The sequence below is a fragment of the Aeromonas sp. L_1B5_3 genome (genome assembly GCF_963866575.1).
In the GTDB taxonomy this organism is placed as follows: domain Bacteria; phylum Pseudomonadota; class Gammaproteobacteria; order Enterobacterales; family Aeromonadaceae; genus Aeromonas; species Aeromonas jandaei.
Genome location: NZ_CAWMDN010000110.1, coordinates 1 through 56,648 on the forward strand (window position 1 = coordinate 1; position 56,648 = coordinate 56,648).

Annotated in this window: 51 protein-coding genes and 1 riboswitch (1 of these 52 running past the window's edge); of the genes, 36 read left to right on the forward strand and 15 right to left on the reverse strand. The window is 59.0% G+C overall.

Features of this window, described 5'->3' with window-relative positions; translation table 11 throughout:
- Positions 1-112: 112 nt before the first annotated feature.
- The gene (locus tag AACR93_RS08865; RefSeq protein WP_043850572.1) at positions 113-622 is read left to right on the forward strand and encodes a VC2046/SO_2500 family protein; all 510 of its coding nucleotides are present in this window, start codon (positions 113-115) and stop codon (positions 620-622) included.
- A gap of 89 nt (positions 623-711) precedes the next feature.
- On the opposite strand, the gene hpf is transcribed toward AACR93_RS08865, so the two are convergent.
- On the reverse strand, positions 712-1,050 hold the full coding sequence (gene hpf, locus AACR93_RS08870; protein WP_033113440.1) for a ribosome hibernation-promoting factor, HPF/YfiA family: 339 nt from the start codon (positions 1,048-1,050) through the stop codon (positions 712-714).
- Positions 1,051-1,420: 370 nt separating this feature from the next.
- Here hpf and AACR93_RS08875 point away from each other — a divergent pair, with 370 nt between their 5' ends.
- The 3 genes from AACR93_RS08875 to AACR93_RS08885 all read left to right on the forward strand — a co-directional run bounded on the left by AACR93_RS08875 (position 1,421) and on the right by AACR93_RS08885 (position 7,088).
- Positions 1,421-3,910: a putative bifunctional diguanylate cyclase/phosphodiesterase gene (locus AACR93_RS08875; protein WP_043850530.1), complete on the forward strand. Its 2,490-nt coding sequence runs from the start codon at positions 1,421-1,423 to the stop codon at positions 3,908-3,910.
- A gap of 101 nt (positions 3,911-4,011) precedes the next feature.
- Entirely contained in the window at positions 4,012-5,913 is a 1,902-nt protein-coding gene (locus AACR93_RS08880; protein WP_043850531.1) for a transglycosylase SLT domain-containing protein, read from the forward strand.
- 176 nt (positions 5,914-6,089) lie between these two features.
- Positions 6,090-7,088, forward strand: a complete 999-nt coding sequence (locus tag AACR93_RS08885) for a LacI family DNA-binding transcriptional regulator (RefSeq protein WP_042033294.1) — start codon at positions 6,090-6,092, stop codon at positions 7,086-7,088.
- Between the two features lie 72 nt (positions 7,089-7,160).
- Here the strand turns inward: AACR93_RS08885 and AACR93_RS08890 are convergent, their stop codons facing one another.
- Together AACR93_RS08890 and AACR93_RS08895 are read right to left on the reverse strand one after the other, a co-directional pair.
- Positions 7,161-8,225, reverse strand: a complete 1,065-nt coding sequence (locus AACR93_RS08890; RefSeq protein WP_043850532.1) for a 3-deoxy-7-phosphoheptulonate synthase — start codon at positions 8,223-8,225, stop codon at positions 7,161-7,163.
- 118 nt (positions 8,226-8,343) lie between these two features.
- Positions 8,344-10,296: a TonB-dependent receptor domain-containing protein gene (locus AACR93_RS08895; protein ID WP_043850533.1), complete on the reverse strand. Its 1,953-nt coding sequence runs from the start codon at positions 10,294-10,296 to the stop codon at positions 8,344-8,346.
- Between the two features lie 266 nt (positions 10,297-10,562).
- On the opposite strand from AACR93_RS08895, the gene AACR93_RS08900 reads away from it, so the two are divergent.
- The 11 genes from AACR93_RS08900 (at position 10,563) to AACR93_RS08950 (ending at position 24,287) form a co-directional block, all read left to right on the forward strand.
- Positions 10,563-11,711 (forward strand): isochorismate synthase, encoded by a 1,149-nt coding sequence (locus AACR93_RS08900; RefSeq protein ID WP_043850534.1) that lies wholly within the window; start codon positions 10,563-10,565, stop codon positions 11,709-11,711.
- Positions 11,708-13,354 (forward strand): (2,3-dihydroxybenzoyl)adenylate synthase, encoded by a 1,647-nt coding sequence (locus AACR93_RS08905; RefSeq protein WP_043850535.1) that lies wholly within the window; start codon positions 11,708-11,710, stop codon positions 13,352-13,354. The genes AACR93_RS08900 and AACR93_RS08905 overlap by 4 nt, the downstream gene beginning before the upstream one ends.
- Positions 13,351-14,313 carry an isochorismatase family protein gene (locus tag AACR93_RS08910; RefSeq protein ID WP_043850536.1) on the forward strand — a complete coding sequence of 321 codons (963 nt, stop codon included), beginning with the start codon at positions 13,351-13,353 and terminating at the stop codon, positions 14,311-14,313. The genes AACR93_RS08905 and AACR93_RS08910 overlap by 4 nt, the downstream gene beginning before the upstream one ends.
- On the forward strand, positions 14,310-15,077 hold the full coding sequence (dhbA, locus tag AACR93_RS08915; protein WP_043850537.1) for a 2,3-dihydro-2,3-dihydroxybenzoate dehydrogenase: 768 nt from the start codon (positions 14,310-14,312) through the stop codon (positions 15,075-15,077). The genes AACR93_RS08910 and dhbA overlap by 4 nt, the downstream gene beginning before the upstream one ends.
- 125 nt (positions 15,078-15,202) lie before the next feature.
- Positions 15,203-19,192 carry a non-ribosomal peptide synthetase gene (locus AACR93_RS08920; RefSeq protein ID WP_043850538.1) on the forward strand — a complete coding sequence of 1,330 codons (3,990 nt, stop codon included), beginning with the start codon at positions 15,203-15,205 and terminating at the stop codon, positions 19,190-19,192.
- Entirely contained in the window at positions 19,189-20,055 is an 867-nt protein-coding gene (locus AACR93_RS08925; RefSeq protein WP_043850539.1) for a hypothetical protein, read from the forward strand. The genes AACR93_RS08920 and AACR93_RS08925 overlap by 4 nt, the downstream gene beginning before the upstream one ends.
- 253 nt (positions 20,056-20,308) lie before the next feature.
- Positions 20,309-21,397 carry a pyruvate dehydrogenase (acetyl-transferring) E1 component subunit alpha gene (pdhA, locus tag AACR93_RS08930; protein WP_043850540.1) on the forward strand — a complete coding sequence of 363 codons (1,089 nt, stop codon included), beginning with the start codon at positions 20,309-20,311 and terminating at the stop codon, positions 21,395-21,397.
- A complete protein-coding gene (locus AACR93_RS08935; RefSeq protein ID WP_043850541.1) occupies positions 21,390-22,376 on the forward strand; it encodes an alpha-ketoacid dehydrogenase subunit beta in 987 nt (328 codons plus the stop codon). The genes pdhA and AACR93_RS08935 overlap by 8 nt, the downstream gene beginning before the upstream one ends.
- Positions 22,373-23,473 carry a dihydrolipoamide acetyltransferase family protein gene (locus AACR93_RS08940; protein ID WP_043850542.1) on the forward strand — a complete coding sequence of 367 codons (1,101 nt, stop codon included), beginning with the start codon at positions 22,373-22,375 and terminating at the stop codon, positions 23,471-23,473. The genes AACR93_RS08935 and AACR93_RS08940 overlap by 4 nt, the downstream gene beginning before the upstream one ends.
- Positions 23,474-23,679: 206 nt before the next feature.
- Positions 23,680-23,889, forward strand: coding sequence for a cold-shock protein (locus tag AACR93_RS08945; protein WP_005302803.1), 210 nt, complete (start codon positions 23,680-23,682; stop codon positions 23,887-23,889).
- 92 nt (positions 23,890-23,981) lie between these two features.
- Positions 23,982-24,287, forward strand: a complete 306-nt coding sequence (locus AACR93_RS08950) for a hypothetical protein (protein WP_043850543.1) — start codon at positions 23,982-23,984, stop codon at positions 24,285-24,287.
- Here the strand turns inward: AACR93_RS08950 and AACR93_RS08955 are convergent.
- Positions 24,274-24,522, reverse strand: coding sequence for a TIGR02647 family protein (locus AACR93_RS08955; protein ID WP_033113423.1), 249 nt, complete (start codon positions 24,520-24,522; stop codon positions 24,274-24,276). The genes AACR93_RS08950 and AACR93_RS08955 overlap by 14 nt on opposite strands.
- A 245-nt stretch (positions 24,523-24,767) precedes the next feature.
- On the opposite strand from AACR93_RS08955, the gene AACR93_RS08960 reads away from it, so the two are divergent.
- Entirely contained in the window at positions 24,768-25,322 is a 555-nt protein-coding gene (locus tag AACR93_RS08960; protein WP_043850573.1) for a hypothetical protein, read from the forward strand.
- 159 nt (positions 25,323-25,481) lie between these two features.
- Complete coding sequence (locus AACR93_RS08965) at positions 25,482-25,874, forward strand: DUF2750 domain-containing protein (protein WP_043850544.1); 393 nt, start codon at positions 25,482-25,484, stop codon at positions 25,872-25,874.
- Positions 25,875-25,970: 96 nt separating this feature from the next.
- On the opposite strand, the gene AACR93_RS08970 is transcribed toward AACR93_RS08965, so the two are convergent.
- The 5 genes from AACR93_RS08970 to AACR93_RS08990 form a co-directional block, all read right to left on the reverse strand.
- Positions 25,971-27,821, reverse strand: coding sequence for an extracellular solute-binding protein (locus AACR93_RS08970; protein WP_043850545.1), 1,851 nt, complete (start codon positions 27,819-27,821; stop codon positions 25,971-25,973).
- A 122-nt stretch (positions 27,822-27,943) separates the two neighbouring features.
- Positions 27,944-28,837: an EamA family transporter gene (locus AACR93_RS08975; protein ID WP_043850546.1), complete on the reverse strand. Its 894-nt coding sequence runs from the start codon at positions 28,835-28,837 to the stop codon at positions 27,944-27,946.
- A 121-nt stretch (positions 28,838-28,958) separates the two neighbouring features.
- Positions 28,959-29,705, reverse strand: a complete 747-nt coding sequence (locus tag AACR93_RS08980; RefSeq protein WP_043850547.1) for a DeoR/GlpR family DNA-binding transcription regulator — start codon at positions 29,703-29,705, stop codon at positions 28,959-28,961.
- Between the two features lie 93 nt (positions 29,706-29,798).
- Positions 29,799-32,231 carry a formate C-acetyltransferase/glycerol dehydratase family glycyl radical enzyme gene (locus tag AACR93_RS08985; RefSeq protein ID WP_043850548.1) on the reverse strand — a complete coding sequence of 811 codons (2,433 nt, stop codon included), beginning with the start codon at positions 32,229-32,231 and terminating at the stop codon, positions 29,799-29,801.
- Positions 32,232-32,283: 52 nt separating this feature from the next.
- Complete coding sequence (locus AACR93_RS08990) at positions 32,284-33,180, reverse strand: glycyl-radical enzyme activating protein (RefSeq protein WP_043850549.1); 897 nt, start codon at positions 33,178-33,180, stop codon at positions 32,284-32,286.
- Positions 33,181-33,308: 128 nt separating this feature from the next.
- Between AACR93_RS08990 and fsa the strand changes: the two genes are divergently transcribed.
- Positions 33,309-33,959, forward strand: a complete 651-nt coding sequence (fsa, locus tag AACR93_RS08995; RefSeq protein ID WP_043850550.1) for a fructose-6-phosphate aldolase — start codon at positions 33,309-33,311, stop codon at positions 33,957-33,959.
- 98 nt (positions 33,960-34,057) lie between these two features.
- A complete protein-coding gene (locus AACR93_RS09000) occupies positions 34,058-34,246 on the forward strand; it encodes a hypothetical protein (RefSeq protein WP_043850551.1) in 189 nt (62 codons plus the stop codon).
- An 11-nt stretch (positions 34,247-34,257) separates the two neighbouring features.
- Here AACR93_RS09000 and AACR93_RS09005 read toward each other — a convergent pair whose 3' ends face one another.
- Positions 34,258-35,457 carry an HD-GYP domain-containing protein gene (locus tag AACR93_RS09005; protein WP_041209843.1) on the reverse strand — a complete coding sequence of 400 codons (1,200 nt, stop codon included), beginning with the start codon at positions 35,455-35,457 and terminating at the stop codon, positions 34,258-34,260.
- A 166-nt stretch (positions 35,458-35,623) separates the two neighbouring features.
- Between AACR93_RS09005 and rsuA the strand changes: the two genes are divergently transcribed.
- On the forward strand, positions 35,624-36,316 hold the full coding sequence (gene rsuA, locus AACR93_RS09010; protein WP_043850552.1) for a 16S rRNA pseudouridine(516) synthase RsuA: 693 nt from the start codon (positions 35,624-35,626) through the stop codon (positions 36,314-36,316).
- Positions 36,317-36,329: 13 nt separating this feature from the next.
- On the opposite strand, the gene AACR93_RS09015 is transcribed toward rsuA, so the two are convergent.
- Positions 36,330-37,229, reverse strand: a complete 900-nt coding sequence (locus AACR93_RS09015) for a DMT family transporter (RefSeq protein WP_043850553.1) — start codon at positions 37,227-37,229, stop codon at positions 36,330-36,332.
- A gap of 156 nt (positions 37,230-37,385) precedes the next feature.
- On the opposite strand from AACR93_RS09015, the gene AACR93_RS09020 reads away from it, so the two are divergent.
- Together AACR93_RS09020 and yfcE are read left to right on the forward strand one after the other, a co-directional pair.
- On the forward strand, positions 37,386-39,023 hold the full coding sequence (locus AACR93_RS09020) for a peptide ABC transporter substrate-binding protein (protein ID WP_043850554.1): 1,638 nt from the start codon (positions 37,386-37,388) through the stop codon (positions 39,021-39,023).
- A gap of 10 nt (positions 39,024-39,033) precedes the next feature.
- Complete coding sequence (gene yfcE / locus AACR93_RS09025; RefSeq protein WP_043850555.1) at positions 39,034-39,576, forward strand: phosphodiesterase; 543 nt, start codon at positions 39,034-39,036, stop codon at positions 39,574-39,576.
- 44 nt (positions 39,577-39,620) lie between these two features.
- Here the strand turns inward: yfcE and AACR93_RS09030 are convergent, their stop codons facing one another.
- The 3 genes from AACR93_RS09030 to flgA form a co-directional block, all read right to left on the reverse strand.
- The gene (locus tag AACR93_RS09030; protein WP_041209848.1) at positions 39,621-40,037 is read right to left on the reverse strand and encodes a flagella synthesis protein FlgN; all 417 of its coding nucleotides are present in this window, start codon (positions 40,035-40,037) and stop codon (positions 39,621-39,623) included.
- Complete coding sequence (gene flgM, locus AACR93_RS09035) at positions 40,034-40,363, reverse strand: flagellar biosynthesis anti-sigma factor FlgM (RefSeq protein WP_033113408.1); 330 nt, start codon at positions 40,361-40,363, stop codon at positions 40,034-40,036. The genes AACR93_RS09030 and flgM overlap by 4 nt, the downstream gene beginning before the upstream one ends.
- A gap of 93 nt (positions 40,364-40,456) precedes the next feature.
- On the reverse strand, positions 40,457-41,140 hold the full coding sequence (flgA, locus tag AACR93_RS09040; RefSeq protein WP_082044087.1) for a flagellar basal body P-ring formation chaperone FlgA: 684 nt from the start codon (positions 41,138-41,140) through the stop codon (positions 40,457-40,459).
- 144 nt (positions 41,141-41,284) lie between these two features.
- Between flgA and AACR93_RS09045 the strand changes: the two genes are divergently transcribed.
- From AACR93_RS09045 to mgtE, 14 genes are all read left to right on the forward strand, one after another.
- Entirely contained in the window at positions 41,285-42,196 is a 912-nt protein-coding gene (locus AACR93_RS09045; RefSeq protein ID WP_033114353.1) for a chemotaxis protein CheV, read from the forward strand.
- Positions 42,197-42,213: 17 nt separating this feature from the next.
- On the forward strand, positions 42,214-43,038 hold the full coding sequence (locus AACR93_RS09050; protein WP_033114354.1) for a CheR family methyltransferase: 825 nt from the start codon (positions 42,214-42,216) through the stop codon (positions 43,036-43,038).
- Positions 43,039-43,281: 243 nt separating this feature from the next.
- The gene (gene flgB, locus AACR93_RS09055) at positions 43,282-43,683 is read left to right on the forward strand and encodes a flagellar basal body rod protein FlgB (RefSeq protein WP_033114355.1); all 402 of its coding nucleotides are present in this window, start codon (positions 43,282-43,284) and stop codon (positions 43,681-43,683) included.
- Complete coding sequence (flgC, locus tag AACR93_RS09060) at positions 43,683-44,102, forward strand: flagellar basal body rod protein FlgC (protein ID WP_033114356.1); 420 nt, start codon at positions 43,683-43,685, stop codon at positions 44,100-44,102. The genes flgB and flgC overlap by 1 nt, the downstream gene beginning before the upstream one ends.
- Positions 44,103-44,117: 15 nt before the next feature.
- A complete protein-coding gene (locus tag AACR93_RS09065; RefSeq protein ID WP_043850556.1) occupies positions 44,118-44,870 on the forward strand; it encodes a flagellar hook assembly protein FlgD in 753 nt (250 codons plus the stop codon).
- Between the two features lie 10 nt (positions 44,871-44,880).
- Positions 44,881-46,248, forward strand: a complete 1,368-nt coding sequence (gene flgE, locus AACR93_RS09070) for a flagellar hook protein FlgE (RefSeq protein ID WP_043850557.1) — start codon at positions 44,881-44,883, stop codon at positions 46,246-46,248.
- A gap of 145 nt (positions 46,249-46,393) precedes the next feature.
- Positions 46,394-47,140, forward strand: coding sequence for a flagellar basal-body rod protein FlgF (flgF, locus tag AACR93_RS09075; protein ID WP_042033329.1), 747 nt, complete (start codon positions 46,394-46,396; stop codon positions 47,138-47,140).
- Positions 47,141-47,154: 14 nt separating this feature from the next.
- A complete protein-coding gene (gene flgG / locus AACR93_RS09080) occupies positions 47,155-47,943 on the forward strand; it encodes a flagellar basal-body rod protein FlgG (RefSeq protein ID WP_043850558.1) in 789 nt (262 codons plus the stop codon).
- A 17-nt stretch (positions 47,944-47,960) separates the two neighbouring features.
- A complete protein-coding gene (gene flgH / locus AACR93_RS09085) occupies positions 47,961-48,632 on the forward strand; it encodes a flagellar basal body L-ring protein FlgH (protein WP_041209855.1) in 672 nt (223 codons plus the stop codon).
- A gap of 8 nt (positions 48,633-48,640) precedes the next feature.
- Positions 48,641-49,738, forward strand: coding sequence for a flagellar basal body P-ring protein FlgI (locus AACR93_RS09090; RefSeq protein ID WP_041209856.1), 1,098 nt, complete (start codon positions 48,641-48,643; stop codon positions 49,736-49,738).
- Positions 49,739-49,781: 43 nt separating this feature from the next.
- Entirely contained in the window at positions 49,782-50,837 is a 1,056-nt protein-coding gene (gene flgJ, locus AACR93_RS09095; protein ID WP_043850575.1) for a flagellar assembly peptidoglycan hydrolase FlgJ, read from the forward strand.
- Between the two features lie 3 nt (positions 50,838-50,840).
- Positions 50,841-52,844: a FlgK family flagellar hook-associated protein gene (locus AACR93_RS09100; RefSeq protein ID WP_043850559.1), complete on the forward strand. Its 2,004-nt coding sequence runs from the start codon at positions 50,841-50,843 to the stop codon at positions 52,842-52,844.
- Positions 52,845-52,848: 4 nt separating this feature from the next.
- Positions 52,849-54,057 carry a flagellar hook-associated protein FlgL gene (flgL, locus tag AACR93_RS09105; protein WP_043850560.1) on the forward strand — a complete coding sequence of 403 codons (1,209 nt, stop codon included), beginning with the start codon at positions 52,849-52,851 and terminating at the stop codon, positions 54,055-54,057.
- 183 nt (positions 54,058-54,240) lie between these two features.
- Positions 54,241-54,410: riboswitch (M-box (ykoK) riboswitch) on the forward strand.
- Positions 54,411-54,531: 121 nt separating this feature from the next.
- On the forward strand, positions 54,532-55,875 hold the full coding sequence (gene mgtE / locus AACR93_RS09110) for a magnesium transporter (protein ID WP_042033338.1): 1,344 nt from the start codon (positions 54,532-54,534) through the stop codon (positions 55,873-55,875).
- Between the two features lie 63 nt (positions 55,876-55,938).
- Here mgtE and ppx read toward each other — a convergent pair whose 3' ends face one another.
- On the reverse strand, positions 55,939-56,648 hold the 3' end of the coding sequence (gene ppx, locus AACR93_RS09115; RefSeq protein ID WP_041209861.1) for an exopolyphosphatase. The gene runs 781 nt beyond the window's last position; 710 of the gene's 1,491 nt are visible here — the last part of the coding sequence; the start codon falls outside the window, past its right edge; it ends in the stop codon at positions 55,939-55,941.

The window sequence follows — 56,648 nt, forward strand, 5'->3', positions numbered from 1 at the left end:
CGCATACTAACAGATCTTCCGCTTTTGTGAACCCCTGAAGCAGATTTTTCCATTAAAAGAATTGGATATGTGGCCGATAAGAGATGAAATCACCATTTCCAAGAGTTATCCCATGCTACCCAGTTCAATCCGTAATCAGCTGCTCGTCGATGAAGGCCAGTTGGGGCAACGTCTCAACCTGGATCTTCAGCATGGCGATCGGGCTGATTTCCGATTGCAGCTGGCGCTGCTGACCGATGCGGTTGAAGAGCAGCCCTGGTTCGATGCCAAGCCGGCGGCAAGCCTGGACACGCGGGACTGGCGAGCGCACTTTGAGCTGCGAGAGGCTCAGGTGCTGATGGCCGAGGGGGCGGGGAGTGACTGCAGTGCCATCAATGAGCGGTTGCAGCAGGGGGGGAGCATGGTGGATGTGCGGCTCTGGCTGGCACTGCAAACGCCGCCACTGGTAGCCAGACAGCCGCTGATCGATGATGCGGTGTTTGACAATCTGACGCTGCTGGGGCGCGAGAAGCTGCAACACAAGGTAGCCAGTGTGCCGCGGGAGGAGGATCCGCTGGTGCTGTTGCCGGTGCTCGACCGGCTGCAGCAGGGGGTCGATACCCGTCTTCACTGGCTCAGCTAGGGGCTGGTGTTTTTGTTCAGCCAGCTGAACATCAGGCAAACAAAAAGGCGGGATAACCCGCCTTTATGCTCTTTGTGATCCGTGATGCCTTATGCGTCAGCTTCGTCCGTTTCAACCTGCTCCTTCAACGCGGCATTGGCGCGACGGGCAATGGGTTTTTCGGTATGGCGATTGAGTTGACGCTCCAGTTTTTGTCCCAATTCGTTGATGGCGGCGTAGAGATCCTCATGCTCTGCCTGGGCAAACAGTTTGCCGTTGGGGATGCCAGCACTGGCTTCGACAATGAACATCAGACGCTCTTTGGAGACAATCACATGGGGTGTGATGAGAGGCACCTGAAGACGTTCGAGCTTTTCAAAACGGGATTCGATACGCTCGCGAATAGCCGGGGTGATGTCGATGATTTTGCTGGTAATTTCGATTTTCATATAGGCCCCCTTCGGGTCGTCTTGCTTGTGTCTTCACCTTCAGATTACTGATTGGCGGTGCTTAAAATGTGACATATGTCACAAAATTCAGCCATCATTATTCAGCAACTTATAAATTGTGATCTTTTCCGGTTTCGTGCCAAAAATCGCTTGAGCTCCTTGAAACTGGCAGGCAGTATGACGGGAATAGGATCGTTTCTGTCCCCTCTTGGCAGCACCCTGTGTCGACCTCATATCCGGTTCCCACTGCTTGATATCGCATGTTTGCACTTTGCCCCTCCTGTCTTCGACCTCATGAACGGATCCGGAGCGGTTGCTGCTGCCTGTTGCTGGACATCAAACGTGGTCGGTTGTTGTGTTGGAGTCATAAATGAAGCATCAAGCCACTCAGGTCATGTGGTTTTTTGATCGGCAGCATGATCAGTGGAGTCTCTCTGATCAGGGCACCTGCCAGCAGTGGCAAGGAAAGGGAGTCCATCCATGGGCCGACCAGCTGCTGCCGGAAGATGAAGCGGGCTTTGCCGACTTCCTCATCCGCCTTCATGAATCACACCTGCCGGAACAGTTTATCGGCCACCTCAGAGATAAAGAGGGAGCCCTCAACCATGTGCTCTGGAGCGGCCAGTTTGTGCCCAACCAGGAGGTCTGCTGTGGTTGGCTGATCCCGCTTGCCGCAACCTCTCTCAAGCTCTCTTTGCCTTTGCTGCAGACCAGTCTGCTCACCCAGCTGGCGCAGGCCCTCTCTGCCCGCACCGGGCTCGACTTCTTCAACACCCTGGTCAAACAGCTCTCCCACATTCTGCAGGTCGATGCGGTCTGGGTCGGTGAGCTGAGCTCGGCGGATCGAGTGCGGGTGCTGGCCGCCGACGGGCTGGTGCTCAAGGATTACCCGCTGGCGGGAACCCCCTGCCAGCAGCTCTATCGGCAGGGCGCGGTCTGCCTGGAGGTGATCTCCGAGCAGGAAGAGTACCAGCCGTGGCTGGCCGCCGGTCAGACCTATTACGGTCAGCCGCTGTTTGATGGCCGGGGGCAACTGCTGGGCCATCTGGCGCTGCTTAGCTCGGCGCCGGCAGACATGGCGAACCTCAACTCGGTGCTCAACACCTTCACTGTGCGGATGGTTGCCGAGCTGGAACGGCTGCAATCAGATGCCCAGATGCGCCTCTCTGCGGTAGCTTTCGAAACCCATGAGGGGATCATCATCACCGACCCGGGATTCAAGATCCTGCGGGTCAACAACGCCTTTAGCCAGATCACCGGATTTGATAGCCAGGCCGTGCTCGGCCTGCAGCTGGAACAGGATCTCTGGCCCAATCTGGGGGGGCTTGGTTATGAGCTCAATCCCCTGAGCCGCTGGCAGGGTGAGACCCAGCGTCTGCACGCCGATGGTCATACCTATCCCCAGTGGGAAATCGTAACGCCGGTGCAGGATGAGAAGGGAGGCATAAGCCACTTCGTCATCTGCTTCGAGGATATCTCCGAGCGCAAGGCGGCCGAACGGCGGATCCAGGATCTCGCCTATTACGACGAGTTGACCGGTCTGCCCAATCGCCGCCAGCTGCACGAAACGCTGGTTCAGACCTTCAACGAGGCGACTCACAGCTGCCTGATCGGCGCGCTGCTCTTTATCGATCTCGATCACTTCAAGACCATCAACGACTCCCTTGGCCACGCCACCGGAGACTGGCTATTGAAAGAGGTAGCGACCCGGCTCAAGCGGCTGGTGCGTCAGGGCGATTGTCTGGCTCGCCTCGGTGGGGATGAGTTCGTCCTGCTGCTGCCATCGCTGTCGGCCAGTCCGCCCCAGGCAGAGATGCAGGCCGACATCATTGCCGAGCGGCTCATCACCGAGATTGCCGCGCCCTACACCTATGCGGGGCAGGTGCTGCACATCGGTGCCAGCGTTGGCATCACCCTGTTTCCGGATCGGGAGCAGGGAGTGGATGATCTGCTCAAGCAGGCGGATACCGCCATGTATCAGGCCAAGTCGGCCGGTCGCAAGACCCGTCGCTTCTTTGACGCCTCCATGCAGCAGCAGGCGGATCGCCGCCTGCACATTCACAACGAGCTGCGCAACGCCCTCAATCAGCAGGAGCTGATGCTCTACTATCAGCCCCAGCATCTGGTGGATGGCGGCGACATCATCGGCGTCGAGGCGCTGATCCGCTGGCAGCCGGCGGGACGCGCACTGGTCTCCCCGGCCGAGTTTATCCCCATCGCCGAGGAGAGCGATCTCATCGTCGATATCGGCAACTGGGTGCTCCACGAAGCCTGTGCCCAGTATGTGCTGTGGGAGGAGAACGGAATCCATATCCCGCAGATCTCGGTCAACGTCAGTGCCAAGCAGTTCCATGCCACCGACTTTGTCGAGTGGATCCACGATGTGCTGGCACAAACCGGCATGGATCCGGCCTGCCTCAATCTGGAGATCACCGAATCTGTGGTGCTGGGCCATGCCGAGGACACCATCAGCAAGATGACGGATCTCAAATCCCTTGGCATCAGCTTTGCCATCGACGATTTCGGCGCCGGTTACTCCTCCCTGAGCTATCTCAAGCGGCTGCCCGCCGACGAGCTCAAGATCGACCGCTCCTTCATTCAGGACATCCCCAAGGATGGCGACAACATGGCCATCGTCGAGGCGGTGATCGCCATGGCGCGCCACATGGGGTTCAACGTTACCGCCGAAGGGGTGGAGTCACGCCAGCAGCTGGAGTTTCTCAAGGCGCAGGGGTGCAGCTTCTATCAGGGCTACCTCGCCTCCAAGCCGTTGCCGGTGCCCTATCTGGAGAAATATGTGCAGCGCCTCGCAAGACAAGAGTACCCGCGTGAAATTCAGCTGAGCGGCGTAGAAAAATAGTCTCCTCTCCCCGCTGTCGCCTTGGCTGGCAACGGGTAGAATGGGAAGCAGTAGACCCACCGCCCGCGGGCGGTGTTCTTGCCTCGCAATGGAGATGTTCAGTGAAAGCTGTATGGGGAATTGTTTTGTCGGCGCTGTTTGCGCCGGGTCTGATGGCACAAACAGCGGAGCAGTCGCTGTACCGTCAGGCCTACGATGCGGTAAAGGCCGATGATCAGGCCCGTTTCCAGCAAATTCGAGCCCGTTTGACTCATTATCCCCTGTTGCCCTACCTCGATTACTACCAGCTCGCCTTTCGGCCCGGGGCGGCCGACTACAACGATGTGACCCGCTTTATCCGCGAGCATGGCGACACCCCCCAGTCAAACCGGCTGGAGCGCAGTTACCTCACCTATCTGGCCCAGAGCGAGCAGTGGTCGCAATTCCTGCGCTTCTACCCGGCCAAGCCGAGCTCCACCGATCTGCTCTGCATGCACTATCAGGCGCTCTACAACACCGGCAAACAGGGTGAGGCGCTGCAGGGGGCTGGCAAACTCTGGATGAGCGGTCAATCCCGCCCCGATGCCTGCTCGCCACTCTTCAAGCTGTGGCAGGCATCCGGTCAGCGTACCCAGGATAAAATCTGGCAGCGGATGACCCTCGCTTTCGAAGCGGAGAACCCCAACCTGATCCGTCATCTGGGGGCCAACCTGTCAGGTAGCCTGCAAAGCTATGGCGATCAGATGGTGACCCTGTTCGAGCAGCCAGCCAAGGCGATGAATCCCGCCTATTTCAGCAGCAATCCCTACTCAAGGAAGCTGCTCTCGCTCGGTTTGGCCCGTTATGCCAATCAGGAGCCGGAAGCGGTACTGCGTCAGCTGACGCTCTTTCGCAGCCGCTTTGGTCTGACTCAGGCCGAGGCCAAGCCGGTTGAGCGTGCCATTGCCCGTCGTCTGTTGCTGGATCGCTCACTGGCCCAGCGCAGCTGGCTCGACAATACCGTGGTGCGGTTGGCCGATCCCGATATTACCGAGCTGCGGGCCCGTCTCGCGATTTGGGAACAGGATTGGCGCGGCCTTTCCGGCTGGGTGAAAAAGATGCCGATGGCGCGTCAGAAAGAGGATCGCTGGCGCTACTGGATGGCGCGCTCCCTCGAGGTGCAGGGGCAGAAGAAACCGGCTCAGGATCTCTATCTGGAGACCGCCAACCTGCGTGGTTTCTACGGTTTTATGGCGGCCCAGCGTACCGGCGTGCCCTACCGCATGGTCAATCAGGGGGTGAAGCATGTACCGGACTGGCGCACTGCCAGCCAGCGCTGGCCCTTCCTGCTGCGGGTGCGCGAGCTGCTGTCGATGAACGAAATCACGGCGGCACGGGCCGAGTGGATCCACAACATGGATCGCAACCCGGTGGCCCAACGCATCGAGTTTGGTCATATCGCCCTCAATCAGGGGTGGCATGAACTGGCCATTCTCTCCAGCATCCGCGCCGAAGCGTGGGATGCACTGGAGCTGCGCTTCCCCAAACCCTACACCCAGACCTTCAGTCAGGTGGCGCGGGAGCGGGCGGTCAACATGAGCCTGCTCTACGCCATCTCCCGTCAGGAGAGTGCTCTTTATCCGATGGCCCAGTCACCGGTGGGGGCGCGCGGTCTGATGCAGCTGATGCCCTCGACCGCCAAAGAGACTGCCGGCAAGCTCGGTGTGCCCTATCGCAGCGAACAGCAGCTGTTTGATCCGGCGATGAACGTCCGGCTGGGGAGCGCCTACCTCAAGCGCTTGCTTGATCTCTACGATGGCAACCGGATCCTTGCGGCAGCGGCCTACAACGCCGGGCCCGGTCGGGTGAAGCGCTGGCGCGATCAGAGTGAAAACAAGCCGATGGATGTCTGGGTCGAGAGCATTCCCTACAAGGAGACGCGCAACTACGTGCAGAACGTGTTGTCGTTTGACCTCATCTATCAGCACAAGCTGCAGCAGCCGCTGCGCTTCATGTCGGACCGGGAGCTCAACCACGCCTATTGAGCACGGGGCCGCCAGTCGGCCCCGTTTTCAAATCCCGCAGGCAGCGGGTATCATCAGCAACGCTCTGTTACAAAAGGAAACATGAGTGGTGATCGGGCTCCGGGAAATGTTCCAGGGAGCGGGATATACTCGGCCGTCGGCACCAGCAGGTTCCCCTCACAATAAAGGAATGGATAGTGGCAACGATAAAAGACGTTTCTCAGCTGGCAAATGTGTCTATTTCCACCGTATCGCGCGTGATCAACAACACGGCGCAGGTCGCCCCGGAAAAGCGCGAGGCCGTATTGGCGGCCATGAAGGAACTCAATTTTCGGCCCAACAGTTTTGCCCAGGCTCTGGTCAGCAAGCGTTCCAACTGCATCGGCGTGCTGGTCGGCGACCTCTGCGGTGGCCCCTTCTTCGCCCAGATGATGCGGGGCATTGAAACCATGGTCGATCGGGCAAACAAGTTCACCATTGTGATGTCGGGCAACCATGACATTACCCGCGAGCGCCATGCCATTCAGGCCCTGCTGCAACGTCAGTGCGATGCCCTGATCCTGCACAGCAAGGCGCTGCCCGACGAGGAGCTGAGCGAGCTGGCGGCGGGCACCACTCCCATCGTCTTTATCAACCGTCAGGTGCCGGGCGCCGAAGATCGCTGCGTCTGGCTCGACAACAAGGCCGGGATCACCACGGCTTGCCAGCATCTGCTTGATGCCGGTCATCGCAAGATTGCCTTTATTACCTCCGATGACGAGGAGTTCGTCGATGGTCAGCAACGGATGGCGGGCTATACCCAGACGCTGGGGCGGGCTGGTATCGCCCTTGATCCGGCCCTGATCAGCCGCGGCTTTGCCGACGAGAACGGTGGTTATGTGGCGATGAGCGAACTGCTGGCGCGCGGTGTCGAGTTCACTGCCGTGCTCGGTTTCAACGATGGCATGGTGGCCGGAGCCATCTCCTGTCTGCTGGAGCGTGGTTACAAGATCCCGCAACAGGTGTCGGTGGTGGGGTTCGACGATATTCCCTATGCCCGCTACATCTATCCCAAGCTCACCACGGTGCGCTACCCCATCGAGGAGATGGGCAGCCGCGCCGCCGAGCTGGCGCTGCGTCTGCTCGATCACAAGCCGGTAGAGGGGTTGCCGCTCAAATTCGAAGCCCAGCTGGTGGAGCGTGAATCGGTCGCCTGATCTACGGCGAGAAGTCCTTAGCAATATGGCCCCATCGGGGCCATATCTTTATCCGCCATATGCGTTCCGGTTTTACCCCGCCAGGGCAATGCGCTGCTGGCGGCGCGCTTCCACCCCTTCGGCAAGGGTATCGAGCACTACCCGCGTCTGCTCCCAGCTGATACAGCCATCGGTGACCGACTGGCCGTAGCACAGCGGCTTGCTGGCTATATCCTGGCGTCCCTCCTTGAGAAAACTCTCCACCATGACGGCTGCGATACTGTGGCAGCCGTTGCCCAGCTGGGCAGCCAGATCCCGGGCCACGGGTAGCTGGCGGGCGTGCTGTTTCTGGCTGTTGCCGTGGCTGCAATCGACCATCAGGCGAGGGGAGAGGTGATGCTGACGCAGCAGCTCGCCAGCCTCTGCCACATGATTGCTCTGATAGTTGGGCTGACGGCCACCGCGCAGGATCAGGTGACCATCGGGGTTGCCATGACTGCGCACCAGTACCAGCCGCCCGTCACCGGAAGGCTGCGGATAGAGGTGCGCGGCCCGGCTGGCAAGGATGGCTTCGACTGCGATCCGGATGTTGCCATCGGTGCCGTTTTTAAAACCGATGGGGCAGGGGAGGGCCGAGGCCAGCTGGCGGTGCAGTTGGGATTCGGTGGTGCGGGCACCGATGGCGCCCCAGCTGATGAGATCCCCCAGATAGATCATGCTGGTGAGATCGAGAAATTCAGTGGCACAGGCGAGCCCCTCTTGCCCGAGTGCCAGCAGCAGTTCGCGCGCTTGGCGCAGCCCCTCCGCTAGCCGATCGCTGCCGTCCAGACCCGGGTCGAAGATAAATCCCTTCCAGCCGAGCGTCGTGCGCGGCTTTTCGAAATAGGTGCGCATCACGACTTGTAGCTGATCCCCGTATTGGCCCTGCAGCTCGGCCAGCCGGCCACCATAGTCGCGGGCGGCGACGGGATCGTGGATGGAGCAGGGACCGATCACCAGCAGCAGGCGGTCGTCCTCTCCATGCAGAATATGGCGGGCTTGCTGGCGGCTACGTGCTATCTGACGGGCGAGTCGGGGAGGAACGGGGTGATCTTGCAGCAACTCATCCGGGGTGGGCAGGGTGGCAAGGGGTGATGCGTTCAGTAGTGAGGTGAACATGAGCGATCCTTATGGAAATGGAAACCTGCATGCTCATTGCTGTCCAGTGGGGATCTTCCCCTTATTGTGTCGGGCAACGCAGCGCGGGCATGGGCCCGCGCTGTTGGCTTGATGAGCTTTAGAAGCGGGCCGAGCCACTGATGTAGTAGCTGCGACCCGGCTCCACGTTCTGGAAGGTGGGGTCTTTCTCCTGCAGGCGAACATCGGTCAGGTTGGTGATACCGACCCGCAGATCAAAGTTCTCGGTGACCTTGAAGCCGGTGCCGAGATCGAAGGTCTGATAGCTGGGCAGCTTGTGCAGCACCACGGCCTTGTTGACGGTCTGCTCCGCATATTGGGTGCCGGTGTAGGTGGTGCCAACGAAGGCGTTGACCCGCTCGGTGGCCTGCCAGGTCAGTTTGGCGTTGGCCTTGTGCTCCGGCCGTTCGGGCAGGGCCTGACCCTGAACGCCTTCCGCTTTCAGGTAGGTGTAGTTGGCACCCAGATTGATGTCGTCGGTCAGATCGAGCCTGCCGGTCAGCTCCAGCCCTTTGGTGGTGGCCTTCTCCAGGTTGTACCAGGTGCGGTCAGTGGAGTTTGGCAGCTGTTTGAAGGTGAGCATGTCGTCGATATCGGAGTAGAAGAGGGTGGCGCTGGTTTCCCAGATCCCTTGCCCTGCGATGACGCCCAGCTCGTAGTTGGTGCTGGTTTCCGGCTTGACCTTGTCGCTGCCATAGATGCGGCAACTGCCGCCGCAGCTCTCGATGCTGTAGCCATTGGAGTACTGGTGTGGTGCCGGCGCCTTGAAGGCCTGGCTGACCCCGCCTTTGACGGTCACCACATCGTTCAGTTCGTAGACCAGATAGCCGCGCGGGGTGAAGTGACTGCCGTAGATCTCGTGGTGATCGTAACGACCGCCCAGAGTCAGGGTCAGGCTGTCGGTCAGGCCGATCTCGTCCTGAGCAAACAGTGCCTCCTGGGAGTGACTCTCCTTGCCGCCGATATCCTTGTAGCTCACCGCATCCACCAGCTCCCGATCCAGATATTCACCACCCAGCGTCAGGTAGTGGTTGGCCAGCGCCAGGTTGGTATAGCCCTTGAGGGTCAAGGTGTTCTCTTCCAGCTCCCGTTGCTGCGGGGCAGAGTAGCTGGTATTGAAATCATCGATCTGGGAGCTTTCATAGTTGGCCATGACGGTAGTGTCACCCCAGCTCCAGTTCCCCTTGTGAGTCAGGCCAAACAGGTTGCGATCGTTCTGCTGCTGGCGGCTGTGCACCTTGTTGCCGGTCTTGCGGAAGATATCGAGGGGGCGCTCATCCTGGTTGTAGAGATAGTCAAACTCGAAGCGCTGCTGCTCATCCACCAGCCAGCTCAGGGTGGAGGCAAAGTTGCGGGTCTGCTTGGCTTCGATAAGCGGGATGCCATCGGCCGCTTCCGGCGGAGTCCAAGCCTGACGGTCGTACACTTCGCCATTCATCCGGATCAGCAGGTTATCGGTCAGCGGGCCGGTAAAGCCCAGGTTGGTTCTGTGCTGATCGCCGCCATCCTTGCCCTCGATGGCCTTGAAGTCGGCATCGGCTGCCCCTTGCCAGGTTTTGCCCGGCTGCTTGGTGATGATGTTGATGACACCGCCGATGGCATCGGAGCCGTAAAGTGCCGACATGGGGCCGCGGATCACCTCGACCCGCTCGATCATGCCAAGGGGGACCGGGGTGTTGTCGAAGTTGCCACCGCGCCACAGGGCATTGGAGGAGGAGAGGCGTTTGCCATCCACCAGCACCAGGGTGTATTTGCCCGACATGCCGCGAATGCCGATATCGCTGCGGCCATTGGTATCGGTCTCGGCCTGGATGCCCACCTCGTGGCGCAGCAGGTCGGCAAGGTCATTGACCGGTGCGGCCTTGATCTGTTCGGCACTGATAACCGAGATGGATGCGGGGGCCGAGCGGGTATTGTGCGCCGTGGTGGTGACAGTGATCACCTCATCAGCTTGAGGGGCGTTGCTGGCGGCGATTGCTTGCTGGGTCAGCAGGGTGACTATGGTGGTGGCCAGCAGGCTGGGGGCAATAAAACGGGAGGTTGAGGATTTCATTATTTACATCTTCCATAACATTCAAATGATAAGCGTTATCATTATCAAGTTGAATTTGCTCCGATCGCAACTCTTTTTTATCGGCGATGTTCGGTTTCGTTCGCCCCTCTCTTTTGACTAAAAAGAAGTTAATGAAATTGATTATCATTTGTATTGATCGTTTTTTCACTCCTTGTTAGGATGCCGCTCACCCTGCGACATGGTGGGTCAAATGACTCACATTCTGTCGTTTCAGGTAGTGATTCATTCCAAGGAGTAGCACCGTCATGTGTGACCATGCACTGGAAGGAGAGTGGCCCGCCACTGCGGCCGGGCTGGATAAAGTGTGCTGTTTTGCCAGCGGTGACAGGGTACTGGTCGCTTCCGGTATCCACGACAGTTTTACCGGCATTCCACCGGAAAAACTGCTCGCCCATCTGCGTCAGTTGCGCCAGCAGGGGATGGACAATCCCATCGCCATCGGCGCCATTCCGTTTGATACCCAATCTCCCTGGCATCTGGTGATCCCGGCGCAATCGCAATGGGTCGCAAGGGATGCCCTGTTGCCCACCCGCTGTTGCCAGCTCCATGGCGAGGTGAGCGAAGTAACGGGCGCTGCCCACTATCAGGGGGCGGTGCGGGCGGCGCTGCAGCAATTCAGCGAGGGTCAGCTTGAGAAGGTGGTGCTGTCGCGCGCCATCGACGTGCAGAGCGCAGAGCAGACCTCACCCGCACACGCCTATGGCTCTCTGTTGGCCCAGAATCCGGGCGCCTATGTGTTCCAGATCCCGCTGCCGGAGGGGGAGACCCTGCTTGGCGCCAGCCCCGAGCTGCTGGTATCACGCAGCGAGATGGCGGTGGTGAGCAATCCACTGGCGGGCTCCCGTCCGCGCCACGCGTTTTCCGATCAACAGGTGGCCAGTGCCGAACTGCTGGGGGCCCAGAAAGATCGCTATGAACATGCGCTGGTGGCCGATGCGGTCGCTGCGGCCCTCGCTCCCTTCTGCCGCGAGCTGGACGTCCCTCTGGAGCCGCAGGTGATCGCCACTCCTACCATGTGGCACCTCTCGACCCGCATTGCCGGACGGCTCCATGAGCCCTCTCCCGTGCTGGCACTGGCGCTGGCGCTGCACCCGACACCGGCGGTATGCGGCACGCCGCTCTCGGCTGCGCGTCAGGCCATCTCCCGGCTTGAGGGGTACGATCGCCGCTTCTACTGCGGCGCCGTCGGCTGGATGGATGCCGATGGCAATGGCGAGTGGGTAGTCACCATTCGCTGTGGCGTGCTGGCCGGCAGGCAACTGCGGCTCTATGCCGGTGCCGGGGTGGTGGTGGGCTCTTCGCCGGAAGCAGAGTGGCAGGAGACCGCCGCCAAACTCGGCACCATGCTGCGGGCGTTTGGCCTCGAGAGCCGGGAGCCGGAGGTAACTGCATGAAGCCGCTGGTGCCCTTTACCCCCTGGCCTGTAGAGCTGGCAGCCCACTACCGTGCGCAAGGGTGGTGGCGCGGGCAACCGCTCACCGCCCTGCTCGATGACTCCGCCGAACGTTATCCCGAGCGCACGGCCCTGATCTGCGGCGAGCGCACCCTCAGTTATGGCCAGTTAAAACGTGAGGTCGATGCGCTGGCGGCGCGGCTGACCGTGCGCGGGCTCGGCCATGGCGATACCGCGCTGGTGCAGTTGCCCAACTGCGCCGAGTTCTATATCTGCTGGTTTGCCCTGATCCGCTGCGGAGTGGTGGCGGTGCATGCCCTTTATAGCCATCAGCGGCGCGAGCTGGTGGCCTTTGCCCGCCAGATTGAGCCCGCCTTGCTGGTACTCAGCCCCTCTCACCCCGGCTTTGCCGGTGAAGGGGGAAGCCTCGCGGCCCTTGATGAGCGGGTATCGCCTTCCTGTCAGACACTGCTGTTCGAGCCAGCAGAAGGGGGCGATCTTCAGTCAGGATTTGCATGGCGTCAGTCTGAAACCGTGGCTCGTGCTGATGGTTTTGTGCAGGTGGCCACAGCGCCTACACCAACCCCGGCCGATCAGGTCGCCTTTTTCCAGCTCTCCGGCGGCAGTACCGGCACTCCCAAACTGATCCCCCGTACCCACGATGACTATGGCTACAGCGTGCGCCAGAGCGTAGCGGTGTGTGGTTGGGATGAGCGGGTGATCTATCTCTGCGCCCTGCCGGCGCCCCACAACTTTCCCCTGAGTTCCCCCGGCGCACTCGGAGTGTTTTATGCCGGTGGCCGCGTGGTGCTGGCAAAGGATCCTTCCGCAGTAACCTGTCTGCCGCTGGTGCAGCGTCATCAGATCAATTGGGCGGCCCTGGTGCCACCGGCTCTGGCGCTCTGGCTGGAGGCGGCCAGCCACTATCCGCAGACCTCTCTGGAGTGTGTGCAGGTGGGAGGTGCGCGCCTCAGTCCGGCTCATGCCGATGCGGTAGCGAGCCGCCTTGGTTGCCGCTTGCAGCAGGTGTTCGGCATGGCCGAGGGGCTGGTCAACTACACCCGCACCGAGGATGACCAGTGGCACATCGTCAATACCCAGGGTTGCCCGATGAGCCCGGGTGACGAGGTGGAGGTGCGGGATAGCGATGGGCACCCCTTGCCCGATGGTGAGTGCGGCGAGCTCTGGACGCGTGGCCCCTACACCTTTCGCGGCTACTTCAAGGCTGATGCCCACAATCAGCGGGCTTTTGATCGGGACGGTTTCTACTGCACCGGCGATCTGGTCTGCCGCTTGCCCAGTGGCCATCTGATGGTGGTGGGGCGCAACAAGGATCAGATCAACCGGGGCGGGGAGAAGATCGACGCCCTCGAGATTGAAGAATTGCTGATTACCCATCCAGATGTGCGGCAGGCGGCGCTGGTCGCCATGCCCGATCCCATGCTCGGGGAGCGCAGCTGCGCCTTTCTGATGTGCCGCGAGCCCCTCAATCTGCCCTGCTTGCGCCGTTTCCTGCGCGAGCAGGGGGTGGCCGATTACAAACTGCCCGATCGCCTGGTGCTGGTGGAGCAACTGCCCCACACCCCGGTCGGCAAGATAGACAAACAGACGCTGCGCGAGCAGCTCGCCAAGGAGTGTGCATGACCATTCAATCCCTCGCCGCCTATCCGCTGCCCACCCCCGAGGAGCTGCCCAGCGGGCGGGTGAACTGGCCCTTCGAACCGGGCCGCGCCGCCTTGCTGGTCCACGATATGCAGCACTATTTCGTCGACTTCTACGGGGCGGACAATCAGCTGATCAATCAGGTCATCGACCATATTGCCACCCTGATCCGTCAGGCGCGTGCTCTTGGCATGCCGGTGGTCTATACCGCCCAGCCCGCCGAACAGAGTCAGGCCGATCGGGCGCTGCTCAACGACATGTGGGGGCCCGGGTTGACCCGAGCGCCGGAGCGTCAGCCGATTGTTTCGGCGCTGGCCCCCGAGCCGCAGGATACGGTGCTGACCAAGTGGCGCTACAGCGCTTTTTGCCGCTCACCGCTGGCGGAGCTGATGGCCGGATGGGGGCGGGATCAACTGGTGATCTGCGGCATCTACGGCCATATCGGGGTGATGCAGACGGCGGTCGATGCCTTTATGCGCGATATCCGCCCCTTCCTGGTGGCTGATGCCATCGCCGACTTCTCCCGCGAGGATCACCTGCAGGCGCTCTCCTATGTCAGCCGCAATGCCGGTCGGGTGATTACCGTGGCCGAGGTGATGGTGGCCAGCAAACGCCCCCTGACTCGAGAGTCACTGCGTGATCTGGTGCTGGCGCGGCTGCCCGCCGAGATGCAGCAGGAGCAGCCCACCGAGGATGACAACCTGCTCGACTACGGTCTCGATTCGCTGGCGGTAATGGGGCTGGTGGAGGAGTGGCGCCAGCAGGGGCTGGTGGTGGAGCTGGCAGAGCTGGCCCGCACGCCGACTCTGGCTCACTGGTGGGGGCTCCTCTCCCGTCAGATTCACGTCAGTCCGCCCAATGTCAGCCAGTTCAATGTCAGTCAGGACAAGGCTTATCAGGTCAACGAAGAGCACGTCACCGAACCGGAGTGCACCCCATGAGTGAGTGGCAAGGCAGAACCGTCTGGGTAACCGGCGCGGCGCAGGGAATTGGCCATGCGGTGGCGCGCACCTTTGCCGAGGCGGGGGCCAGCGTGGTGGCGTTCGATCTGCAATTGGCCGAGGCCTTGCCCGGCAACGTGAAGGGCGTGGTGCTCGACGTGAGTGACAGCGAGGCCGTGACCCGCTGCTGCGAACAGCTGCTGGACGAGGGGCTGGGGCCCGATGTGCTGGTCAATGTCGCCGGCGTACTGGCGACCGGCAGGATCGATGAGGTGGATGACGCCCTCTTGCAACGCACCTTCGCCATCAACACCTTCGCCCCCTTCTACCTGATGCGGGCCCTGACCCCCTGGTTTCAGGGGCGGCGCAGGGGCGCCATCGTCAATGTCTCCTCCAATGCTGGTCGGGTGCCGCGAGTGGGGATGGGCATTTATGGCGCCTCCAAGGCGGCGCTGACCAGCCTCACTCAAACGGCTGGGTTGGAGCTTGCTCCCTATGGGGTGCGCAGCAATCTGGTGTCGCCGGGCTCGACCCGCACCCCGATGCTGTACGGCATGTGGCAGGAGGGGGAGGCGGCGCAGCAGGAAGGAGAGCTGCGAACCATCGCGGGCCTGCCCGGGCAGTTCAAGCTGGGTATCCCCCTTGGCAAACTTGGGACCCCCGACGAGGTGGCTGCCTGCGTGCTGTTTCTCGCCTCAGATGCCGCCAGCCATATCACCCTGCAGGATCTGGTGGTCGATGGCGGTGCCACTCTGGGGGTCTAGCCCGCGCGCTGCCGATCCGGCAGGCGCGACACCTTCTTAATGGAGGAGGCCTTGCCTCCTCGCTTTTCAGCCATGCGGGCAGGGGCAAGTCGCTGCCCGCTCGATGTTTGCGCAAGGATATTCCCATGGAACAGACAATGGCGATGCGCGCCACCCACCTGCGTGGTGAGCACCCGCGCTGGCCGCTAACCACCGCTCAGGCGGGTATCTGGTTTGCCCAGCAAAAATACCCGCAGAGCCCCGCTTGCAATACCGGCGAGTACTGGCTGCTGGAGGGGGCGCTTGCTCCCCATCACTTCATCCGCGCGGTGCGTCAGACCATCAACGAGATCCCCGGTCTGCACTGCGCCTTTGTGGCCACTGCCGATGGCCCGCAGATGGTGGCCAACCCCGCCTGCTGGCAGCTGAGCGAACGGGATCTGCGCAGCGAAGCTGACCCGCTTGCGGTCGCGCAGGTCGAGATGCGTGCGCAGCTGGCCGTCCCCTTCAATCTGGCCGGGGGGCCGCTGTTTGCCACGACGCTCTATCGCCTTGGCGAGGGGCGGTGGGCCTGGTTTATCGCCGTGCACCATATCGCCATCGATGGCTTTGGCCTGAGCCTGCTCTGCCAGCGGGTGGCAAATTGGTATGAGGCGCTTTGTGCGGGCGAGCAGCCTGCCCCCTGCCGTTATGCGACTCAGCAGGAGTTGTTGGCCGAAGAGGCAGCCTATCAGGATTCGCCGCGCTCCGCGCGGGATCGCGATTTCTTCGTGCAGCAGCTGGCCGGGGTGGAGAACCCGGCGTCGCTCTCCCGCCGTCCGGCGCAAGGGCCTGGCCCCACATATCGTCTTGAACAGCGCCTTTCTGGCCGCCAGTGGCAGGCATTGGTGGCGCGGGCGAGTCGTTCGGCCTGTCACCCCTACAGCCTGCTGCTGGCAGCAGTGGCCAGCTATGTGCAGCGGATGAGCGGTGCTGGCGAGGTAGTGCTGGGTATTCCGCTGATGGGGCGACTGGGCTCAGCGGCGGCCGATACCCCCTGCATGAAGGTCAATGTGGTGCCCCTGCGCATTGAACTGAGCGGCACCAGCCGGGTAGGGGAGTTGCTGGCACAGGTCGAGCGGCAATTTGCCGCCCTGCGCCGTCATCAGGGCTACCGTCAGGAGTGGTTGCAGCAGCGTCAGCCGGGCCAGCCGCTGTTTGGCCCTCAGGTCAATCTGATGCCCTTTGCCCGTACCCTCAGCTTTGGTGAAGGACACAACGAAGTTCGTGGCGAGGTGCTGGTGCTGGCGGCGGGGCCGGTGGAGGAGTGCGCCTTCTATTTTACCGAGGAGGCAGGCGCTATGACCCTGACCCTCGAAGCACATCAGAGGCGCTTCAGCCAACAGGAGAGCGGACGTCATCTGGCCCGGCTGGTCGCCTATCTGGCGGCCTGGAGTGAGGCGGATGACGAGGCCGAAGCGGTGCGATTGCCGCTGCTGTTGCTCTGTGAGCAGGCTGAGCTGGCGCGCTGGAACCAGACCGACCATCCGTTGCCGACCACCACCCTGAGCGCACTGCTGGCCGAAGGGCTGGCGGCGGCGGATCAGAGCGCCATCGCGCTGGAGTGTGGAGCCGAGCGCTGGAGTGTGGCCGAGCTGCGCCAGCGAACCCGCCAGTTGGCCAGCTATCTGGCGGGAAGGGGCGTGGGCCCCGGTTGTCGGGTGGCGGTAGTGATCCCGCGCGCTCCCGAGCTTATTCTCGCCCAGCAGGCCATCATGGCGGTGGGGGCCGTCTATGTACCCGTTGATCCGGACTATCCGGCGGAGCGGATCGGCTACATTCTCGCCAGCAGCGATCCTGCGCTGGTGTTGACCAGTCGCACCTTGCGGATGCCGCTCGATGTGGCCGCGCCACTTGTCTGCCTCGATGCCCCCGGTGTCGCAGAGCAGCTGGCTGCGGTAGAGTTGGCAACGACAGCACCTTGTGAACTGCCAGCCCCCAAGCCGGAAGATGCGGCCTACATCATCTACACCTCCGGCTCGACCGGTCGGCCCAAAGGGGTGGTAGTGAGCCATGGTGCCATCGTCAACCGGCTGCTCTGGATGCAGCACATGTATCCCATCGGCCCGGCGGATCGGGTGCTGCAAAAGACCCCGGCCGGTTTCGATGTCTCCATCTGGGAATTCTTCTGGCCCTTTATGACCGGAGCGCGGCTGGTGCTCGCCAAACCGGGCGGCCACAAGGATCCCGCCTACCTTGCCGAGCTGATTGAGCAGGCCGGGATCACCACCTTGCACTTTGTCCCCTCCATGCTGCAGATCTTTGTCACTCAGGCCGAGCCTGCGCGTTGCTGTTCCCTGCGCCAAGTCTTCTGCTCCGGCGAGGCGCTGTCCGCGGATCTGGTGCAGCGCTGGTATGGAACATTTTCAGCCCCCCTGCACAACCTCTATGGCCCGACCGAGGCGGCGGTGGATGTCACCTGGTATCCCTGCCGGGCAGACGAGGCGGTGACCAGCGTGCCCATCGGCTATCCGGTCTGGAATACCAGCATCCACATTCTCGACCCCTGGTTGCAGCCGGTGCCCCCCAGTGTGGCGGGAGAGCTCTGGATCGGCGGCGTGCAGGTGGCGGATGGCTACTTTGGCCAGCCCGAGCTCACCGCCGAGCGCTTTATTGCCAACCCCTTCGGCGCGGGGCGGCTCTATCGCAGCGGCGATCTGGCCGCCTGGCGCGAGGATGGTGCCATCGAGTATCTGGGGCGCCTCGATTTTCAGGTGAAGATCCGTGGTCAACGCATCGAACTGGAGGAGATCGAGCAGGTGCTGCTGCGCCATCCCCGGGTGGCGCAAGCGGTGGTGCTGGCCCCCGAATTTGCCCCCGGCGATCGCCGTCTGGTGGCCTATGTGGTGGCCGCAGATAGCAGAGAGCTGACGCTGGCCGAGCTGGTACCCGCCCTTGGCGCTGCCTTGCCCGATTACATGGTGCCGGGGCTCTTGGTAAACCTGGCTGAGCTGCCGCTCACCCCCAATGGAAAGCTGGATCGCAAGGGGCTGCCGCTGCCCGATATGGCGTCGGCGGTGGGTCTGTCACTGCCGAAAACCCTGCTGGAGGAGCGGCTTTGTCGCCTCTTCGCCGAGATACTGGGGCTGGCGCGGGTCGGCGCCGACGATAACTTCTTTGCCCTCGGTGGCCACTCCCTGCTGGCGGCGCAGCTGGTGGTGCGTATTGAGGAATCAATAGGACAGACTCTTACCTTGGCCAGCCTGTTCGAAGCGCCGAGCCCTGCCCAGCTGGCGCTCCGTCTTGGCGGCGAGCGGGAGGCAATGCCCATGCTGTTGCCCCTGCGAGCGTCCGGTGCGCAGGCGGGTACATCGGGCCCCACCCTCTTTTGCGTCCACCCCGCCGGCGGGCTCGGCTGGTGTTATGCGCCGCTGGTGCCCCATCTGCCGACTGATATGGCGGTCTATGCCCTGCAGGCAAGGGCGCTTTGCCAGCCGGATGCGCCGCTGCCCGCCAGCTTCGACGAGCTGGCCCTCGATTATGTGACCGAGCTGCGTCGTCAGCAGAGCGAGGGGCCCTACTGGCTGCTCGGCTGGTCGCTCGGGGGCATGCTGGTGCACCGGATGGCCGCCATGCTGCAAGAGCAGGGACAGGAGGTGGCCATGGTGCTGCTGCTCGATGCCTACCCCTGTCAGCAGTGGCAGACCCAGCCGTTGCCCGACGAGCAGCGGATGCTCGATGCGCTGCTGCGGATGGGGGGGATTGCGGTTGCGGACGAGGCGCTCGATTCCCTTACTCGGGGCGACGTGGTGGCCCGACTGGGGGAAGAGGGGAGTGCGCTGGCCATGCTCGACGAGCAGGTGGTGAGCGCCATGATTGAGCTGGTTGGCCACAACAACCGGCTGATCCGTGAGCCGGTCGACTACTGCTACCACGGGGAGGTGATCTTTATCGAGGCGTCAGCCTCCCGCCAGCCCTGGCTGGATGGACGTGGCTGGGAATCGCTGACAACAGGGGACATCCGCTATGAGCGCTTCCCCTGCCTGCATCAGGAGATGGTGCATCCCGACTGGCTGGCAAAGATCGGCGCTTTTATTTGTGAGCGGGTCGATGGGGTCGGGCAACAACCGCACATCCGGCAGGAGGGGGACGCATGACCCCGGTTGCCGCTATCAGGGAAGCTTTGTTGGCGGGCAAGCTGGTGGGGTTGGGGGAGCCGCATTGGCACCCGGATTTTATCCGGCGCCAGCATGCCTGGCTGTGTGATCCGGCGCTCTGGGGAGTCATGACCGATCTGGTGCTGGAGTGCGGCAACCAACGCCATCAGGGCTTGCTCGATGCCTGGCTGACGGGGCAGGAGAGCTGGCAGGGTGAGCCGCTGACGCTGGCACGGCTCTATCCAGTCTGGCTCGACTCCTGCGCCTTTCCCGCCTGGATGGCCCCCGAGTTTCCGGCTCTCTTTTCCGCTCTGCGCCAGAGCAATCTGGCGCGCCCTGAACATATGCGGCTGCGGGTGCATCTCTGCGAGCCCTCATTCGAGTGGCAGGAGATGAGTCCGGAGCGATGGCAGCAGCACAACCGGGGGCGGGATCTGGCGCTGGCCGGCCATCTTCTTGCACTTCCCCCGCGCGGTGTGGTGGTGCTGGCGGGGGCGCGCCATCTGCTCAAAGCCGCAGGGGATCCCCATTTTGTGCAGCCGACGCTGGGCCAGTTGCTGGAGGTGGCACTGCCGGGCTGGCTGCATGTCCTTCACCCCTGGCCAATGGCTGATGAGAAGGGAGATGAGGAGGAGCGGGTGTGCGAGTTGGCCGATATCACAACTGTCGAGCTGTATCCCCACTGGCCGGCGCATCCGCCGCTGGAGACTCTTATCGATCGGTTGGTGCGCGTGGCTGACCGGGGACGGGAGATGCGAATTTGCCCCACCTTGCTGGCCGAGCCCTGGCGTAGCCGCTTGTTGAGTCGCGCTCACTTGCTGCCAGTTGGCATGGCCCGCCAGCTGCAGCAGTGGCTGGCGTAACTGCTGACTTGAGTAACTCAATGGGGGAGCAAGGCTCCCCTTTTTCACATTTTGCATCCTGCATTCAGCGCTGCAAAGTTGCACCATTTACGGCATACCTTGCAACTCATCGCCGAAAATTCAGCTCCTTCGCTACTTTAAAGAAGTTTCTACTGGTCTTACCTGAGTAAATCCCTTTGCTTTTTATTTAACAAGGTATTTACATCTAAGTGTCACCAGCATCGGTGACGCCTACAACGGCAAGGAGCCAGTTATGACCCATGTCGACATCCCTTTCCTTCGTTACCTCGATGCGGAAGGGTGCCCGGTCGCCACCTTACCGGCCTGGCTGGACAAGGCGATACTGCACACTTTCTACCGCAATATGGTGATGGTGCGCAGCTATGACAAAAAAGCGATAGCGCTGCAACGAACCGGCAAGCTCGGTACTTTTCCCTCCCATCTCGGTGCCGAAGCCGTGGGGATTGGCATTGGTCTCGCCATGCAGCCGCAGGATGTCTACGTCCCCTACTATCGGGACATGCCCACCCTCTATGTGCGGGGCGTACCGATGGAGAAAAACCTGCAATATTGGGGCGGTGACGAGCGGGGGAGTTATTTTCTCAAACCAGATGGGACTCCCTCTGAAGATCTCCCCATCTGCGTCCCCATCGCTACCCAGATCACCCACGCATGCGGTATTGCCTCGGCCTTCAAACTGCGTAATCAACCGCGCGTCGCTGTAGTCACTATCGGCGATGGCGGCACCTCCAAGGGTGATTTTCTGGAGGGGCTCAACTGCGCCGGTGTCTGGCACCTGCCGATGGTCATCATCGTCAACAACAACCAGTGGGCCATCTCGGTGCCACGCAAGCTGCAATCGAGCGCTCCTACGCTGGCCCAGAAGGGGATTGGCGCCGGGGTGCGCAGCCTGCAGGTGGATGGCAACGATGTGGTGGCGGTCTACGATGCCGCTCGCAGTGCCGTAGAACGGGCCCGCAGCGGCAAGGGGCCGACCCTGATCGAGGCGGTCAGTTATCGTCTCGGCGATCACACCACGGCCGACGATGCCACTCGCTATCGCGACGGGGCCGAGGTCGAGGCCGCTTGGGCGAAAGAGCCGGTCAAGCGGCTGCGCAAGTTTATGCACAGCCAGGGCTGGTGGGATGAGGAGCAGGAGCAGAGCCTGCTGGCGGACGCCGCCCGAGAGGTAGAACAGGCGGTTGCCCGTTATGAGGCGATGGCGCCCCAGCCACCGGAGGCGATGCTCGATTATCACTACGCCAGCCTGCCCGCCGAACTCTTGCCCCAGCGCGAGCGAGTGATTGCCAAGGGGATGAAGCAGGAGGTTGGCCATGAGTGAGATCAGTTTGCTGGAAGCGGTCAACATGGCCCTTCACTACGAGATGGAGCACGACCCGGATGTGGTGGTACTCGGCGAGGATGTGGGAGTCAATGGCGGGGTGTTTCGCGCCACAGTTGGCCTGCGCGACAAGTTCGGTTTCAAGCGGGTGATCGACACGCCGCTGGCCGAGGGATTGATCGCCGGAGTGGCGGTCGGTATGGCCACCCAGGGGCTCAAGCCGGTGGCTGAGTTCCAGTTTCAAGGCTTCATCTTCCCCGGGATGGAGCAGATCATCTGTCAGGCGGCGCGGATGCGAAACCGCACCCGTGGCCGTCTCTCCTGCCCCCTCGTCTATCGCTCCCCGTATGGAGCAGGCATTCACTCGCCGGAACATCACAGCGAGAGTGTCGAGGCGCTGTTTGCCCATATTCCCGGGCTGCGGGTGGTGATCCCCTCCAGCCCGAGACGCGCCTATGGCCTGCTGCTATCGGCCATCCGCGATCCGGATCCCGTGATGTTTTTCGAACCCGACCGCATCTATCGCTCGATGAAATCCGAGGTGGTGGATGACGGTGTCGGCCTGCCGCTGGATGTCTGCTTCACCCTGCGCCCGGGCCGGGATATCACGGTAGTGGCCTGGGGGGCCTGCATTCAGGAGGTGATGCGGGCGGCGAACCTGCTGGCCGAGCAGGATATCCAGTGCGAGGTGCTGGATCTGGCCACCATCAAGCCGCTGGATATGGAGACCATCCTCGCCTCGGTACGCAAGACCGGGCGGTTGCTGGTGGTACACGAGGCATGTGGCAGCTTCGGGGTCGGGGCCGAAATTGTGGCGCGGGTGACCGAGCAGGCACTTCCCAGCCTCAAGGCGCCGCCCAAACGGCTGACAGGCGTGGATGCCGCCGTCCCCTATTATCGCAACGAAGCGTATTACCTCATCACCGAGCAGGATATCGCCGATGCCGCTCACCAGCTGATGGAGAACCAGTGGCTATGAAATTTTTCAAATTACCGGATCTGGGTGAAGGGTTGGCCGAAGCCGAGATCGTCGAATGGAAGGTGAGTGCCGGTGATACCGTTGCGGTCGATCAGGTGCTGTTGTCGGTGGAAACGGCCAAAGCGCTGGTGGATGTGCCCTCTCCGGTGGCCGGGGTGATTGCCCGTCTCTGCGGCGCCGAGGGGGATATCCTCCATATCGGTGCGCCGCTGGTGGAATTCGAGGGGGGTGAGGATGATGGCACCGTGGTGGGCAAGGTGAGTGCTCATCAGCAACATATCGAGGATCACTTCGTGGTGGGGGCCATTGCCCCGGGGGGCTCGCTGGTGCAAGCCATGCCTGCCGTGCGCCTGCTGGCACAAAAACTGGGTCTGGATATCGACCGGATCAAGGGAAGTGGCAGTGGCGGTATGTTGACCGAGCTGGATGTGCAGCAGGCGTTCGAGGCTCAGCAAAGCAGTGGCAACGAGTTTCTCAAAGGGTCACGGCGGGCCATGGCCAAGGCGATGGAGCTCTCTCATCAGACGGTAGTGCCGGTCAGCATTACTGATGAGGTGGATTTGCGTCACTGGCACCCTGATGAGGATGTGACGGTGCGCCTTATCAAGGCGATTGGCGTGGCGTGCCGCGCCGAGCCCTCGATGAATGCCTGGTTTGATGGTGAAACCCTGTCAAGACGGTTGTTCAAAGAGGTCAATGTGGCCATTGCGGTGGATTCCAAGCATGGCCTCTATGTGCCGGTGATGGAGAACGTGGCTGAGCGGGAGGGGACCGATCTGCGGCAAGGGCTGGATCGGATGATCGCCGATGTGAAGGCGCGTGCCGTGCCCCGCGAGATGTTGCAGGGGGCGACCATTACGCTCACCAACTTCGGCGCCATCGCAGGCCGTTATGCCAGCCCTATCGTGACGCCGCCGCAGGTGGCCATCATAGGGGCGGGCAAGTTGTTCGAGAAAGTGGTGTTCATCCATGGGGAGGCTCGCCCGGTGAGGGCATTGCCGTTGTCGATGACATTTGACCACAGAGCCTGTACCGGCGGCGAGGCGGCACGCTTCCTCAAGGCACTGGTACAAGCGCTGGAAGCGCCGACCCTGTAAAGGGTGTGCCCTGCCGTTGGCAGGGCACAAATTTGTTTGCGTAATCTACAAAGCCACGTATAATCCTAGGCAGCTTGAAAGGGCGATAGTTATGTCAATGAATTTGATGTTTTACATCTTTTCCTGTTGTTCATAAATTAATCCCGTTTTTTGAGCTTTACCCGCTGAAAAGCATAAGTAATTATTTTGAATACAGGTTTAAAGATATGTCTAACATGATCACCGGTACCGTTAAGTTTTTCAACGAAACCAAAGGTTTTGGCTTCATCCAGCAAGAAAACGGCCCGGACGTTTTCGTTCACTTCAGCGCCATTCAAGGTAACGGTTTCCGTACCCTGGCTGAAGGTCAGCGCGTACAGTTCTCTGTGACCCAAGGTCAGAAAGGCCCGCAGGCTGAGAACGTAACTGCTCTGTAATTCTTACAGAATTTAAGAAAGCCGTGGTACCTCTGGTACCACGGCTTTTTGTTTATATGGCCTTTGTTCCTGACTCATACGGTGTGTGAATCATGTTCCAGACCCTGTTGCTCCTGACTGCATTGACCCCGATTGTGGATGAGCCCGTGCCGGTACAGGCAGCTATGGAGGCAGAGCGGGTCTGTCAGCAGTTTGTCCATGTGCGGCTAGGTGAAGAGCGGCAACCGGACGAAATTGAGGCCCGCCTGATCCCCGACAGGGAGTCAGAGTGGCTGGTCGATGGCAAAGTAAAAGGACCCGAAGGTCCTTTGCTGTTTGCCTGTCATCTCCATCAGGGAGAGCGCTGGGAGCTGCTCAACTTTTCGCTGTGGGCTCCCCAGCCGGTCAAAGCGGTTTGAGAGCGACCAGCAGGTGCTGCAGATGCTCTACCATGGTCATGCCAAACGGGGTGAGGTAGCCGCCATCTTCGGCACTGATGAGCCCCTGCTGGTGCAGGCGAACCGCTGCCTGGCACAGCTCTTCAGACATGTCGCTGCGTAATTTGATGCCCAGGCTCATGTTGGCTGGATCAAAGCATGCCAGTATCTTCAACTGGTTTATTACGTCATCAGAAATCTGATCGATACCAATCATGGATCTACTCCTTACGCTAAAGATGTATGCAAACTAGCACTCCCGGATCCACTTTAGTGGGCGCTGGTTCAAACTATTGGTCTTTGTCTCTGCCATATCCTGCCGAGTGCTGTTTTTTTGGGCGTAATCAGATGGTTGCCACTTCTCCTCGCAAGATCCTCACCATGCCAAACGTGATAGGATAGAGCCCTCCTGTTAACCGGACGGTTCGCTTGCGGCTGTTCGCCCAGTTCAAGGTATTGCTCATGGTCAAGATCACTCTGGTATCCCTGCTGCATTCACACTCTGCCGGTTTTCCGGTCTACCCCGTCTCTCTGTTGACCTCCTTGCTGGAGAGCCATGAGGGTGATCTGTGGTTGCCTGCCCGCAAGGGGAGCGATATTGCTCAACTGCGCAAGCATGCCAAAGGGGCTCAGGCCCGTGAACTGGCAAGTCTCGATGCCGGCTGGTGTGACTTTGCCACCGGTAAGGAGGGGGCGACAGCCGAGCTGGATGCCCTGGCCAACTACGATGCCGAGATGATGGAGAATCTGCAGATGTATTGGCACAGTGCGGCCAAGATCAACAGCCCCATCAGTGACAACCTGTTCGAGCTGCGCCGCGAAGTGGTTGATGAAGCGCACGGCGCCAAACTGGCGACAGCCTGGCTGGCGCAGCAGCAACTTCGCTTCGAGCAGTTGATGAGCGCGGCGGCGAGTGGTCGGGATCAACTCTGCTTTGTCGAGGTCGAGTCAGCCTACTGGCTGCGGCAAAAACTGAGTGAAACAGCGGATGTGGAGCTGATCACCCCGGTGTTTTAATCCGGCCAATGTGGCGAGCCTGGCTTTTTTATCCGGCTCCCTGCTCTATCCTTATGGGCGTTTCGCTTCCCCCGTCTGGCGTCAGGGGGTGGCAGGCTGGACAAGCTGACCACAAGATGTGAACATGGCGCCCTTTATCGATTGAGAGAGACTTGGCCAATGAGCTATGAACTGAGCGACACCGAGCGCAATGCCGCGCTGCAACTGAACGCTGACTACCGTTACGATCACTTCATCAGCAAGCTGGTCGAGCATGAAGAGCTGTTTGTACTGACCGACGAGCACGGCGTCATGATGCTGACTACCGACGATGAAGATTGCATCCCGGTATGGCCGCACCCGGAATACGCCAAGGCGTGGGCCGAAGGTGAGTGGGCCGAGTGCAAGCCGCAGTCCATCACCCTCAAGGTGTGGCTGGAGCGCTGGATCGAGGGCATGGAGCAGGACGAACTGTGCGTCGCCGTGTTCCCGACCCCGGATCAGGAAGGCATCGTGCTGGAGCCGGCCGATATCGCCGACGCTATCGCCCAGAAGCAGTCCAAGCGCGGCTAATTGCCCCAGCTTGACGCGAGCAACTGAGGCTGCAAAAAACCGGTTGCAAAAAAAGACCCCGCCAGTGTGCGGGGTCTTTTGCTATCTGCCGCTGGCTCAGGACTGCTTGAAGCGGGTATCGACCTGAGTAACGGGAGGGAAGCTCTGGCCGCTCTTGATGGCATCCAGCGTTTCATTTTTTACTTGTTCGTCGATCCAGAACAGACCGCCATAGCTGTAACCACTGTTGCCGCCATCGAGGGGCCAGTGGAGCAATTCGCTCTTGGGGGTAGCGGGGACCTTGGGCAGTTTTATCCAGCGCCAGGCGCCATCACGGGTGTAGGGCACCTGATAGGTGGGCACGAAGCTGGCCAGCTCATAGAGCCACTGCTGGATCTGGCGCGACAGCTCGGCCTTTTTGCCAAAATCGAAAGCCTTGTCGTACTGCTCTACCAGGGCGGTCATCGCCTCGTCATCGATGTTCATGATGTTGTTGGTCTGCGGTTTGTGGGCGTTGATCTTGTGGAAGTGCTCCCAGTAGGCAGGGTAGCGACCAGCACTCCAGGCCATCCAGGCACTCTGGTGCTTTTTCTCCAGCATCGACTTGAAACCGGCCGAGGCATCCATCAGGTTTAGCTCCAGATTGAGTCCCGCCTTCTTGGCTTCCTCTCGCAGCAGGGTCAGACGCTGGGCGTGCTCTGCCGTAGTGTAGGTGATGGTCAGGGTAAGCGGCTCTCCCTTGCCGTTTTGCAAAATGCCGTCAGGGCCGGCGGAGGTGAAGCCCGCCTTGGCAAAGTAGGTGCGCGCCAGTTTCGGATCGAAGGAGCGCGCCTTGAGATCGGTGTTGGTAAAATCTCCCTGACCCGCACCGTAGCTGTTGAGGCGCTGATAATCCCCGCGCAGCAGGGTGGTGAGCATCTTGTCGATATTGAGGGCGTGCTGGATGCCGAGTCGCACATCAAGATTGCTCAGCAGCGGATCGGCGGTGTTGAGATAGAGGCCCGTGGGGGATTGCGGGGTCTGGTTGTAGAACCAGAGCCGCTCGATATAGCCTTTCTCGAACTCCGGCGTTTTGCTCTTGTCATGCCACCAGTTGGGCATCACCAGCGGGAAGGTATCGAGCTCGCCGCGCAGGAAGTGCTGCCAGGCGATGTTCTGATCCCTGATCACCTTGATCTCGAGTCGTTCGGGATTGAAGCGGTGCTGGAAGTAGCGCTCGTCATCGCCCCACCAATCCTTGACCCGCTTGAACGTGATCGATTTGCCCTTCTTCACCTCGTCGATCTGGTAGGGGCCGGTGACCGGCAGCACCTTCCAGTTGTACTCCTTGACCCAATTGCTGGTGAGCTTGATGGCATGGCTCGGCTCCGGGCTGATGGGCAGTGACTCCAGCAGATCCTGGTGACTCTTTGCGATGCCGCTGGTGATGGAGAGGGTGTGGTCGTCAAAGCGGGTCACATCGACAATCTGGGTGCTGTAGTAGTTGTTGTACCAGGGATCGTTTATCTCCTTGCTGCGCATCATCTTGAGGGAAAACACCCAGTCATCGGCGGTAACCGGTTGGCCGTCCGACCAGCGAGCTTTCGGGTTGATGCGAAAATAGAGGGTCTTGTTGTCGGCGCCGAAAGCCCATTCACTCGCCAGCATCGGCATGGGGTTGCCGGTTATGGGGTGGGTGGCCAGCAGCGGCAGGTTGGTCTCCCTGACATAGGCGGCAAACGCACCGTTGGAGTCGGGCCCGAACTTGCGCAGGGTGAGGGGGAAACTGGTGACGAAGTCGCGGAATGTCCCCCCGCGTTTGGCAGCCGGATCCGCGTAAACGGGATCCGTGTTGTTGCTCTCCCACTTCAAATCGGCTGGCAGGGCGGCGCTCCAGCTGTAGTGACTCAAACATAGGGTCAGGGTGATTGCACTGGTGCGAAGAAGGCGCGGGATGATCCGGGATCCGGCGGTGAATGTCGATGGCATATCCTTGCTCTCCTGATAGCTGCGTCCTGCAGGTCACCTGATGGTGGCTTCAGCCCCGTTGGGGGCTGGCTCATGATGGAAATTTTCCTCGCCCCGGTCAATGGCGGCGGGCAAATAACGGATCAGGCGGCGGCCTGCGGTTTGAACCAGCGCAGCCGGCCGCCCAGCAGATGCACCACAAAGCCGAGTAGCACCAGAGCAGAACCCAGCCACTGCAACGCAGTGGGATGCTCGTCCAGCAGCAGGGCTGCCGCCACCATACCGACACAGGGCACCAGCAGGGAGAGGGGCGCTACCTGCGCTACCGGATAGCGCATCAGCAGCCGCCCCCACAGACCGTAGCCGAGCCAGGTGGCGACAAAGGAGAGATAGAGCACGCACAGGAAACCCTGCCAGCTGATATTGAGCAGGCTGCTGGTCATCAGTTCCGGCCCCTCGAACAGCCAGGAGAGTGCGAAGAAGGGGAGGATGGGCACCACTCCGCCCCAGGCGATAAGGCTCTGCAGGGGTGTCTGATAGCGCAGCCCGATCTGGCGATTGATGACGTTGCCAAGGCCCCAGCAGGCTGCCGCGCAGAGGGTCAGGACGAAGCCGAGCAGAGTGAGATTGCCTTCGCCATGGGTGGCGATGAGATAGAGGCCGGCCCCCGCCAGCGGCAGGGCCACCCAGTGGTGGGGTTGCCAGCGCTCACCCAGCCAGATCATGGCGAACAGCAGGGTGAAGACTACCTGGGATTGCAGTACCAGCGAGGCCATGCCCGCCGGCATGCCGAACTTCATGGCGCAGAACAGAAAGGAGAACTGGCCCAGACTGATGGCACCGCCATAGGCCAACAGCCAGCGCCAGGGCATGGCGGGTCTGGGGACCAGCAAGATGGCGGGAAAGACTACACCGACGAAGCGCAGCGCCCCCAGCAGCAACGGGGGAATGCCCTCCAGCCCCCACTTGATGGCGACGAAGTTGAGCCCCCAGCAGAGAATTACCAGAGCGGCCAGAAACTTGTCCTTGATGTGCATGCGGCGTCCTTCGGTTCGTGGCCCGGGAGAGGCCAAAAGAGGACGAGCATACCCCAGCCTCGGTGGGCGCCGTCAAGCCATCAGGTGGTGGAGCACCCCGGCAACGGGGGCAAGGGGCGATTCAGGCGGCGACGCAGTGCACTGTGATGCCACGCGCGGCCAGGGTGGCCCGCATGGGGGCGGGCAGGGCGTCGTCGGTGACCAGCACGCCGATCTGGCCCGGTGTACCGAGCGGACTCGGGTGGATGGCGCCGAACTTGCTGCTGTCGGTGATGACCACATTGGTCACCCCCTTGGCCAGCACGCTGTTGACCACGTCGGCGCGCATCATATCGCGGCCGGTGAAGCCCATCTCGGGATGAAAGCCGTCCACCCCGATGAAGGCCTTGGAGAAGTGCACCTGCTCGATGCACAGCCGGGTCAGTGGCCCCACTACGCTCTCGCTCTGATGCTGGAACAGGCCACCGAGCAGCACTACCTGAGCCTGGGTGTCGCGCAGCAGGTGGGCGATGTAACTGCTGATGGTGATGATGGTGACCCGCTTGTGCTGGGCCAGATGGCGGGCCAGCAGGGCGTTGGCGCTGCCCCCCTCGATAAAGACCGTCTCGCCATCCTCCACCAGCTGGGCGGCCCGCTCGGCGAGGCGCTCCTTGAGCAGGTAGTTGATGTTCATCCGGGCATCGGGGTCGTCGCTCTCCAGCGCCATGGCCGAGCCGTGCACCCGCTTGAGCAGCCCCTGCTTTTCGAGAGCGGTCAGGTCGTTGCGCACCGTCACCTCCGAGACCCCGGTACGTTGGGATAGCTCGCTCACGCTCATCTTGCGGGCCTGATGGACCAGGGTGAGGATCAGTTGGTGGCGTGGGTTCATGGGACCTCGCTGGTTGACAGTGGATAGCGGCAAGCCACCGCTCGGGTGGCTTGCCGGTCATATAAGGGGCACAGCTGCCCCTGGTGGGGCCCGTCAGAGACTGTGCTCGGTTCGGGCGATGATATCATCTTGCGCATCGGGGGATAAGGCGGTGAAGAAGGCCGAGTAACCCGCCACCCGCACCACCAGATCCCGGTACTGATCGGGATGGGCCTTGGCCGCCAGCAGGGTTTCCCGCGAGACGATGTTGTACTGCACGTGCCACCCCTTGTGTACCTCGAAGAAGGTGCGCAGCAGGCTCATCAGCTTGGCCTTGTCCCGCTCGTTTTCAAGGCTGGCCGGGCTCAGCTTCTGGTTGAGCAGAACGCCGCCGAGAATGGCCGCCGTGGGCAGCTTGCCAAGGGAGTTGAACACCGCCGTGGGGCCGAGGCGATCCGAACCCGACGAGGGGCTGGCCCCTTCCGCCAGCGGGGTGCGGGCGTGGCGGCCATCAGGGGTGGCCATGGTGGCCGCCCCGAAGGGTACGTTGGCCGAGATGGAGGAGGTGCCCGCATAGTAGGTGCCGCCGATGGGGCCGCGCCCGAAACGGGTGTTGTGCAGCCCCTTGAGTTCGTCGATGTAGCTCTGGTAGGCCTGTACCAGCAGCATGTCTACCTCGTCCAGATCGTTGCCATATTTGGGGGCGGCATTGGTGAGGCGCATACGCAGTTGCTCGCCTTTGACCCCGGCAAAATCCTGCTCGAGCGCTTCGGCCAGCTCACTCTGGTCTACGACCCCCTGTTCGAACACCAGTTTCTTCAGCGCCGCCAGACTGTTGCCCAGGTTGGCGATCCCCACCTGCAGGCCGGAGACCCAGTCATAGACGGCGCCCCCCTGCTTGATGGTCTTGCCGCGCTCGATGCAGTCATCTACCAGCGCGCTGCAGAGGATGTCGTGGGCCTGAGCCTCCAGCACGCTGTCGACCACACAATCGATCTCGATGGACTTGCGGGTGAAGTAGCGCACCTGCTCGTCCCAGCGGGCCATCACCTCGTCGAAGTGGCCGAACGTGCCGTCCCGCAGCGACTGGGGCTGGGGCAAAAAGACCTTGCCGGTGGTGGCATCGCGGCCGCCATCCAGCGCCGCCAGCAGGATGCGGGCGAAGTTGATGAAGCTCATGCCGGTGCAGCGATAGCCCCACTTGCCGGGCACTGCGGTTTCGATGCAGCCGATGGCGGCGTAGTGGTGAGCATCCTCCTCACTTACGCCGAGCTTGATGAACTCGGGGATCACCACCTCATCGTTGTTGAAGGCGGGCATGCCAAAGCCGCAGCGGATCACCTGAATGCAGGCGTCGAGAAAATCTTCGCTCATACCGGCGTGGTAGCGCACCGAGAGGTTGGGCTGGGTCGAGCGCAACTGGCCACAGGACTCCAGAATCGCGTAGGAGAGACCGTTGACCGCGTCATGGGCTTTGCCCCCCTGCCAGTTCTGGCCGCCGATGGTGACGTTCTGATAGAGCGGGCTGCCGGCGGATGCCTTGGAGTGGGTGCCGGAGCGGATCTTGTTCACCTCCAGCAGCTTGAGCCAGCACCCTTGCAGCAGTTCGATGGCGCGTGTGCGCGGCAGGGATTCCGACAATTCCACCTCGCGGCGATACCAGGGATAGAGGTACTGATCCATTCGGCCAAACGACACCGAGTGGCCGTTGGACTCGATCTGCAGGATGAGCTGGATGAAGTAGCAGAGCTGCAGCGCCTGCCAGAAGGTCTCGGGAGGCTGGTGGGCGATGTGGGCGCAGTTGAGGGCGATGGTCTCAAGTTCACTGCGGCGATCGGGGCGCGATTCCTGTGCTGCCATGTCGCGGGCCCGCGCGGCGTAGCGTTCGATGTGCTGGCTGACGGCATCGAAGGTGATGGCGACGGCTTGCAGAAACTGCTCGCGTTGCAGGTCGGCCCAGTCAGCCAGATCGAGCCGGCCACGCCGCTCGGCCACCTTGGCCTTGAGGCCATCGAGACCGAGGGCAAGCAGCTGCTCGTAATTGACCGCGAGGTGGGCATCCCCCGAGGTCATGTTGCCCTCGGCCTTGATGATGCCGCTCTCCAGCAGCCCCTTCTGTTCATCGGTAAAGAGGCCGTAGCAGCGATCCTGTACCGTCTGACCGCGCCAGAAGGGGGTGAGGGTGTGGATGATCTGCTTGTCTCTCATGCTCACCGCAAAACCGGCGCCGGGGCGATCTGCCAGCTCATCGATCTCCTTCTCGATCCAGCCCACCGTGTATTCGGGAAAGAGCGGCGCCGCCCGCACCTGACTGGCCTGGTTGCCGACGATGAGCTCGTCGTGCTTGATCCAGATGGTGCGCTCCTTGAGGTGGTGGGCCAGCGCCAGGGCGCGGCGCACCGGCAGCGGCCGGGCCAGATGGGCCTGATAGGCCTCGGTGTAGTGACGGGCACGCTCGGTGCAGACCGGCGGTTGGACGATGTGGATCAGGCTCTCCTTGTGGGCACGGATCCGCGGGGGCAGGGTAGTGAGGTCGAGCTGGGTCATGGTCTTATCCTCTGGTCATTGGGCAGTGAGTGGCTGAGGTCATGGGGTGTTGCTAGCCCCGGGTGAGCGGGGTAAGCCCCTGCGCACGGGCACACTCATGGGCAAAGGCGAGTAGTGCCGGGTCATCGAGCGGTTGTGGGGGGGCCTGATAGGGTTGGTCGAGCAGGGCGTATTTGCCTGCGCCCAGGGTGTGGTAGGGGAGAAAGTGGATCTCCTGCACAGTGCCAAGGTTGGCGGCAGCTTGGGTGATGGCCTCTATGGATGCGCGGTCGGCATTGAAGCCGGGGATGAGCGGCACCCGGATCTGCATGGCCACGTCGCGCTCGGCCAGACGCTTGAGGTTGGCCAGAGGCAGGGCGACCTTGCCACGGGTCCAGTCGAAGAAGCGCACTTCATCCACATGCTTGAGATCCGCCAGCAGCAGGTCGAGATGGGGGAGGCTAGGTTCAATCTGGTGCCAGGGCACGTGCAGGCAACTTTCCACTGCGGTATGCAGCCCCTCGGCCTTGCAGCGGGCCAGCAGATCGGCAGCAAATTCGGGCTGCATAAACGGCTCGCCACCAGAGAGGGTCACTCCGCCGCCACTGCGCTCAAAGAAGGGGCGGTCCCGCAAGATGGTGGTCATCAGGGTGTCCAGACTCTCCTCCCGGCCGCACACCTGCAGCGCTTCGCTGGGGCAGAGGCCGCGCAGCCGTTCCACATCCTGATTGCTGAGGGTTGAGCGGGCGAGCTGGACTCCCTGGCTGTCACGCAAGATTGCCGGACAGGCATCGCTGCAGAGCCGGCATCCCTCGATGCATTGGCGCCGGTCGAGTAGTATGTCCGGCTTGGGAGAGCGGCTTTCCGGGTTTTGACACCAGCGACAGGCCAGCGAGCACCCCTTGAGAAATACCAGGGTGCGAATGCCGGGGCCATCGTGAGTTGAATATCTTTGCAGGTCAAAAATCATACCGCCTCCTTTTGTATTTGCATTCTATTTGCTTTCGTTCGAAAGTTGATTTGATTTTGATCAACTAAATTGCGGATGTTATCTGGCTAAAATGGCGACAGATTGAACATCCCTTTAAGGAGTCAGAGATGGAGCTTTATCTCGATACTGCCGATGTGGCTGCGGTGCGCCGCTGGTCACGGATCCTGCCGCTGGCTGGCGTCACCACCAATCCGTCCATTGCTGCGGCAGGCGGCATGCCGCTGACCGAGTTGCTGCCCGCCTTGCGGGAGGTGCTTGGGCCCAAGGCACGCCTGTTTGCCCAGGTGATGGCCAAGACCGAGACCAAGATGGTGCGCGAGGCGTTTGCCCTGCGTGAACTGGACCGCGACCTGGTGATCAAGATCCCGGTATGTGAAGAGGGATTGGCGGCCATCAAGACCCTGACTGCCAACGGGGTGCCGACGCTGGGGACGGCGGTCTATACCCCGCTGCAGGGCTGGCTGGCGGCGGTAGCGGGGGCAGAATACGTAGCGCCCTACGTCAACCGGCTGGATGCGCAGGGGGGCGACGGCATCGCCACCGTGCAGGAGCTGCAGCAACTGCTGGCGCTGCATGTTCCGGGCAGCAAGGTGCTGGCGGCGTCGTTCCGCACGCCGCGCCAAGCGCTCGACTGCCTGCTGGCGGGCTGCCAGTCCATCACTCTGCCGCTCGACGTGGCCGAGCAGCTGCTGAGAGTACCGGCGGTGGACGCGGCGTTGGCGAAATTCGATCAAGATTGGCAGCAGGCATTTGCCTGAACCTGATTGAAGGCAAGATGACGGGGTGGCAGAGGGCTAAGCTATAAGGGAGAGCCCGACGTGACGGGCTGGTGTCGATGGCTGACCGGAGGTGCCCCATGAGCGACCACTCCCTGCTGCCCCATGGTGAAGATTTGCGCCGCGCCGTGCGCTGGCTCAGCGAGCACCATCAACACGATATTCGAGCCATCGAAGAGGCGTGTATCCGTTTTGATTTGTCGCCACTGGATGAGGAGTTTCTCATCCAGCATTGCGCCGAGCGGCGGCGAGAAGGCGAGTCGGGCTAGACGGAGCGGATTTAGACGAAGTTGGCCAGATTGATGCCAAACTCCTTGGGATCAACCGTGTTCTCGATGGTTTCCTGAACCCCGTTTTTGGCGAGATCCAGCCACTGCACATCAAGGTAGTGGCGCTGGGTCGCGTGATAGATCACCTTGACCACCGGCTTGAGCGGTTCCTGCTGATTGCGCTGCATGACAATGGCCAGCCGCTGGTTTGACAGCTGCACCAGCGTACCCACTGGATAGACCCCCATGCATTTGATGAACTTGGTGACCAGCTCGGCATCGAAGTGACTGTGCAGTCCCTTGAGCAGGATGCGAAACGCCTGGGTCGGTTGCATCCCCGCCTTGTAGACCCGATCTGCAGTGATGGCATCATAGACATCAACAATGCCGCTCATGCGGGTATAGAGCGAGAGCTGATCGCCTTTGAGCCGCTGTGGATAACCGGTGCCATCGAGCCGCTCGTGGTGATTGGCCGCCACTTCCAGCATGGTGGGGGTGATGCCGGGAGTGTTGCTCAAGATCTCGTAGCTGTGCACCACATGCTGGCGCATGATGGCGAACTCCTCGTCGGTCAGCTTGCCCGGTTTGTTGAGCACCTCGTCGGGCGTCATGATCTTGCCCACATCGTGCAGCAAGCCCCCGAGCGTCAGCTCCTTGAGCACGCTGCGCTCCAGCCCCAGATAGCGGCCAAAGTTGGCCAGCAGGATGGCGACGTTCATGGAGTGCTCCATCAGGTAGGCATCCTTGGCGCGGATGCGAGCCAGACAGAGCATGGCATCGCCGTGGGTAAACATGGTGTCTACCATCTCTTCGGCGACTTCGGCCAGCGGCGTGATATCGATGGGCTCGCCCGCCTTGAGGTGGCTGATGAACTTGCCTTGCAGCTCGCGAGCTTCCTGATAGAGGCGGCGGATCTTGAGCTCCTTGCCCTCACCGTTGGCACTGACCCGGCGTCTGGCCTGATCGCTGCCGTTGCCAAGTTCGGGCGACGCGACCGCTTCGCTCTCGGCATGGCCCAGCTTGCTGCGGGAGAGATCGATCCGCACCGTGAGTACACCCTGACGAACCAGATTGGCAATTTGTCCCTGAGTGGTGACCAACCCCATCTGGGCAATTTCCATTCCGCCGGTCTGACTGGCAATAGCGATGACATACATGCCGGGTTTCAGCTGATTGACGGGGATGACAGGATAGGATGCTTGAGACTTCATGGCGGCTTCCCGAGATTTATTATTATGAGTATCGCCCGTGATGGGTCATAGCGCAGTGTAACATTGGATGGCCACTTCGTCACAATTGGCCGCCCGTTAACAGTGGCGTTGTCGCCCCCGCCAGATATAATATTGCCCCTTTACTTTTTGGACTCCGAGGTTGTGAATGCGGCTTGATAAATTTCTGTGCGACTGTTCCGATTTGACCCGTTCGCTCGCTGGCAAACTGATCCGTCAGGGTGAGGTCATGGTGGATGGCATCGTGGTCAAGCAGCCGGCGTTTCACATCAATGAAGAGAGCCAGATCGAGTTCGACGGCGTCACTCTCACTCTGGATCGCCGCAATCGCTACTTCATGCTGCACAAACCTGAGGGATATGTCTGCTCCAACGAGGATCCGGATCATCCGACCGTCTTCTTCCTGATGGATGAACCCTCCATGGGCAAGCTGCACGTGGTGGGGCGCCTTGACCTCGATACCACCGGACTGGTGCTGGTGACCGATGATGGCCAGTGGTCCCATCGCATCACTTCTCCCCGCCACGAGTGTGCCAAGACCTATCACGTCTGGCTGGCCGATCCGGTGAGCCCGGATGCCATCGCCCTCTTTGCCGAAGGTGTGCTGTTGCGCAGTGAAACCGAGAAGACTCGCCCCGCCCAGTTGGAGTTACTGGGTGAGTGCGAGGCGCGTCTCACCATTCATGAGGGCAAGTACCATCAGGTTAAGCGGATGTTTGCCGCCATCGGCAACAAGGTGGTGGGTCTGCACCGCGAGCAGGTCGGTGGCTTGGCGCTGGATGCAGATCTGGCACCCGGCGAGTACCGTGAACTCACCGCAGACGAGATTGCTCTCTTCTAAATCCTCTCGGGTGTCAGTGGCCGCTGGCACCTAATACCAGCACTGTGCCCAGTGTGGCGAGCAGGGTTCCGCACCATGCCGCCGCCGAAGGCCGTTCCCCCGAGTGCCACCACAAGAGCGGCAGTAGGATCACCGGCGTGGTGGAGGAGAGGATCGCCACCATTCCCACGTCGCCGTGTCGCAATGCGAGCAGGATCAGCGTCATCCCTAGCGCCATGGCCAGAAAGCCGTTGATGGCGATCATGCCGAAGATTTGACGGTTGATGGGACGAAATGCTCGGGTCAGCGGCAATCCGGTCAGCCGCAATGCGCAGTGGGCCAGCAGGGCGCTGACCATCCTGACTCCCGATGCACTCACCGCATCGACGTTGCTGCTCATCATGACCGGCTTGGCGATGATGGCGCCCAGACTCTGACAGAGGGCGGCGGTAAGGCCAAGCGCCACACCGATGGTCAAACTTCCCCGTATCCGCTCCCATTCGCTGCCACTGCTGCGCCGGCCAAACAGAATGGCCAGCATGACGCCGGCAAAGACCAGCAGGGCACCAGTCAGCCGTGAGCCGGTCAACTGCTCGTTGAAGATCCAGAGCCCGAGCAGGGCAGAGAAGAGGGCATGGCAGGAGAAGAGCAAACCGCTGCGCCGCGGGCCGAGCCGATTCATGCAGGCATAGAGGGCGGTATCGCCGATAAAGATGCCGATCAGTCCGGACAGGGCGAGCAGGGGGAGGGTGCTACCGGAGAGGGTGTGCCAGCCGCCAGTCAGCAGACTGATGCTGCCAAGCATCAGGCTGACCAGAAACATCCGCCAGCGGCTATAGGCAAATGGGCCCAGATGGCGGGCTGGTTTGACCGAAATCAGGGCGGCAACTGCCCATAAACTGGCCGATGCGAGAGCCAGCCACTCATAACCCATAAAAACTCCCGAAAAAATTAACCCTAAAGACTCCATCTCCGGGGCAAGCCCGATACAATACGGGGCGTTTTCGGGGATAACAAGGGCGGCATCAGGCATTCATCAGGCGCGCCGTCGGCCTTCCCCTCCTGCAGTGGTTTTATTCGAGGTTTTGTCATGAGGTATGGTCTCTTCCCCCGGCTGGCGCAACGCTGGCTTTCCCCGCTTTTGCTCGGTGTACTGGCATTGCCGCCGGTATACGCCACTACGGTGGAGATGGCGCCCCGCTTGTCGGATCGGCAGGTGCTGGTCAAGGGCAATGGCGGTGAACCCGACTCTCTGGATCCGGCGCTGATGCGTAGCGGTTTTCCCGGGGAAGAGGTGCTGGTGGATCTCTTTGAAGGTCTGGTCAGCGAGGATGGCCAGGGACGTATCGTGCCTGCTCAGGCTGCGCGTTGGGAAGTGAGCGAAGATGGCCTCGAGTGGCGGTTTTTCCTGCGCCCCCAGTTGAAGTGGTCCAATGGTGATCCGCTGGTTGCCGATGACTTTGTCTATGCTTGGCGCCGGCTGCTTGATCCTGCCCTCGGCTCCCCCTCGGCGACCTTGCTGCTGACTGCCGGGATCAACAATGCCCAGTCCATCTATGCCGGTGCGCTAGAGCCCGCCAATCTCGGGATCGAGGCGCAGAGCGCCCAGATCCTGAAAGTTACTCTGGAGCGACCGGTGCCCTATTTCCTGCAGCTCATCAGCCAGCTGCCATTCGTGCCGGTCAATCAGCAGGCGATCGCCTGTTTTGGCAAGCAGTGGACCGAGCCCGGCAAGCTGGTGAGTAATGGCGCTTACCGCTTGGCAAACCGGGTGACCAACGAGCGGCTTGAAGCGGAGCGCAACAGCAATTACTGGAATGATCGCCATACCCGCATTCAGCGAGTCACCTATCTGCCCATCGCCTCACAGCATGCTGAGCGCTTGCGTTATGAAGCGGGCGAGATACAGCTGACCAACCGGGTATCGCCCGACTATTACCAGAAGATGAAGCAGAGCGATCCGTTGCGAGTCTGGGGATCGCCGTTGCTGGGCACCTATCTCTACACCTTCAATATGCGCCGCCCCGAGTTGCAGGATGTGCGGGTGCGCCAGGCGCTCTCCATTGCCATCGACCGCTATCAGTTGGCCAAGTCGGTGATCGGCCAGGAGGAGCTGGCAGCCTGGTCTCTGGTGCCTGATATGCCGGGTTACTCCCACCTCTCTCTCCCTGTTGCACTGGAGGACCAGATGACCCGCCAGGCCAGGGCCGCTGCATTGCTGACCGCCGCCGGTTACAGCAGTGCTCATCCGCTCAGGCTGAGCATTACCTACAACACGGCAGACACCCACAAGAAGATAGCAACCTTGATTGCCGGTATGTGGCGTCAGTTGGGGGTTGAGGTCACGCTCAACAATCTGGAGTGGAACAACTATCAGGTCGCCAAGGATAGCGGTGATTTTCTGGTGGCAAGAAGCTTTCTGTTCGGTGATTACGTCGAGCCCTCGGCCATGCTGAACAGTTTCCGCTGCCAGGATCTGCGCAACGAAAGCGGTTACTGCAATCCCGATTTTGATCTGTTGCTGGAACAGGCTGCCAGCACTCTGGATGAGAAGAGCAGGGTTGCACTCTATCAGCATGCCGAACAGCTGCTGATGGAAGAGGTGCCCATCATCCCCGTGTATCATTACAACCAGATGCGACTGGTTGATCCCACTTTGCACGGGCTGCCCAGCCAGAATCTGAAAGGGACGATTGCCACCAAGGATCTCTATTTCGGCCCGCTGTAAGGAGCACCTCATGAAACTTGCCATTATTTCCGACATTCACGGCAGCATCACGGCACTGGATCAGGTGCTGTCACGGCTGGACACCTGGCAGCCCGACCACTACCTGTTGCTCGGCGATCTGCTCAATCATGGCCCACGCAATCCCGTGCCTGAAGGATACAACCCGGCTGCAGTTGCCGAGCGACTCAACGAGCTGGCCCCCTATATCATGGCGGTGCGGGGAAATTGTGATTCCGAAGTGGATCAGATGCTGCTCGCGTTTCCTATCACAGCCCCTTACAACCAGCTGCTGGTTGATGGGCGTCGCTGGTTTATGAGTCACGGTCATCTCTACCGCCCCGATGAGGTGCAACTGCCTGCGGAGAGTGTATTTTTGAGCGGCCATAGTCATGTTCCGGTACTGGAGCGGCAGGGAGACCAGATTTTGATGAATCCGGGCTCCATCTGTTTTCCACGCGGCGAACTGCCGGCCAGTTATGGCTGCTATGAGGCGGGAGTCCTGAGCGTCAAGAGTTGTGTCGACGGGCGAGAATTACTGCGACTGGCGCTGTAGGTCTTATTGATTGTAGAAAGTGGCAAGGCCCGACTCGTCGAGAGTCAGGCCTTGATACCGAAGGAGCGGGTGCCTGAGCGGGTATTGCCCTTGGCATCGTAGGTGAGGCTGTTGCGATCGCGCAGCTGGCTCAGAAAGCTCGCCAGACGGCGATTGGAGACAATACTGAGTTCCAGCAGTCGACCGTTGAGGTCATTTTGTTCCTGACAGGCATCCAGTTTTTCCCGGATCCGGGTCATCTCGTCAGGATAAGCCGCCAGTTGCTGAGCCAGCTCAGGCAATTGGGCCAGCTGTTTATCCAGACTCTCTATTTCAGCAAGCAGCAGCTGTTTTCGCTCGGTGAGTTCGGGCAGGGCCAGTGCCTGATGCTTTTCGAGCAAGGAGAACTCCTCTTCCAGAATGCTTTGCATCTGGCTGAGGTGTTCATCCTGGGTATGCAGTAACGAAGGCAGATCCATCATCCGAGAACTTTGTCCAGATTGGTCTCAAAGCTGAACATCTTCTTGGCCACAGCTTCGCTGTTTACCTGATATTCGCCACTGGCAACGGCTTTCTTGAGCCGCTCGACCTTGCTTTCGTTGCCGGTTGAGGCCGTATTGAGATTCTGCTGCATCTTTTGCAATTGTTGGGCCTCGCTGGTCAAGGAGACGGAGTCCAGCTTGACTGCAGCCGCTTTATTTTCGGGCTCTGGCGAAGAAGAGGTGACTGACTTGCTGCCTGTCCCCTGGCTGCTAACGGTGTTTTGCAACCGATTATTCGCCAAGTTGTTGATATTGTTGATGGCCATTTGAGTTACCTTCGTCTGCTTTAAGGTTTGCTTACCTGTTTATCGGTGCGGCAGGTCAAAACTTTAGAAAAAAGTTGGTGATAAACCCGACATTTAAAAAGCGACCGTTACGGCACCGACTGCACTGACTTTTCCTTCGACAGTTTTTCCGGAGCGAATATTAACAAGCTTGATGATCTCTCCGAAGCTGCCATCTTGCAAGGCTCGGGCCATGGTTTTGATCTGGAAGCTGCTATTTTCGGCTGTCAGAGTGACCTGATCACCTTTGCATACAACACACACCTGACTCAAACGGATTGGTTGCCCCGGTTTGATTTCTCGTTTGCTGCGTACGCCGACCAGCATGCTCATGTCGGTCAGGTAGTCGCCGCGGATCAGCGTCTGATCCTGATAACCCAGTTGCAGCTGGCTTTCACTCAATAGGTCGCCTTTGGCAATCGGAGCGTTGACCGTTACATAGGGCTTCTGGATGCTCACTCGTACCGGAAGATAGACATCCCAGGGTTTGTCTTCCTCACATTTCAGGTAAACTGTTGTATTACGGCGAATTTCCATTTTTCCAGGTAAGCTGATGGTCAATAGATCGTCGCAGCGGGTCAATGGAAGTCGGTCATCAAGGGTTGCCGCCGTTACTTCAGCCCTGGCATCTAATGGCACCTCGAGCTGGTTAAACACGAACTCTTGTGCTTTTTCTTGCAAATAGGTGGTGACGTCCGAGGCGTGGCTGGAAGAGATGCTGCCAAAAAAGAGGCTGATGAGTAAAAGTCGGTTAATCATTTTTGCTCGTTGGTCGATAAGTTGTTCACGCATATCACCATATTTAACTATGATTGCTTCAGAATCTGTTCGTTGTCACATCGATAGTCTGACGCAATCCATCACGCATGCATGATTAATGCCAAGCGTTTTTAGGGAGTGTTTATGGCCAGTATCCTGGACTCGGTCAACCAACGTACCCAGCTAGTGGGGCAAAACCGGCTGGAGTTGTTGTTGTTTCGTCTCAATGGACGTCAAAGATTTGGCATCAACGTATTCAAAGTGCGTGAAGTGTTGCAGTGTCCTCCCTTGACTGTGATGCCCAAGCTGAACTCCTGTATTCGCGGGGTTGCACACATTCGGGGTCAGACTATTTCGGTTATCGATCTGAGTATGGCGATGGGCAAACGTCCTATCGAGGATCTGAGCAAGTGCTTCATCATTATCTCGGAGTACAACCGCTCCATTCAGGGATTTCTGGTGCACTCGGTCGAGCGCATCATCAACATGAACTGGGAATCAATTCTACCGCCGCCGAAGGGCGCAGGCCGTATCAACTACATGACGGCTGTTACCGAAGTGGACGGTGAGTTGGTTGAAATTCTCGACGTTGAACGCATTCTCAACGAGATCTCTCCGGTCTCCACCGAAGTTAGTCAGGAGCTGGTTGAAGCAAGTGTTGAACACCCCACTCTCGGACGCCCTGTGCTGGTAGCCGATGACTCATCGGTTGCTCGTAAACAGGTTCAGCGTGCACTTGAGGCGATCGGGGTTGAGTGTGTATTGGCAAAAGATGGTCGCGAAGCATTGAACATGCTGCTTGAGATGACCAAGAATGGCCCGATCAAGGAGCAGATTGCTCTCGTCATTTCGGATATCGAGATGCCGGAGATGGATGGTTACACCTTCACTGCCGAGATCCGCAATAATCCCAACCTCAAAGATTTGCATGTTATTCTGCACACATCCCTCAGTGGAGTATTCAACCAGGCAATGGTGCAGAAAGTGGGGGCCAACAATTTTATCGCCAAGTTCCAACCGGATGAATTGGCCAAGGCCGTACAAAACGCACTCTAATAAAGAAGAACAGCTGCATGAAGACACTTTCGGACGACTTATACAAACAGTTCAGCAATTTTCTGGCGGTACAGAGCGGAATCGTGCTGGGTGATAACAAACAGTATCTGGTGAAGAGCCGTCTTTCACCTTTGATGGCTCAGTTTGGCATCGAGAGTCTGTCTGACCTGGTTACCCGTGCAATGAGTGTGCGAGAGCGTGACCTGAAAATGGCAGTGGTAGATGCCATGACTACCAACGAGACACTCTGGTTTCGTGACACCTATCCGTTCCAGTTGCTGACTGACAAGATTTTCCCTGAACTGGGTAAAAGTGGCCGCCCCGTCAAAATTTGGTCTGCGGCGTCATCATCTGGTCAGGAGCCATATTCCATTGCCATGACGGCGCTGGAACAGCAGATGAAAAAGCCCGGCACCTTGCCTGGTGGTGTACAGATCGTGGGAACGGATATTTCGACCACCATGCTCAACCAGTGTAAAGAGGGTGTCTACGACAGCCTTGCTTTGGCGCGGGGCTTGTCACCTGAGCGCAAGAAGATGTTCTTTGAGCCCTACGGTGACAATAAAATGCGGGTGGTGGAACGAGTCAGAAAATTGACCACGTTCCGTCCCTTGAATCTGCTGGAAAGCTACAGCTTGCTGGGTAAATTTGACATTATTTTCTGTCGTAACGTGCTGATCTATTTTGCTCCGGAAGTTAAGTCAAAGATCCTCAACCAGTTTGCAGCAAGCCTCAATCCGGGAGGATATCTGATGCTGGGGGCATCAGAGTCACTGGCTGGTTTGACTGATCGATTCGAGATGATCCGTTGCAATCCGGGGATTGTTTACAAGGTGAAATAGGCCTTCAATCCGCACTCCAGCTGGATTGACAGAATAGCGGCAATATCACGTTAGAGGGAGGCACAATGCCTCCTTCTTTATTTAGGCTGAGAAACCCTCAGTGCGTGGATTCTCCATCGTCAGCCTGTTTATTGGCGCGTTCCGTGCTTCCGAGTATTGCAACCTCTTCCTTGCGTACCTCTGATTACCAGTCTTTTGTGGCATAGCTCTTGCTTGGAAACAGTATCAAGCAGGAGGTGAGCTATGGCTCTTTCATTCGACAAGGCATTTGGTGTTCATCAATACACGCTGGGGGTTCGTGCCAAGCGTGCAGAAGTGCTCTCCAGCAACATTGCCAATGCCGATACCCCTGGCTACAAGGCCAGAGATATCGACTTTGCACAGGCATTGCAGGATGCACAGCACCAACAACAAGGGTTTGGTCTGGCGACCACCAGCGAAAAGCACTTTGCCTTGAATATGGATGCCCCCGGTTCGGTTCAGTATCGCAACCCGCTGCAGCCTGATACCGGTGACGGCAATACGGTGGATGTGCAGCAGGAGCGCACCGAGTTTCTGCGTAACAGCCTTGAGTATCAGACCTCCCTTGAATTCATGAATAGCAAGATCAGCGGCCTGCTCAAGGCGCTGAAAGGAGAACAGTGATGAGTTTGTTCAAGGTTTTTGACATAGCCGGCTCGGCCATGAGCGCGCAGACCGTGCGGCTCAACACTGTTGCCAGCAATATGGCCAACGCAGATAGCGTCAGCTCCAGTGTGGAAAAAACTTACCATGCCCGGCGGCCAATTTTTGCCGCTCAGCTTGATCAGGCTATGTCGGATAATCAGGGCTCGGTTGGGGTTGAGGTGAAAGGGATTGTCGAGAGCAAGGCTCCATTGCTCAAGGAGTACAACCCCAATCACCCAATGGCTGATAAGGATGGCTTCATCTTCAAGCCGAACGTCAACATGGTTGAAGAGATGGCGGACATGATTAATGCCTCGCGCAGCTATCAAACGAACGTTCAGGTTGCAGACTCGGCCAAGAAAATGCTTCAGCAGACGCTGAATCTTGGCAAGTCCTGATAAGGGGAAGGCAACATGGCCAATACAAATGGTGTGAGTGGCGTTAACTATGCGTCCACTCAGGCAAATGGTACGACAACAGCGCCAAAGAAGGAGCTGGATCAGGCTTCATTTCTGAAATTGCTGACGATGCAGCTCTCGTATCAGGATCCTTTCAAGCCTGTTGATAATGCCCAGATGCTTTCTCAGATGGCGTCCATGTCCACCTCGGAGGGGATTAGCAGCTTATCCACTCAGATGGGCAAGCTTAATGAACAGATGATCTCCAGCCAAGCTCTGCAAGCCTCTTCCCTGGTTGGACAGAATGTGTTGCTGCAAAGCAGTACCGGATTTTTGGATAAGGAAGGTTCTTTAACTGGTGTCGTTGCGGTTGGTACGACGAACAAGTATGCCAGTGTCAAAATCACCGTCGAAGACGAGAAGGGGCAGGTTATCAAAGAGTTTCCCCTTGAAGGTGATCAGATGGGTAACGTCGAGATTGCCTGGGATGGAACAGACAAAAATGGTAAGCGGGTTGCATCAGGAAAATATGTACTTAAAGCCAGTGGCAACCTTGATGGCAAGTCGGAAAGTATTACCACTTTTGCTTATGGCAAGGTGGAGAGTGTTGCTTTGGGAACCGCTACAAGCCCGACCCGTCTCAATTTGAAGGGACTGGGTGGAGAGTATTTAAACAACATCCTGCAGGTGTCAGGAATTAATTCAAATCAGACGACCACGTCATCCAAGACAACGTCATCCAAGACCACGTCGACATCATCGATCTAAGGAGCTGGATATGTCATTTAACAATGCTTTAAGCGGTGTCAACGCGGCACAAAAAGACTTGAACGTCACCGCTAACAACATTGCCAACGTCAATACCATGGGCTTTAAAGAGTCTCGAGCCGAGTTTGCGGACGTTTACGCCAACTCCATTTTTGTCAATGGCAAGACTCAGGTCGGTAATGGTGTTGCTACAGGTGCCGTTGCTCAGCAGTTCCACCAAGGGGCGCTGCAATTTACCAATAATGGGCTGGATCTGGCGATCCAGGGAAACGGTTTCTTTGTTACTTCCGATGGTCTGACCAATCTAGATCGCACCTATACCCGTGCAGGTGCTTTCAAGCTCAATGAAAATAGCTATATGGTCAACAACCAAGGTTCATATCTGCAAGGTTATGAGATAAATGCGGATGGTACCCCAAAGGCAGTCAGTATCAATGCAACCAAGCCGATCCAGATTCCGGATCGTGCAGGTGAGCCGGTGAAAACCAGCAAAATTGAGGCCAGTTTCAACCTGCCATCTACAGCAGATCCTTTACCATCCGGCTTCGGTGCTGGCCCAGCATCAACATTTGACCCGAAGGATTCAAAGACCTATTCATCATCGACTTCTGTAGTGATTTATGACTCGTTGGGGGAGCCTCATACAATAACCCAGTATTTTGTTAAAGAGGCTGATCCTGCAAACCCGGGCAAGCCGACCACTCCTACTTCTTGGCGGATGTATCTGTATCAAGGAGATAAACCGATCGATATCGTTGGTGGTGCTGCCCCGACTATGGCTGGGGCCTTGAACCAGGCCCCGCAGGGCGCACAGATTACGTTTGGTGCTGATGGTAAAATGATCACACCGACGATTCCGGCAACCATCAAGACTGAGCAGTTGGGTGTCGCGCCACCTGCTGGCGCCGGTATTATCACTAACGGTGCAGATCCTACCCAGCAGGTTGATATTTCGTTTGGTACAGTGACCCAGTATGCGTCACCGTTTGAAGTCAACAAGTTGTCACAGGATGGTTCGACCGTCGGTCGTTTGACCAAGGTTGAGATCACTCCAGATGGGATTGTCTCTGCCACCTATAGCAACGCCACCACTATCAAGGTTGCCATGGTCGCGATGGCCAAGTTTGCCAACTCGCAAGGGTTGACTCAGGTGGGCGATACTTCCTGGCGGCAGTCGCTGCTCTCTGGCGATGCCTTGCCGGGTACCCCCAACTCGGGCACATTCGGTACCATCAAGTCTTCGGCACTGGAACAATCCAACGTGGATTTGACCTCAGAGCTGGTGGATTTGATCACAGCCCAGCGTAACTTCCAGGCCAACTCCCGCTCTCTGGAAGTCAACAGCTCGCTGCAACAGACCATCCTGCAGATCCGTTAATTGGTCTACTGACCATTTAAGAGGGGGACTGATGTCCCCCTCTGTATTTCTGACTCTAGGCTCCCCTCAATATCCCTCAAATTTCTCCTGTTGGCACTCAAATTGCAGTTCCCTCATCAGAGTCATCTGTTTGACGGAGAATCCCATGGATCACCTGCTTTACATCGCCATGTCCGGGGCCAAAGAGAACATGAATAGCCTGGCTATTCGCAGCAATAACCTCGCCAATGCCAATACCACCGGCTTCAAGTCCGACTTCGAGCAGGCCCGCAGCATGCAGGCCTTTGGGGAAGGCTTGCCCAGCCGGGTATTTGCCATGACGGAGCGTCCCGGTCAGAACTTGCAGCATGGCATGTTGATGACAACAGGTCGGGATCTTGATGTGGCTGTTGATGGCCCGGGCTGGATTGCGGTGCAGGACCCCAAAGGGGGTGAGGCCTATACCCGCATGGGTAATTTGCAGGTGAATGCAACTGGCAATCTGCAGACCTCAACCGGTCTGAACGTGGTGGATGATGGTGGCCAACCCATCGTGTTGCCGATGCCGATGGAGAAGCTTGAGATTAACCGTGATGGCACCATCAGCGGGCGTCCCGAAGGTGCGGCGGCCAACCTGTCTGAGGATTTTCAGCGGATCAAGTTAGTTAACCCGGCTGCCAATGCGGTAGAGAAGGGAACCGATGGCCTGTTTCGCCGCAAGGACGGCCAAAATGAGCCAGCCTCAGCTGCTGTCGGTCTGATTGCCGGATCTCTTGAAGGAAGCAACGTCAATGTGGTGGATGAGATGACCAACCTTATTCAACTGCAGCGCCAGTTCGAAACCCAGATCAAGTTAATGAAAACGGCCGAAGAGAATGACGAGGCCCAAACCCAGCTGCTGCGTATCAGCTAATCAAGGAGTTACCTATGAATCCTGCACTCTGGATCAGCAAGACCGGGTTGGATGCTCAGCAGACCAATATTTCGGTTACCTCGAACAACCTGGCGAACGCCAGCACCGTGGGCTTTAAAAAGTCGCGGGCCATCTTTGAAGATCTGCTTTATCAGAACATCAACCAGCCCGGTGGCCGTTCCTCGGCTGATACCGAACGCCCCTCAGGCTTGATGCTGGGGGCCGGTGCCAAAGTGGTGGCGACTCAGAAAGATCACAGCCAGGGTAACGTGCAAACCACAGATAACTCTCTGGATCTTATGATCAGTGGTCGCGGTTACTTTGAAGTTCAGTTGCCGGATGGCAGCTCTGCCTACACTCGCAATGGTCAATTCACCCTCAATAGTGAAGGGACTATCGTTACCCCTGGCAACGGTTACACCCTGCAACCGGAGATCCAGATCCCGGAAAATGCCCAGAGCGTGACGGTCGGTGAAGATGGTCAGGTTTCTGTCCAACTTAAAGGGGATGGAGCTTCTCAGGTGGTTGGTCAGATCACTCTTTCCGATTTCGTCAACGCTAGCGGCCTGCAGCCGATGGGGGAGAACATGTTTGTGGAAACCCAGTCCAGTGGTGCGGCCATTCAGGGGACTGCGGGTGCTGACGGTATGGGCGTGGTGAAACAGGGGATGCTGGAGACCTCCAACGTCAACGTGACCGAGGAGCTGGTGAACCTAATCCAGGCCCAACGGGTCTACGAGATGAACTCCAAGGTTATCTCGGCGGTGGATGGCATGATGTCCTTCCTTATTCAACGTACCTAAGTAATAGGAGGTGCATGATGAAAGCCGTATGGATGCTGGGCTTGCTGGTGCTGGGTGGTTGTACTTCGACCCCCAATACTCCCAAACCCGATGATCCCGAGTTTTCCCCCGTTTACGGGGAGTCGGAGCCGGTCTCGGTGAGACCGACAGGAGCGATCTTTCAGCCGGAGCAGGTCAACGGCATCTATTCGGATATCAAGGCGCACAAGGTGGGTGACATCATCACCATTCAGCTGGCTGAATCGACCTCGGCATCCAAAAAAGCCAATACCCAGAGTGGCAAGGACAACAAGTTCAATCTGGATGCAGTCAGCCTGGGCGGCGTGCCGGTGACGGCGGGGCCCTATGACCTCTCGGCGAGCATCGGCCAGACTGGCGCGTTCAAGGGGCAAGCCAAGGCGGATCAGAGCAATAGCCTGCAGGGGAATATCTCGGTCAGCGTGGCCAAGGTATTGCCCAACGGCAATCTGCTGGTGCGTGGCGAGAAGTGGATCATGCTTAACAATGGTAACGAGTATATCCGTATTACCGGTCTTATCCGGCCAGAGGATGTGACCTCTGATAACAGCGTGTCATCCCAGAAAGTTGCCAATGCCCGTATCTACTACGGTGGTACCGGTGATCTGGCCAATACCCAGGAACAGGGATGGCTGACCAGCTTTTTCAATGGTCCCTGGTGGCCGCTCTAGGAGATGTTATGAAGTCACTCCGTCTTGCCACACTCCTCTGCTGTCTGTTGCCGCTGGGCATGGCTCATGCCGCCCGGATCAAGGACATCAGCTCGGTTGAAGGGGTTCGCACCAACCAGTTGATTGGTTACGGGCTGGTGGTCGGTCTGCCCGGTACTGGCGAGAAGAACAACGCCTTCACCGAGCAGACTTTCCGTACCATGCTCAACAACTTTGGCATCAAGGTGCCGGACAACATCAAGCCCAAGATCAAGGATGTGGCGCCGGTGGCTATTCATGCCGACTTGCCGCCCTTCTCCAAACCGGGCCAGACCATTGATGTCACGGTTTCCGCGATTGGCGAGGCGAAAAGCCTGCGTGGCGGTACTCTGCTGCAGAGCTTCCTCAAGGGGCTGGATGGTCGGGTCTATGCGGTTGCCCAGGGCAGTCTGGTAGTTGGTGGTCTGGGCGCTGAAGGGGCGGATGGCTCCAAGGTGGTCATCAATACCCCGACCGTAGGACGCATTGCCAACGGAGCAACCGTCGAGCGGGAAGTGCCCAATGCGTTCAGTCAGGGCGATACCATCACTTTCAACCTGAACCGCCCGGATTTTACTACTGCACGCCGACTGGCTGATGTGGTGAACGATCTGGTCGGCCCCAATACCGCGCAGGCACTCGATGCCACTTCGGTCAAGGTCTATGCACCGCGAGATCCGGGTCAACGGGTCTCCTATCTCGCGACAATCGAGAATCTGGAGGTAGACCCGGCCAATGAAGCGGCCAAGATCATCGTCAACTCCCGAACCGGCACTATTGTCATCGGCAGTGAGGTCAGGCTGAAGCCTGCGGCTATCAGCCACGGCGGGTTGACCGTCACCATCGCGGAAAATCAGCAGGTCTCCCAGCCCAATCCACTCTCTGGCGGGCAGACCACTACCACCAACAGTTCGACTATCAACGTCAAGCAGGAGCAGGGGCGGATGTTCAAGTTTGACACCGGCGCCACGCTGGATGAGTTGGTTCGGGCCGTCAACCAGGTCGGGGTTGCTCCCGGTGACCTGATGGCCATCCTCGAGGCGCTGCAGCAGGCAGGCGCTATCGAAGGACAGCTGATCATATTGTAACAAGCGGCAAGGGGTTGCCATGGGCGGCAAAGAGGTAAGCAAAATGGCGGACTTTGACACTAACAGCGGTATCAATCTCGGGGTCGTACAGGACGTCAAAAACCTGGATCGTCTCCGTCAGATGAGCAACAGCAAAGAGGGGCAGGCGGAAGCGCTCCGGAGTGCATCGCGCCAGTTCGAGTCAATTTTCACCCAGATGATTTTTCAGGGGATGCGGCAGGCCAATCAGGTGTTGACCCAGGATAGCCCGTTCAACAGCAGCTATACCCAGTTTTATGAAGGGATGCTGGATGAGCAGCGTGTTTCCGATATGACCAATAAAGGTGGGTTAGGTCTGGCCGATATGGTGGCCAAGCAGCTCTCACCGGCCACCTTTACCCACAAGGACGGACGGGTGCTCAAGATGCCGCAGCGCACCGAGCGTGCCTACAAACCCTACGAACCGCCCACCGGGGCTGCCAATGATTTGATTGAAGCCTCTAAAGTTGGCAAGGATTTTGCTGAAAAGGGGATGGCAGAGGATAAACCTGCGCTCACCATGCCGGTACGCCCTCACCGTACTGTGCCTCCGATGGGCATTGCCGCCCAAGCTGGTAGCAGTGCCGATGGCAAAGAGTTTGATAGCCCGGAAGAGTTTGTGCAGCGCTTGATGCCACTTGCCAAGAAAGCGGCTGACAAGCTGGGGCTCAGTCCGGCGGTACTGGTGGCTCAGGCCGCGCTGGAAAGTGGCTGGGGCAAGCGGGTGATCAAGGATGGCGAGGGGAACGTAACTCACAACCTGTTTGGTATTAAGGCTGATCCCCGTTGGGAGGGGCCCAAGGCAGTGGTGAGTACGCTCGAGTATGAGGAAGGGGTTGCATCGCGCCAAAAAGCGGCCTTCCGCTCCTACGACTCTTTTGAAGAGAGCTTCAACGATTACGTGGTTTTTCTCACCTCCGGCTCCCGTTACAAGGGGGCCTTGGCCAAGGTAGACAGTCCGGATCACTACTTTGAAGCGCTGCAAAAGGCCGGTTATGCCACGGATCCTCACTACGCCAACAAACTGAAACAGGTATTGCGCAGCGATGCCATTGCGCAATACAACGAGATGGAGCTGTAACATATGGCAAGCGATCTGCTTGGAATTGGTTCATCAGGTGTGCTGGCACAGCAGCGCCTGCTGCAGAGCACCAGTAACAACATAGTGAACGTCAATAGCCAGGGCTATGTGCGTGAGCGTACGCTGGTGTATACCAATTCTGTTGGGCTGGGTACTGGCGACATCAAGACCGAGCGGATCCTCAACAGCTATATGCAGGGGGAAGTGCGTCGTGATACCTCTGCTTACTATGCATCCTTGACTCACTATGATCAGCTTTCCTCCGTGGACAGGTTGCTTGGGGATACCAGCAACAGCGTAGGGGCTGCTATGACCTCGTATTTCAATGCTTTCCACTCTGCCAATGAGTCACCAGCCGACACTGGTGGCCGCAAAGTCGCCATGACCGAACTGAGCGGCATGGTTAACCGGTTTCACACCCTTTCGGCCCAGCTCGACAAGCAAAGTGACACCATCAGCACCCGCATTGAGGACGAGACCAAGCAGGTCAATAGCCTGCTTACCAGCATCAATGACCTGAACCAGGCTATTATACGGACCCAGGGCTCACCGGAAGAGAACCTGATGCTGTCTGACCAGCGTGATGAGGCAATTCGTCAGCTTTCCGAAAAGATGGATATTCGCACCATCCCCCAAGCCAACGGCAGTATGCTGGTCAATATGAGCACTGGTCATTCATTAATCCTCGATGGTGGCGTGGCTCAGTTCAAGGTGGTGGCAGGGGATCCTGACTCGCGCAACCAGGAGCTGCAACTGACCCTGGGTGATAATCAGGCGCTTATCGATCACGATACCTTCGGGGGGACTGTGGGTGGGCTGTTCAAGGCTCGTACTGATCTGGAGCCGACCAAGCGCGAGTTGGGACAACTTTCTATTGCCATGGCCGATGCCATGAACCAGCAAAACCGGCTGGGGATGGATCTGGATAACGAGCTGGGTAGCGATATTTTCACCCTGCCCACCAGCAAGGGGTTGCCTTACAACTCCAACGGCGGTACTGCAGGTGCTACGGTCAGTTTTGTACCCGGCAAGGGAACAGAAGTGACCCCGTTTGACTACGAGATCCGCTTTAGCAGCGCCACAGGTTATGAGGTCTTTTCACTGGACAAGGATGGCAATGCAACTTCGGTTGCAACGGGGAGTATGCCACCAGCCACTTTCCAGATCCCGGGCCACGGTATTTCGGTGGATTTGACCGGCGCGCCAGTTGCCGGCGACAAGCTGCTGTTGCAACCAGCCAAGAGTGCCGCTGCGGGCATAACGCAAAATATAACCAGACCGGAAGATTTGGCTTTGGCTTCTCCGCTCAAAGCGCAAAAGACCACAAATAACGGTGGTAGTGCAGATATCAAGCTGGGTGGGGTGTTCAATACCGGAGCCGGTTCCGGTTTTGGTACCAATAGCCTGAGTGCGACGGCGCCTCAGGTAGTCAAAATTGATGCCAGTGGTAACTATCAGGTATTTCAAGCCGATGGTACCACCTTGATCGGCACGGCCCCTGCGAGCAGCAAGGGGCAGAACCTGATGTCGGCAATCGTCAACCCTTTCCCTGCTGGAGCGGCAGTCTATGCCAATCCCAAACAGACTCCTGGCTACGAGTTCAGCATTACCGGTACTGTCAACGCGGGTGACAGTTTCACACTCAGTTACAACAGCAACGGTTTTGCCGATAACAGCAACGGTCTCGCACTGGCGGAGCTGCAAAACAAGGATTTGGTGCGCAAAGGCAGTAGTGGCGGTACAGCCAATGACAAGATGACTTTCAATGAAGCCTATTCAGGACTGGTCATGTCGGTGGGTAACAATACCAGCCAGGCGAAGACTTTGCTCAAGGCCAATGAGTCCAAGCTGATCCAGAGTACCGGTATCTATGAAAGCGTCTCCGGGGTCAATTTGGAAGAGGAGGCTGCCAATCTGATCCGGTTCCAGCAATCCTATGCGGCATCGGCCCAGATCGTCAGTACCGCCAAAACCATTTTCGATACACTGCTTGCTTCCGTGAGGTAACGTCATGCGCATTACGACCAACATGATCTACGACCGGAATATCTATTCCCTCAACAGTGCCAATGAGCGGCTCAATACCGCTTATCAGCAGTTGCAGACCGGCAATAAGTTCCAGACGGCGGGCGAAGACCCGGCTGGCATGAGCCAAAAAATGGCGCTGACCAAGGAGATCGATCTCTTTAAGCAGTATGGGGTCAACGGCAGCCTGCTGGAGAACAGTCTTGGCCATGAAGAGACGGTATTGACCTCTCTGAATACCGCCATGCTGAGTGCTCAGACCCTGATCCAGAAGTCAAATAACGGTTCCATCAGCATGGAAGATCGCAAGTCGATCGCCAGCGAACTGGAGGGCTTGCAACAGCAGATGTTTGATCTGATGAACAGCAAGAACTCTCAGGGGGAATATATCTTCGGGGGCAATCAGAGCAAAACCCAGCCCTACGTGAGAGATACCAACGGCAAGTTCATCTATCAGGGAGATACCGGACAGCGCGAGATCCAGGTCTCGCCGACCGTCAAAATTGCCGCCAATGACTCGGGGCAGGATCTCTTCGAGATCGTGGCGACCAGGCGCACAGCCAGTGCAGGGACAGCCAATATCAAGGTGGGCATCGCGGACCAAGGCAACTTTGATAACTTTTTTCAGGCAAACTACAACTCGGCGCTGGCCAGCAACGACTACACCGTTTCCACCACAATAGGGCCTCCCGATACCTATCAGATCAAGGATTCCGGTGGTGCTACGTTGCAGGCGGGAAATTACACGCCCGGTACCAAGATCCCGTTCAACGGTCTCGAGTTGACGCTCGATTTGCCAGCAGGTGGGACGGCACAGCAGTTTTCGCTCAATCCGCCAAAGAATGACAACATCCTCAATGGCATGTCTGACTTTATCAATACGCTGCGTGATCCGAGCGTATCTGCCGATACGTTTCAGAGCAAGGTGGCCGATGTAACCGTTCATATGAAGAATGCTCGGCAGAACATCGATCATGGACTAGGTGAACTGGGCGGCCGGATGAACAGCCTTGAACAGGTGATGAGCTCCAACGAAGGCCTGAGTACGCTGAATACCGAGGCGAGAGCCAAGGTTTCCGAGGCCGATCTCTACGAGGTAATATCCACGCTGGCGAAAGAGGATGCAGCGCTGAGTGCGTCACAACTTTCCTTCAGCAAGATAAGCAGGTTGACCCTGTTTGATTACATCCGCTGAATCTACAAAAGGCCCTATCAGGGCCTTTTTGCATATTGGGCAATCCCATCGTTGAGCCATGATTGGGTCAGTAATTGTAACAAGCTGTTACCTATGGCGGTTTCTGGCTAAACCGGGGTTGACCTTGTTGTGTGATTGGACAATTATGCCGCCCGCACAACAGAGGGTTGTGCAAGTTTAATTGCAGCATCTCGTTAGGCGAGGCTCCTGTATAAACACAGGCCACTGATCTCACGACGTCCAGAGACGCCCAAGATCAGGACAGTTTTCATCGGATTAAGGTGTAAACCCAAGTGGCTTCCGGCATGCCGGATACGTTATGCAGTGCTAAAGCTGGTACGTGGGGATGATGACACGCCGAACGGCGTCATTTCCTGCCTATTACTCGTCAATCAAATTGCTGTTTTCTTTCAGATGGTGAACGGATCTCCGTTCGCGCTCAGGCTCGCCTGAAATCACATGGGATTATTTGTGATGAAGAAAACACACACCATTCTCAACCGTCATCAACTGCTCGATCTCGCCAGCCTGCAGGGTTGGCTGGAACACAATCTGGATCCGGTTCAGCGCGCCGATCAACTGCTGACCCTGCGTCCGGAAGAGCTCAACTGCATCTTTGATACCTTGCCTGTGCCGCAGGGGGCTGAACTTATCGCCTCTCTCTCGGCAGAGAGTGCGGGTCGCCTGTTGCAGCGCATGCATGGCAGCATAGTTACAGTCTTGCAAGAGGCCATTCCCCGTCGCGAGATGGTGGCGATCCTGCGCAAGCTCGGCCGTCAGGATCGCACCATGCTGTTGGCTCGTTTCCCGACCCAGGCTCAGGCCATGTACTACTCCCTGCTCGACTGGCCTACCGAGTCGGTCGGGGCCAACATGCGTCATGAATACCTGGCCGTGAGCGAACAGGATACCGTGGGCAAGGCCAAGCAGCTGATCCACGATGCTTGGGACAATGCCCAGTTGTTTCGCCACATCTATGTGGTCAACGCAGATGGGCGTCTGCAGGGGAGCATCTCGCTCAAGACTCTGCTGATCGCTGACCCGCTGGCCAGCGTCGCAACTCTGATGGACCGTGAAACGGTGCGGATCAATGCCCGGGCGGATCAGGAGCTGGCGGCACGCCTGCTGATTGACCGCGACCTGTCGGTATTGCCGGTCGAGGATCAGGGGCGGCTGGTCGGTATTTTCCACGTTGATGATGCCGCCGATATTCTGGAGCTCGAATCCACCGAGGATGCCGAGATGCAGGGTGGTTCATCGCCGCTGGATACCCCCTACCTGCAGGCAACTCCCTGGCAGTTGTGGCGCAAGCGGGTGGGCTGGTTGCTCATTCTGTTTGTGGCCGAAGCCTATACCGGCACCGTGCTGCGGGCTTTCGAGGAGCAGCTGGAAGCGGCCATCGCGCTGGCATTCTTTATCCCTCTGCTGATCGGTACCGGTGGTAACAGCGGTACCCAGATCACCACTACCATAGTGCGTGCCATGGCGGTCGGGGAGGTGAGTTTGCGCAACCTCGGCACCGTGCTGAAGAAGGAGCTCTCCACCGGTCTGCTCATTTCGGCCGCTATTGCGCTGGCGGCCTGGGTGCGGGCCTGGAGTCTGGGGGTGGGTCCCCAGATTGGCATGGTAGTTACTCTGACCATCATCGCCATCGTGCTCTGGAGCGCCACCGTGGCATCGGTGATCCCCATGGTGCTGCGCCGATTCCGTATTGACCCTGCGGTCGTATCGGCTCCCTTTATCGCGACGCTGGTGGATGGTACAGGTCTTATCATCTACTTCGAGATTGCCAAGTTGCTGCTGCCCGAACTGCAGTAAACCACAACCTGAGAATGCAAAAGGCAGCCCACGGGCTGCCTTTTTTACATCTCTCTTTGCGGTTCAGCCGAGCTGGAACAACAGTGGCCAGCCCTGCTCCTGGCAATAACGATGCTCCTTCTCCAGATTCTGCATCAGGAGACGGTTCTCCTCGCACCAGTCGATCGGCAGGGTTACTACCAGCTGATCCCCTTGTACCGCGACTTTCCACTCTGGCAGCAGGTTGTCCTGGCGCTTGTGGTGCGCGGCTACCGCTAGGCGCAAAATACGGATGCAACGCAGCACCGTCTGCAGGTCGTGGTTGGGCAGGGGCGGCAGCTCGGAGAGTTTTAGCCCCTTGCGCTGAAAGCGTACCAGCGCGGCCAGCAATGCCTGATCGTCCTGGTTGAAGCCGGGCAGGTCGGTGTGTTGCAGGATATAGGCGGAGTGGCGGTGGATGCCGCTGTAGTTGATGGCAAGGCCAATTTCGTGCAGCCGCGCCGCCCAGCCGAGGATGGCGCGATAGGGCTCTATCTCCATCTGCCAGGGACCTTGCAAGGCATCAAACAGAGTCAGCACGCTCTGTTCCACTCGGGCGGCTTGTTTGCGATCCATCCGGTAGTGGGTGCCGAGGGCTTGTGCCGTCCGTTCGCGGATATCGTGGTGCTGCAAGCGCTCCTCGAACTCATACAGCAATCCTTCACGCAGGGCACCGTCAGAGTAGTCGAGCCGCTCGATGGGCAGCGAGGTAAACAGGCCGAGCAGGATGGCGACCGCGGCGGCAAACACCTCCT

Excerpts from the sequence above, each read along its gene's own strand:
- AACR93_RS08890 (WP_043850532.1), bottom strand. The coding sequence starts at position 8,225 with ATGTTCACCTCACTACTGAACGCATCACCCCTTGCCACCCTGCCCACC.
- AACR93_RS09000 (WP_043850551.1), top strand. The coding sequence starts at position 34,058 with ATGAGCGACCACTCCCTGCTGCCCCATGGTGAAGATTTGCGCCGCGCC.
- AACR93_RS09090 (WP_041209856.1), top strand. The coding sequence starts at position 48,641 with ATGAAGTCACTCCGTCTTGCCACACTCCTCTGCTGTCTGTTGCCGCTG.
- AACR93_RS09045 (WP_033114353.1), top strand. The coding sequence starts at position 41,285 with ATGGCCAGTATCCTGGACTCGGTCAACCAACGTACCCAGCTAGTGGGG.
- AACR93_RS08960 (WP_043850573.1), top strand. The coding sequence starts at position 24,768 with ATGGTCAAGATCACTCTGGTATCCCTGCTGCATTCACACTCTGCCGGT.
- flgB (WP_033114355.1), top strand. The coding sequence starts at position 43,282 with ATGGCTCTTTCATTCGACAAGGCATTTGGTGTTCATCAATACACGCTG.
- AACR93_RS08905 (WP_043850535.1), top strand. The coding sequence starts at position 11,708 with ATGAAGCCGCTGGTGCCCTTTACCCCCTGGCCTGTAGAGCTGGCAGCC.
- AACR93_RS08945 (WP_005302803.1), top strand. The coding sequence starts at position 23,680 with ATGTCTAACATGATCACCGGTACCGTTAAGTTTTTCAACGAAACCAAA.
- AACR93_RS08955 (WP_033113423.1), bottom strand. The coding sequence starts at position 24,522 with ATGATTGGTATCGATCAGATTTCTGATGACGTAATAAACCAGTTGAAG.
- AACR93_RS08965 (WP_043850544.1), top strand. The coding sequence starts at position 25,482 with ATGAGCTATGAACTGAGCGACACCGAGCGCAATGCCGCGCTGCAACTG.
- fsa (WP_043850550.1), top strand. The coding sequence starts at position 33,309 with ATGGAGCTTTATCTCGATACTGCCGATGTGGCTGCGGTGCGCCGCTGG.
- flgG (WP_043850558.1), top strand. The coding sequence starts at position 47,155 with ATGAATCCTGCACTCTGGATCAGCAAGACCGGGTTGGATGCTCAGCAG.
- AACR93_RS08980 (WP_043850547.1), bottom strand. The coding sequence starts at position 29,705 with ATGAACCCACGCCACCAACTGATCCTCACCCTGGTCCATCAGGCCCGC.
- flgM (WP_033113408.1), bottom strand. The coding sequence starts at position 40,363 with ATGGCCATCAACAATATCAACAACTTGGCGAATAATCGGTTGCAAAAC.
- AACR93_RS08950 (WP_043850543.1), top strand. The coding sequence starts at position 23,982 with ATGTTCCAGACCCTGTTGCTCCTGACTGCATTGACCCCGATTGTGGAT.
- AACR93_RS08865 (WP_043850572.1), top strand. The coding sequence starts at position 113 with ATGCTACCCAGTTCAATCCGTAATCAGCTGCTCGTCGATGAAGGCCAG.
- AACR93_RS09050 (WP_033114354.1), top strand. The coding sequence starts at position 42,214 with ATGAAGACACTTTCGGACGACTTATACAAACAGTTCAGCAATTTTCTG.
- AACR93_RS08875 (WP_043850530.1), top strand. The coding sequence starts at position 1,421 with ATGAAGCATCAAGCCACTCAGGTCATGTGGTTTTTTGATCGGCAGCAT.
- AACR93_RS08975 (WP_043850546.1), bottom strand. The coding sequence starts at position 28,837 with ATGCACATCAAGGACAAGTTTCTGGCCGCTCTGGTAATTCTCTGCTGG.
- AACR93_RS08935 (WP_043850541.1), top strand. The coding sequence starts at position 21,390 with ATGAGTGAGATCAGTTTGCTGGAAGCGGTCAACATGGCCCTTCACTAC.
- AACR93_RS09030 (WP_041209848.1), bottom strand. The coding sequence starts at position 40,037 with ATGATGGATCTGCCTTCGTTACTGCATACCCAGGATGAACACCTCAGC.
- flgC (WP_033114356.1), top strand. The coding sequence starts at position 43,683 with ATGAGTTTGTTCAAGGTTTTTGACATAGCCGGCTCGGCCATGAGCGCG.
- flgJ (WP_043850575.1), top strand. The coding sequence starts at position 49,782 with ATGGCGGACTTTGACACTAACAGCGGTATCAATCTCGGGGTCGTACAG.
- AACR93_RS08970 (WP_043850545.1), bottom strand. The coding sequence starts at position 27,821 with ATGCCATCGACATTCACCGCCGGATCCCGGATCATCCCGCGCCTTCTT.
- AACR93_RS08925 (WP_043850539.1), top strand. The coding sequence starts at position 19,189 with ATGACCCCGGTTGCCGCTATCAGGGAAGCTTTGTTGGCGGGCAAGCTG.
- AACR93_RS08910 (WP_043850536.1), top strand. The coding sequence starts at position 13,351 with ATGACCATTCAATCCCTCGCCGCCTATCCGCTGCCCACCCCCGAGGAG.
- dhbA (WP_043850537.1), top strand. The coding sequence starts at position 14,310 with ATGAGTGAGTGGCAAGGCAGAACCGTCTGGGTAACCGGCGCGGCGCAG.
- flgF (WP_042033329.1), top strand. The coding sequence starts at position 46,394 with ATGGATCACCTGCTTTACATCGCCATGTCCGGGGCCAAAGAGAACATG.
- AACR93_RS09020 (WP_043850554.1), top strand. The coding sequence starts at position 37,386 with ATGAGGTATGGTCTCTTCCCCCGGCTGGCGCAACGCTGGCTTTCCCCG.
- AACR93_RS08895 (WP_043850533.1), bottom strand. The coding sequence starts at position 10,296 with ATGAAATCCTCAACCTCCCGTTTTATTGCCCCCAGCCTGCTGGCCACC.
- AACR93_RS08985 (WP_043850548.1), bottom strand. The coding sequence starts at position 32,231 with ATGACCCAGCTCGACCTCACTACCCTGCCCCCGCGGATCCGTGCCCAC.
- hpf (WP_033113440.1), bottom strand. The coding sequence starts at position 1,050 with ATGAAAATCGAAATTACCAGCAAAATCATCGACATCACCCCGGCTATT.
- flgA (WP_082044087.1), bottom strand. The coding sequence starts at position 41,140 with ATGATTAACCGACTTTTACTCATCAGCCTCTTTTTTGGCAGCATCTCT.
- mgtE (WP_042033338.1), top strand. The coding sequence starts at position 54,532 with ATGAAGAAAACACACACCATTCTCAACCGTCATCAACTGCTCGATCTC.
- AACR93_RS08900 (WP_043850534.1), top strand. The coding sequence starts at position 10,563 with ATGTGTGACCATGCACTGGAAGGAGAGTGGCCCGCCACTGCGGCCGGG.
- yfcE (WP_043850555.1), top strand. The coding sequence starts at position 39,034 with ATGAAACTTGCCATTATTTCCGACATTCACGGCAGCATCACGGCACTG.
- AACR93_RS08940 (WP_043850542.1), top strand. The coding sequence starts at position 22,373 with ATGAAATTTTTCAAATTACCGGATCTGGGTGAAGGGTTGGCCGAAGCC.
- AACR93_RS08990 (WP_043850549.1), bottom strand. The coding sequence starts at position 33,180 with ATGATTTTTGACCTGCAAAGATATTCAACTCACGATGGCCCCGGCATT.
- rsuA (WP_043850552.1), top strand. The coding sequence starts at position 35,624 with ATGCGGCTTGATAAATTTCTGTGCGACTGTTCCGATTTGACCCGTTCG.
- AACR93_RS08920 (WP_043850538.1), top strand. The coding sequence starts at position 15,203 with ATGGAACAGACAATGGCGATGCGCGCCACCCACCTGCGTGGTGAGCAC.
- AACR93_RS09005 (WP_041209843.1), bottom strand. The coding sequence starts at position 35,457 with ATGAAGTCTCAAGCATCCTATCCTGTCATCCCCGTCAATCAGCTGAAA.
- flgL (WP_043850560.1), top strand. The coding sequence starts at position 52,849 with ATGCGCATTACGACCAACATGATCTACGACCGGAATATCTATTCCCTC.
- flgE (WP_043850557.1), top strand. The coding sequence starts at position 44,881 with ATGTCATTTAACAATGCTTTAAGCGGTGTCAACGCGGCACAAAAAGAC.
- AACR93_RS09015 (WP_043850553.1), bottom strand. The coding sequence starts at position 37,229 with ATGGGTTATGAGTGGCTGGCTCTCGCATCGGCCAGTTTATGGGCAGTT.
- pdhA (WP_043850540.1), top strand. The coding sequence starts at position 20,309 with ATGACCCATGTCGACATCCCTTTCCTTCGTTACCTCGATGCGGAAGGG.
- flgH (WP_041209855.1), top strand. The coding sequence starts at position 47,961 with ATGAAAGCCGTATGGATGCTGGGCTTGCTGGTGCTGGGTGGTTGTACT.
- AACR93_RS09065 (WP_043850556.1), top strand. The coding sequence starts at position 44,118 with ATGGCCAATACAAATGGTGTGAGTGGCGTTAACTATGCGTCCACTCAG.
- AACR93_RS09100 (WP_043850559.1), top strand. The coding sequence starts at position 50,841 with ATGGCAAGCGATCTGCTTGGAATTGGTTCATCAGGTGTGCTGGCACAG.